Here is a 55,578-nt window from a genome sequence, read left to right on the forward strand (position 1 = left end):
CGACGCTGCGGTGCCTGCCTCGATCAGCCGTTTGATGTTCTTGGCGACGGCGTTGGCCTCGGCGACCTCGTCGGGGTGTTCGGCGAACGTGGGCACCGGCCCGGGGTCGCGCTGGCCGACCAGATGCAGCTTGCTGCCCGCCATCCGGCCGCGGGCGGCGGCGATGACGCGGTTGGCCAGCGAGACCACCTGCGGGGTGGACCGGTAGTCGCGCTCGAGGCGGACGACCGCGGCGTCGGGAAAGCGCCGCGAGAAGTCCAGCAGATACTGCGGCGTGGCCCCGGTGAACGAGTAGATGGTCTGGTTGGCGTCGCCGACGACGGTGAGGTCGTCGCGGTCACCCAGCCACGCGTCGAGCACGCGCTGCTGCAACGGCGTCACGTCCTGGTATTCGTCGACGACGAAGCACCGATAGCGGTCGCGGAACTCCTGGGCCACGGCCGCGTCGTTCTCGATGGCGGCGGCGGTGTGCAACAGCAGGTCGTCGAAGTCGAGCAGTGTGGTCCCGTCACGGCGGGCCTTGAGCGTCTCGTATCCCGCATACACCGTCGCGACCTTCTGCGCGTCGAACGGGATGTCGCGACCGGCGGCGGCGACCGCGGCGGGGTACGCCTCCGGGCTGATCAAAGATCCCTTGGCCCATTCGATTTCGCTCGCGAGGTCGCGAACGTCGTCGGTGCTGACTTGAAGCCCGCTCCGGTTGGCGGCCTGGGCGACGACCGCGAACTTGGTGTCGAGCAGCTCCCATCCGGTGTTGCCGACGACGCGCGGCCAGAAGTACGCCAACTGGCGTCGAGCGGCGGCGTGAAACGTCATCGCCTGAACCGACGCGGTGCCCACACCGTCGTCGAGGGTGCGCAACCGGGCGCGCATCTCACCGGCGGCCCGCTGGGTGAACGTCACCGCGAGCACCTGGCCCGGCGCGACGTGCCCGGACGATACGAGGTGGGCGATGCGGCGGGTGATGGTGCGGGTTTTACCGGTGCCCGCGCCGGCCAGCACGCAAACCGGACCGCGGGGGGCGAGCACGGCCTCACGCTGCTCGTCGTCGAGGTCTTCGATGATGCGCGAGCATGCGACCTCCAACGACATGCCGACCATCTTGTCAGGACGGACCGACAAAACCGGGGCATGTCGCGGGCATGTTCGGCGCATCGGCTACGTTGACTGCTCTATGAGTGCTGAGCTGACCATGTACACCACGTCGTGGTGTGGCTACTGCGTCCGCCTGAAGAAGGTGCTGAAGGCCGAGGGCATCGCGTTCAACGAGGTCGACATCGAGGCAGACCCCGCTGCGGCGGAGTTCGTCGCCTCGGCGAACGGCGGGAACCAGACGGTGCCGACGCTGAAGTTCCCCGACGGCAGCACGCTGACCAACCCGACGGGAGCGCAGGTCAAGGCGAAGCTCGGCCGCTGACGCCCAAGTCGCGAGCAGACGCGTAGACCCCCGAAACGTCGTGAAAATGGGGGTGCTTGCGTCTGCTCGCGCGTAATAGGTCGCGTAATCAGTCCAGCGCGGCCCAGGATTCGATGATCTCCCGGGCGATCGAGATCGATCCCGGCAGCAGCAGCCGTGACGGCGAGTCGCTACTCCAGTCGCCGTCGGCCAGCGCGGCGCGGACCTCATCCCGAGTGAACCAGGCCGCCTCCGCGATCTCGCCGTCGTTGAACGAGAACTCCTGCTCCGGGTCACCGATCGCGTGGAAGCCGACCATCAGCGAGCGCGGGAACGGCCACGGCTGGCTGCCCAGGTATTGGACATCGGTCACGTGCAGCCCGATCTCCTCGGCGATCTCGCGGACGACGCACGATTCGAACGACTCCCCCGCCTCGACGAACCCGGCGAGCAACGAGAACAGCCGCTCGGGCCACACCGTCTGACGGGCCAGCACAGCGCGGTCGTGGCCGTCGTGGACGAGGCAGATCACCGCCGGGTCGATGCGCGGGAACTCCTCGTGACCGTTGGCGGCGTTGGCCCTCGCCCAGCCGCCCTTGATCGGCTTCGTGGGCGCGCCGTCGATCGCGCTGAATCGCGCGCTGTCATGCCAATTCAGCAGTGCAGTTGCGGTCGCGACGAGCTGGGCGCTGACGTCGTCGAAGATCGGGCCCGCGCGGCGCAGGTCGAGCACCTCGGTCTCGATGTGCGGATCCTCCGGCCCCTCCAGGGCGGCACGGATCCCCCACACATGCCGGCCATCGCCGAGCCGCCCGAGGAAGACCGCGTTCTCGGGAGGCTTGGGGCCGAGACTGGCCGCCTTGCCGAGGACCACCCTGCCCTCGGAGATCAGCACCTGGTTGCGACGGTCGACACGTAGCACCGCCGCGTCCGGCCAGCCGGCCAGCGCGGCGTCGACGTCGGTGCGCAATACGTCAGCACGGTCGGCGCCGACGCGCGACAGCAGCGGGACGTTGCGGAGCTGGAAGCCGTTCGTCATCTTTCCGCGTCCGCGTTACGGATGTACAACAGCCGATCACCGTTCTCGAGGGCGTCGGCCTCTTCATCGTCGACGCGCAACAGCTTCCCGTTGCGTACGACGCCGAGCACGATGTCGGTGTTGTGCCTTGGCGACCCGCCGACCTCTTTGGGACTGACTTCGCGCTCGGCGATCGCGAAACCGGCGTCGGGGGTGAGTAGGTCTTCCATCATCTCCACAACGCTCGGGGTCTGTACCGCTATGCCCAGCAGACGGCCTGCTGTCTCCGAAGTCACGACCGTCGAGTCCGCGCCGGATTGCTCGAGCAGGTGCTGATTCTCGGCTTCCCGCACCGCCGCGATGATCTTGGCCTTGGGCGCGAGCTCGCGCGCGGTCAGCGTGACGAGCACAGCACTGTCGTCTCGATTGGTCGCCACGATGATCGCCTTGGCGTGCTGAGCGCTGGCGAGCCGCAGGATCTCCGAATCGGTCGCGCTGCCGCGCACGGTGACCAGTCCGGCGCTCTTCGCACGCTCGAGCGCGACGGGGTTCTCGTCGACGACGACGATGTCGGCGGGCGCCACCTCGTCGCCGACCATCGCGGCGGCCGCGGTCCTGCCCTTCGTGCCGTAGCCCACGATGATGATGTGGTTGCGCACCTTGTTCCTCCATCGCTGGATTTGGTAGACCTGCCGCGACTGCGTGGTGAGGGTTTCAACCGTCGTACCGATGAGCACGATCAGGAACGCGATCCGCAGTGGCGTGATGACGAGAACGTTGACGAGCCGGGCCGACGGAGTGACCGGCGTGATGTCGCCGTAGCCGGTCGTCGACAGTGACACCGTGGCGTAGTACAGGCAGTCCAGGAACGTCAGCGGATTGTTGGCGTCCGGCGTGCTTTCGACGTCGCGGTATCCGTGCCGGTCCAGGTAGACGATGAAGACCGCGGCGAACAGCGCGCCAAGGGCGTAGATGACCCGCCGCATGATGCGCTGGGTGGGGCTGACCTGTTCGGTCGGGATCTGGACGGTATCGGTCAGCGCGTGGACCGGTTGATCGGCCAGCGACTGGTCGAATCGGCGGAGCCGACGCCGCAATCTTCCCTTGGCCATCAGAACCGGTCGCTGAACAGTCGGCGCACGCCATTATGTAACCATGAGCACACCCCTGCCCGAACTGCAGCAGAGCGCCAATCCGCGACGAGCACAGCTGATGGGCGCCGGCCTGCTCGGCATAGGTGTCCTGCACTTTGTGGCGCCCAAGCCGTTCGACAGCATCATTCCGGAGGAGCTGCCTGGCAGCGCGCGGTTCTACACCTACGCCTCGGGTGTCGCCGAACTGGGCGTGGGCGGTCTGCTGCTGGCGCCGAAGACGCGTCGGCTGGGCGCACTGGCGGCCGTGGCCCTCTACATCTGCGTCTTCCCCGGCAACCTCAACATGGTGCGGCTGTGGTTCAAAGACCCGTCGAAGTCATTGCCCATGCGCCTGGCCGCCATCGCCCGTCTGCCAATGCAGATCCCGATGATCACCGAGGCGCTGAAGATCTACCGCAGTTCTTAGGCGGCGACGCTCTCCAGCAGTGCCAGCAGGTCGTCGCCGTCGGGCAGATCGTCGGGGGTGACCGTCAGCCCGCTGCGCACGTAGTGAAACGACGCGCGCACCGACTCGACCGGACAATCCTGCAGCGCAGCCCACGCCAGCCGGTAGACCGCGAGCTGAACGGCGGTCTGCTGCTTGGCTTCCGGCGTGTCGGGCGGGTCACCTGTCTTCCAGTCGACGACGGTGGCGCCGCCGTCGTCGTCGCCGAACACCGCGTCGATGCGCCCCCGCACCACCCGCCCGCCGATCACCATGTCGAACGGCACCTCGACATCGATCGGGGTGCGGGCGGCCCACGACGACACCGCAAACGCGTCCTGCAGCTCGGCGAGCGCGTCGGAGATGGTGGCGTCATGGTCGACGGCGCCGGGCAGATCGTCGAGGTCGAAGAGCCGCTCCGCGTGGTAATAGCGCTGCACCCAATCATGAAAAGCAGTGCCCAGTAAGGCATGTGGATCGGGTCGGGTGGGCAGCCTGCGACGCAACCGGCGCGCCACCGCCTCGGGGTCCCGGCCGAGTTCGACCAGCGTGCTTACCGACAGCTGCGCCGGTAACGGCGGGACAGGGCGGTCGTCCGCGCGGCTGCGTTCAGCTAGCAGCGCGTCGACATCCGACGCCCAACCCTCATCGCCGTCGGCACCGAGTTCCGCGTCCGGCGCGCCCGACATCGCCTCGGCGACCAGCGCGGCGCCCCGCCCCACAGCGTCCCGGCGAGAACCCGCGGGATCGGCCGGCCAGACCGCCTCGACCACGTTGTCGCGCAACGGGTTCGGTTCACCGTCGGCCGGCGCGGGTGCCCACTGCTCGATGACACCGCAGGGCTGGCCCGCAGCGTCGGCCTGCTCGATGATCTCCTTGAGCTCTTCGAGGAACGCCGACGGACCGCGCGGTCTGGTCTCGGTGGCGCCCCAGTGATGACCGGACAACAGCAGCGTGTCCTCGGCGCGGGTCAGCGCCACATACAGCAGCCGGCGCTCCTCATCGACACGGCGCAGCGCCAGGTTGTCCTTGTGGTCAGCGATCTTGTCCGACAGCGTCTTTCGATCGTTGACGTCGGAGGTGTCGAGGACCGGAACCCCGTGCTCCGACAGTGTCGCCCGATCTCCGCGCAGCAGCGGCGGCAGGTCGCCGGCGTCGGTCAGCCACGTCCTGGCCGACGCCGTTGACGGGAACACCCGACCGCTGAGGTGAGGCACCGCAACGACCTGCCATTCAAGCCCCTTGGCGGCGTGCACGGTGAGGATCTGCACACGGCCGTCGGCGACGGAGACCTCGGCCGGCGCCAAGCCGTTCTCCACCTGCTCGGCCGCGTCGAGGTAAGCGAGAAGGCCGGCCACCGTCGCACCCGGGCGGCTGGCGTAATCGGCCACCACGTCGGCGAAAGCATCGAGATGCTCGGTGCCCGCCCAGCCTGACGAAACCGGTCGCGCCGCCCGGACCTCGATGTCGACGCCGAGCACCCGTCGCACCTCGGCAACGAGCTCGGGCAGCGGATGGGTGAGATGCCCACGCAGCGCGGTGAGTTCGCGGCCCAGCTCCACGATGCGGGCGTACCCCGTCGGCGAGTACGCCGCAGCGGGGCCAGGATCGGCGATGGCGTCGGCCAGGCATGCGGTGTCAGCGTCGGGTGCGACCTGTGCGACGACCCGATCGGCCACCGCGCCCTCGTCCACCGTGCCGGCGTCGTCGAGTTCGACCGCGCGGCGCCACAGCGCAGCGATGTCACGCGCGCCCAGCCGCCACCGCGGTCCGGCGAGTACGCGCATCGCGGCGGCGCCGGCAGTGGGGTCGGCGACCGTTCGCAGCGTGGCCACCACATCGGCGACCTCGGGAACACCCAGCAGGCCGGCCAGGCCGACGACTTCGACGGGCACGCCGCGCGCGGTGAGCGCCTCGGCAATCGGCGCGGCATCGGCGTTGCGACGCACCAGCACCGCAGCTGTCGGCACCGCCGCGCCGCGGTCGTCGGCCTCGCGGTAGATCCGCGCCAAATGATCCGCCAGCCAATCCCGTTCGGCGACAACATCGTTCAGGAGAGCACATTTTACGGTGCCCTCGGCTGCGTCGGGCCTGGCCCGCAGTTTTCGGACTGCCACCGAGCGACGGCGCGCCTCTGCCGATACCGCATTCGCCAAATGCAGGCTGCCCGGCGGGTTACGCCAACTGGTGCGAAGCTCCAGCGTCGGCGCAGGGCTGCCGTCGGCACGGGGGAAGTCGGTGGTGAACCGCGGCAGGTTGGTGGCAGAGGCGCCGCGCCAGCCGTAGATCGACTGAATGGGATCGCCGACGGCGGTGAGTGCCAGCCCGTCGTCGACCCCGCCGCCGAACAACGCCGACAGCGCGACCCGCTGCGCGTGACCGGTGTCCTGGTACTCGTCGAGCAGCACGACCCGGTAGCGGCTTCTCAGCTGTTCGCCGACCTGGGGGCAACTCGACGCCAGCCGGGCGGCCGACGCCATCTGCATGCCGAAGTCCATGACCTTCTGCTCGCGCATCCGCTGGTGCAGCGCATCGATCAGCGGGACGAGGTGCGTACGTTCCGTCTGGGTGGCCAGCATGCGCAGCAGCCACTGACTCGGTCCGCGGTCCCGCTGATACGGCCCGGCGGGCAGGGTGTGCACAAGCCGCTCCAGCTCGACGTGCGTGTCGCGCAGCTGCTCGGTGTCGACAAGGTGTTCGGCCAACTGCCCGGCCAGCCGCAGCACCATGTCCGTCACGGCGGCCGGCGTCTTGTCGGTCTCGAGCCGCTGCGGATGTTCGCAGACCACCTGAAAGGCCAACTGCCACATCTCGGTTTCGCTCAGCAGGCGAGTGTCCGGCTCGACGGGCAGCAGCAGTCCGTGTTCGCGCAGCAGGTTTCCCGCGAAGGCGTGGTACGTGCTGACGGTCGCCGGATCGTCGGTGAGGTCGGGAGTTCCGGGGCCGACAGGTACCAGGCCCGCGCCCGCGAGCCGGGCCAGCCGGGTGCGGACACGGCGCAGCAGCTGTCCGGCGGCCTTGCGGGTGAACGTCAGACCGAGCACTTCACCCGGCCGGGCATAGCCGTTGGCGACCAGCCACACCACCCGCGCCGCCATGGTCTCTGTCTTGCCCGCCCCGGCGCCGGCGATGACGACCAGCGGCCCCGGCGGCGCGGCGATCACGGCCGCCTGTTCGTCGGTGGGCGCGAAGAGCCCAAGGGCCGAGGCGAGTTCGGCGGGACTGTACCGCGGGTTCACTGCTGACCTCCTGAACGCGCCTGCGCCGGGCACATGCTTCGCACCGGGCAGTGCGCGCAGCCGTCGTTGATTCGTGCGACGAATTCTGGCCCCTGCGTGGCCAAGGCGGCATCCCGCACCTTCTCCCGCCACGCCGCGTGCGCTTCCGGCGTGAGGGCGGCCTGCTCGCGTTCGGCGGCACGGCCCCCGCTGGTCTTGCCGAGGTACACCAGGCGTCCGCCGCCGGGCTGGTCGCCCTGCTGCATGAGGCCTTCGGCGATGGCCAACTGATACATCGCGAGTTGGGCGTGACGCTGAGCGTCGTCCTTGGTGACCGGGCTCTTGCCGGTTTTGATGTCGACGACCACCAAGCGGCCCTCGCTGTCGCGCTCCAGCCGGTCCAGGCGACCGCGGACCCGCACTCCCGGGCCGTCCTCGCTCCGGCCGACCTCCCCTTCGACCTCGACCTCTGTGCCCACCTCGGTGAGTTCGCGGCGGCTCTGGGCGCGCCACTCGGCGAACGTCGACACCATCATCCGGTGCCTGTCCAGCTCGTTGTCCGAATGCCACGCCGCATCGAACGGCAGTTTCTCCCAAACCTTTTCGAGCTCGTTGAGCATCTGACTCTCGGTATTTCCTGAGTCGGCCACCAGGGCGTGCAGCAGCGACCCGATGGCCGACCGCACATCGGGCGCGTCGCTGCCGCCGTGCCGTTCCAGCAGCCAGCGCAACGGGCAGTCCGTCAGCATCTGCAGCGTCGAGGGCGACAGCGTCACGGTGTGGTCGTCTCCACACCACAACGGGTCGTCGGTGGACAACGACGTCGTGGCATACCACTGCTGGGGGGCGGCGCCTGGCACACCGGCCTGCGCCAAACGCGCCAGTTGCGTTGCCGCGCAGGCACGCACACTGTCGTCGACGTCATCGGGCGGGGCGCACACCACCGCACGCAGACGCCCGACCAAGGCCGTCGGCGCCAGCACCCGCGGCGCCTGCACCGGCGTCGTGGGCTCGGAGTCGGGTTCGGTGGCCAGCGCGGCCAGTTCGTAGCAGAACGGGGACGGCAACATCGACTCGTCACCGCAGTCGCTGTCGACCGCGGTCACCAACAGTCGACTGCGCGTCCGTCCCATCGCCGCGATGAGCAGCCTGCGCTCCTCGGCGAGCAGCGGCGCGCGCGTCGACACTCCTCTGTCGCTGGGCGCCACCACACCGTCCAACACGTCGACGAGCTGCTGGGTGCCGAGCACTCCGCCGCGCGGAATCATATTGGGCCACAAGCCTTCCTGCAGCCCTGCGATGACAACGAACTCCCATTGCCTGCCGAGCGCACCGTGCGCGCTCAACACTGCCACGGTGTCTTGCAGGGTATGTTCCTCGCGCGAGCCGGACGGCAGGCCCAGTGCGGTGACGTGATCGACGAGGCCACGCAGCGACGCCCCGGCGGTGCGATTCACATACTGCTCGGCCACGTCGAAGAGCGCCGTGACGGCGTCGAGATCACGTTCGGCCTGCGCGCCCGCCGTCCCGCCGCGCTCGCTCGCCGCCAACCAGCGGCGCTGCAGACCGGACCGGTGCCAGGCCTGCCAAAGCGTGTAGCGGGGATCCCCTCCCTCGGAGTCCGAGCGTCGCGCGGCGTCCAGCACGGCGCGGACCCGCCGAAGCGGACGCGCGAGTTCCGCAGAGAGCCCGTCCGACTCGACCTGTAGGGCATCGACCAGCAGATCGCCGAGTTCACGCGGCGGCTGACTCCCGTCCAGGCGGCGCAGCGCGCGCCGCAGCTGACGGAGCGTCACCGGGTCGACCCGGCCGATCGGCCCGGTCAACAGCGAAAGGGCCTCCGCGCCGTCGAGTTCCCTCCGCGCGGTGGCGTCGAGAACGGTCAACAGCGCCTGCGCGGCGGGCTGGTCCGCAAGCGGCGCACTGGGAGTGGGCAGGTCGACGGGCACGCCGGCGGCGGCGAGGGTGCGCGCGAGCGCGGCCCCCAGTCGGGGCACCGACCGCACGATCACCGCCATCTCCGACCACGGCACCCCGTCCACCAGGTGGGCGCGTCGCAGCGCGTCGGCAATCAAGGCGGATTCGGCGTGCGGCGAGGCCGCGATCCGCACGGTCAGCGCGCCCTCCGGCCCGTCGGCGCCGTCGAGGTGGCGTGCCTCATCGGCGCCGGGCAGACGTTGGGCGACGCCGCTGATGGCTCGCGCGATGGCGGGCGCGCAGCGATAGGACTCGGTCAGGGTGAGGGCCGGCTCGTCGCCGCGCAGCAACGCGGGATCCGCTCCGCGGTAGCCGAACACCGATTGATTCGGGTCGCCGGCCAACACGGTGAGCTCCGCACCGCCCGACAACACGCGAACGAGGCGGGCCGCCTGTGGGTCCAGATGCTGCGCATCGTCGACCAGAAGCAGTTCGATCCGGGATCGTTCGGCCGCCAGCAGCTCGTCGTCGGTGGCGAATGCCTCCAGCGCCGCGCCGACCAGTTCCGCGGCCCCCAGCGCGGGCACAGTGGCTTGCGGGGCGGCCATCCCGACGGCGGAACGCAACAGCATGATCTGCTCGTACGCCTGGGCGAACTGCCCGGCGGCCAGCCACTCCGGCCGTCCTGCACGGCGCCCGATGCGTTGCAGTTCAACAGGATCCACACCGCGTTCGGTGCAGCGCGCCACGAGGTCTCGCAGTTCGTTGGCGAACCCGACGGTGCTCAGCGCAGGCCGCAGCTGGGCAGGCCACGCCACGGCCGAGCGGTCCCCGTCTTCGAGGTCCCCGGCGAGCAGTTCGCGGATGATGCCGTCCTGCTCGGCGCTGGTGATCAAGCGCGGCGGTGGGTCGCCCTTGCGCTGGGCGGCGAGGCGCAGCACCGCGAAGGCATACGAATGCACCGTGCGGACCAACGGTTCGCGCACGACGGCGCGGGTGCCCGCTTCGAGCAGTGCCGACGTGATGGCGGCCCGCACCTCGGTGCCCAGCCGCGCCGAACCCGTCAGCAGCAGAACCGATTCCGGGTCGGTGCCCGCGGCGATGTGTGCGGCCGCCGCCCGCACCAGCAGGGTGCTCTTGCCGGTGCCCGCGCCTCCGATCACTCGCACGACGCCGCGCATCCCGGGTTCGGTGAGCGCGGCGGGCGTCAGATCGAGGTGTGGTGCGGACATGGCTGAATGACACCACGGGGGTCCGACAATTCGGCCGCGCCGACTGGCTGGCAGCATCAGAGCCGTGAGTGAACCTCTGCACCTTCACCGCTACGGTCCACAAGGCCCGATCCAGGTCCTGGCGATTCACGGCTTGACGGGACACGGCCAGCGCTGGCAGACCCTCGCCACGCGGCATCTGACCGAATTCACGGTCGCCGCACCAGACCTGCTCGGCCACGGGCGTTCGTCGTGGTCGGCGCCGTGGACGATCGACGCCAACGTGGCCGCGCTTGCCGCCCTACTCGACCGGCCGACCGTGGTCGTCGGGCATTCCTTCGGCGGCGCGGTGGCCTTGATGCTCGCCGCGTCGCATCCCGAGCTGGTGTCCGCGCTGGTGTTGCTCGACCCGGCGGTGGGCCTGGACGGCGGGTGGATGCGCGATATCGCCGACGACATGATGGCCTCGCCGGACTACACCGACCGGGCCGAGGCGCGCGCGGAGAAGGCGAACGGTTCATGGGCCGACGTCGCCGCCGAGGAGCTGGACCGCGAACTCGACGAGCACCTCATCGATCTGTCCAACGGCAGATGTGGCTGGCGGATCAGCATCCCGGCGATGATGTCGTACTGGAGCGAATTGGCCCGCCCGATCACGTTGCCGCCCTCCACGATCCCCACGACACTGGTGCGGGCCGCCAGGACCGACCCGCCGTACGTCACCGACGAGTTGGTCACCGGACTGTCGGACTCCCCCGGTTTCGCGCTCCTCGAGTTCGAGTGCAACCACATGGTCGCCCAGGCCTTACCCGCCGAGACGGCGACGGTGATACGCAAGGCCTTGGGATAGATGGCGGCCGTCACCGACGAGCAGGTCGAAACGGTGCGCGCACTGGTGGCGTCGATCCCACCCGGCCGGGTGTCGACGTACGGCGATATCGCCGAAGCGGCCGGACTGCCCAGCCCGCGGATCGTCGGCTGGATCATGCGCACCGATTCGTCGGATCTGCCGTGGCACCGGGTCATTCGCGCATCGGGTCGCCCTGCTCCGCACCTGACCACCAAACAATTGGAGCTCTTGCGGGCCGAAGGTGTGCTGGCGCGGGACGGCCGGATCCCGTTGCGCGACGTGCGCTACGAGTTCTGAACGCGACTGCACGCTTGTCGTACACAAACGTCGAGTGAGGGCGCAAACAAGCGTGCACTCGACGCGCCCAAGTCAGACGACCAAACGCACCAACGCGGCCGTCCGCGCCAGACCCGGGAACGCCGCAGACGTCGACCGCGGATGCAGCGCGTGGACAGCGAGGCGGAATATCAACGCCCGCAACAGCATCTGCGGCCACTCCGGTAGCGGACTCCATCGCTCGATGAGCCCGTCGTCAGCGTCACCCCACGACAACGCGTCAACGACCGCGACTCCGGCCGCCCATGACGCGGGCCGCCAGTACGGCGTGATGTCGGTGATCCCCGGCGCGGCAGTGCCTTCGAAAAGCACTGTGCCGTAAAGGTCTCCATGCACCAGCTGACTGAGACTCTTCGTCGGCTTGCGCAACGCGGCCAGCTGACCGATCAACTCGACCGACCGTTGGCCATCCGCCGAACCGGGCGAGACCCGCGCACCGGGCGGCAGGGAATGCAGCGGACGCTCCTCCCATGCGGCCCGGTCGGCGGCGATGAACACGTCGACGTCGGACCATGGTGCCACCGGTGGCTGGGTGAGAAACCGTGGCCGTTCGAGCTTGGCCGTCGCCTCGTGCAGCCGCACCGCGGCCGACACCACCTCGTCGTGACGTGGTTCCGGGGTGCCCGCGACGAAGGTGTCTGCGCGCCAGCCGGCGACGACGTAGCGGCCGTCGGTCGACCGCACCGGCCGGGCCAGCCGCACACCGTCGACGAACAGCGTCTCGCGCACTTTGGCCGACCACGCCGCGCGGGCGTGATCGGCGACCATCGACAGCACGACCTCGCCGCAGCGCCAACCGCCCTCCCAGCTCGAGCCGAGAGGCGTCGGCGTGACACCGGTCAATCCGAACCCCGCCAGCACATGGTCAGGGGGCCGCTCGACACTCATGACGTCAGCGTAAGGGGAGCTCCGGCAAACGAGCGGTTAGTACATCACCATGTCGGGTTCGAGTTGCTTGCCCCAGGCGACGATTCCGCCCTGCACATGCAGCGCGTCGGAGAAGCCGGCCTTCTTCACGATGGCCAGCACCTCGGCCGAGCGCACGCCGGTCTTGCAGTAGAACACCGGGGTCCGGTCGACCTGCAGTTTGGCCAGCGCCTCACCGGTTTCGAACGCGCCCTTCGGGATCAACTCGGCGCCCTCGATGTGATTGATGTCCCATTCGACGGGCTCGCGCACGTCGATCAGGGCGAGCGGCTTGCCGGTGTCCAACATCTCGCGCAGCTCACGCGGGGTGATGGTCGAGTCGGCCGCGGCCTCGGCGGCGGCGTCGGACACCACACCGCAGAACTCCTCGTAATCGATGAGCTCGGTGATCTTCGGCGTCGACGGATCCTTGCGGATCTTGATCGTGCGATAGGTCATGTCGAGCGCGTCATAGACCATCAGGCGGCCCAACAGCGGTTCCCCGATGCCGGTGATCAGCTTGATGGCTTCGGTGCCCATCACCGACGCGACAGAGGCGCACAGAATGCCCAGCACACCGCCTTCCGCGCACGACGGCACCATGCCCGGAGGCGGCGGCTCCGGGTAGAGGTCGCGGTAATTCAGGCCCAGCCCGTTGGGCGCGTCCTCCCAGAACACCGAGACCTGGCCCTCGAACCGGTAGATCGAGCCCCAGACGTACGGCTTGCCTGCCAGTACCGCGGCGTCGTTGACCAGGTAACGGGTCGCGAAGTTGTCGGTGCCGTCCAGGATCAGGTCGTACTGCCGGAAGAGCTCGACGGCGTTGTCGGGTTCCAGCCGGAACTCGTGCAGCCGAACGTCCACCAGCGGATTGATCTCGCGGATCGAGTCCCGCGCGCTCTCGGCCTTCGACCGGCCGATGTCGGACTGGCCGTGGATGATCTGGCGCTGCAGATTGGACTCGTCGACCACGTCGAACTCGACGATCCCGATGGTGCCCACCCCCGCGGCCGCCAGGTACAACAGGGCCGGCGAACCCAGCCCGCCGGCGCCGATGACCAGCACCTTGGCGTTCTTGAGTCGCTTCTGCCCGTCCAGACCGAGGTCCGGAATGATGAGGTGACGGCTGTAGCGCGCAACCTCCTCGCGGGTCAACTCTGCCGCCGGCTCTACCAGCGGCGGCAACGGTGTAGACACCGTGATTTCTCCTTGCTTTTGCTTGCTCACGTTGCTTCAACCATCTCAGCAGTTGTGCATAAGTACTGCAATCAACAGCGTCGGGGCCCAGCTGCTTCCCGCCGTCGGATCAGGCGATCGGATACGGCCAGGGGTTGAAGCGGCACGTCTTGCCGTCGGGGTTGACGGTGCCCGGGTCGAAGCGGGCCGCATCGTTGTTGTTGGTGGAGAACGTCTGCTGCATCATGATCGGCGCCAACTCGCCGCTGGCCGCGCAGGACTCGTGTCGCTGGTAGCCGATCGCGTGGCCGACCTCGTGGTTGATCAGGTACTGCCGATACGAGCCGATGTCGCCCTGGAAGGGGACCGCGCCACGTACCCAGCGCGCCTCGTTGATGAACACGCGGGGCTGCCCGTCGAGGTAGGCCGGGTTGTAGCAGGACGCCTCCAGCGGGATGTCGTAACCGCACCCCTCGCGCACCGTCATCGGCGAGCTCAGCGAGATCCGGAAATCGGGTTCGACTTGTGCGGTCCCGTCGATGCGGGTGAACGCGAATTGCGGATTGTGGGTCCAACTCTTCGGGTTCGCCAACGTTTCGCTGACCATCCGGGCGAAGCCCTCGTCGCCGCCGAACGTCGTGGTGTCGATACCGTCCTCGACCTCGACGGTGTAGGTGAACACCTTCGCCGTCCCCTCGCCCACCTGCGACGAGGCGCCCGGCACGACATGCCACGTCCTGGCGCCCGCCTCGGTGAACGGACCACCGTCGGGCAGGATCCCGGTCGGCAGATTCGCGTCGAACTGGGTCAACCCTTTCGGCGGGGCGCCGATGATCGCGGTGCTGGCCACCCCGATCGTGGGCGGCCCCTGCACCGGACCCTCGGGGTCCTCGGTCGGGGCCTCGGTGGACCCGGCAAACGTCAGATACAGCGCGACGACCGTCCACACGGCCAACAGGGGCAGCGCGTAGGCCCGCCAACCGTAGGTGTGTACGAAACGACCCAGCTTGGTCTGCTTGCGGACGTTGCGGTGCTCGTCGCGATTGGACCTGGGCCGCCCGGAGTCGCCCGCCAGGGGGTCGCGCATCGCGCGCAGCGGCTCACGCCACTCGTCGCGAAGCACAGGCACGCCTCCCCCGCGACGCTCCGAGTCGTAGGTCACTGACACAGGATGACACAGGCTAGAGTGCTCAGACCTCCGGCGCGCCACTGGCGGTGGCGAGCTTCACCGACAACGCCGTCGACCACGGCTTTGCGTGCTGGTTGTCGTAACGGTAGTAATCTCGTTGCGAACAGAGCAGATAAAGGACGTGATGAGCGAACTCGCCAACTCCGCCACGACGAGGCGGAGCGCGCAGCCGGGCGGCGGAGCAGCGCTCGGCCGACGTGGCAACCGACTGCCTCGCGACGAGCGGCGTGGGCAGTTACTCGTCGCTGCCAGCGAGGTTTTCGTCGACCGCGGCTATCACGCGGCGGGCATGGACGAGATCGCGGAGCGGGCTGGCGTGAGCAAACCCGTTCTCTACCAACACTTCTCGTCAAAGCTGGAACTTTATCTCGCGGTGTTGCAACGACACGTCGAGAACCTGGTGTCCGGTGTGCGCCAGGCCCTTCGCACCACCACGGACAACCGGCAGCGGTTACGCGCGGCGGTTCACGCCTTCTTCGACTTCATCGAGCACGACAGCCAGGGATACCGGCTGATCTTCGAGAACGACTACGTGACCGAACCGCAGGTCGCAGCGCAGGTCAAGGTGGCCACCGAATCCTGCACGGATGCGGTATTCGACCTGATCAGCCGCGATTCCGGACTGGAGGCGCACCGCGCCAGGATGATCGCCGTCGGCCTGGTGGCCATCAGCGTCGACTCGGCGCGGTACTGGCTGAACAACGACCGCCCGATCAGCAAGGACGACGCCGTCGAAGGCACCGTCCAGTTCGCCTGGGGCGGCCTGTCACACGTGCCGCTTACGCGTTCTTGACGGCCTCGGACCCGACCACCCCGAAGCCGACGCGGCGGACGTCCGCGGCGCCGATCTCGACGTAGGCGATCTTCGACGACTGGACCAGGAATCGCCTGCCCTTCTCGTCGGTAAGGGCGAGCACGCCCGAATCCTTGTCCAGCGCATCGGTGATCAGCTTCTCCACCTCGGTTGGTGTCTGCGCGCTGTTCAACACGAGCTCGCGCGCGCTGTCCGTGACACCGATCTTGACCTCCACGCTGTGAACCTTTCCTATACGTACAACCTCGAAGAGCTTTGACGCCAAGGCTAGTGGACGCCGCCGCGGTGGTGCGCGCCGGTGAGTTCGCGGTCAGCGAAGACTGGTTCGCCGCGGCCTCGACCGCGTTTCCGAAGGGCGTCACGACGGTGTCACGAACGGCGACCGAACCGAGTCCGGACCGTGACCGTACACGCGCCCGCTAAACCTCATCTGCCACTTGCGCATCGATAGCATCGGCCCGGTACATAAACGAGACAACCTGGGAACCCTTTATGAACAGGCCTTATACCGCACATTCCCCGTATTCGCTGACTCCCACCGAGGTTATTTCCACCCAGACCGTCGACGACTTCGGCGAACTCGAATACGACGGTCTCCTGGAGTATCCGGACGATGACGAGTACGCCGACTACGCGGAATACGACGAGGAGCACATCGACCGCCGGTGGATGTGGATCGCGGGGATCGCAGGTGTGATCTTGTTCATCGCGATCGGCACGACGGGCGTGATCCTCGGCGGCGGCGACAGCGGTTCGGTGACGGCCACCGGGACCTCGTCGGCACCCACCGCCACCTCGGCCCCCGTGACGACGTCGGCCCCGGCGGCCGCCACGCCCGCGCCTGCGGTCCCCTCACTGCCCGCTGAGACCGTCACGACGGTGACCCCGTCAGTACAGACGACAGCGGCGCCACAGCCCGAGGTCGCCGCCCCGCCGCCGGCCCCACCTGCGGCTGCCGCGCCGCGCACCGTCACGTACCGGGTCACCGGCACCAAGCCGCTGATCGACTTCGTCACCGTCATCTACACCGACCAGCAGGGCGCGCTGCAGACCGAGGTCAACGTCGCGCTGCCGTGGGCGAAGACGGTCGTGCTGGATCCGGGCGTCGAGCTCAAGTCCGTCACCGCCACCAGCGTGGGCGGGCAGCTCAACTGCGGTATCTACGACGCGTCGGGCGCGCTGATCGCCTACCAGAGCAACAACTCGATGATCGCGACCTGCACGCAGTAGCCGCTAGGCCAGGCCGAGCTCCTGCATGCGGGAGGCGTGGGTGCGCTGGAGCCGATCGAAGAATTCGGTCATCTGGGTCAGGCCCTCACCGCTCGACATGACGAGGTCGACGAGTTCGTCGTGGTCGGCCATGACGTACTGCGCCTGCGTGATCGCCTCACCGAGCAACCGGCGCGACCACAGGGCCAGCCGGTGGCGTTGCTTCTCGCTCGCCGTCACGGCGGCCTGCACCTCGGCGACGACGAACTGCGAGTGACCGGTCTCCGACAGCACCGCACGCACGACGTCGGCGACCTCGGCGGGTAGTGCGGTGGCGATCTCGAGGTAGAAGTCGGCGGCCAAGGCATCGCCGACGTAGGTCTTGACGAGCGCCTCGAGCCACGTGCTGGGCGTGGTCAGTCGATGGTAATTCTCAAGTGCCGACGCGTATTTCGTCATCGCGGGCACCACGTCGACGCCCCTGCGTTCAAGCGCGTCGCGCAGCACCTCGTAATGCTGCATCTCCGCCGCGGCCATGCTTGCCATGTTGATACGGCCCCGTAGGTTGGGCGCCATCCGGGCTTCGTCGGTCAGCCGATAGAACGCCGCCACCTCGCCGTACGCCAACACCGCGAACAGTTCGTTGACGCCGGGATGGTCGGCCGACACGCCCGAGCTCACCTGCTCGGAAGACGCCGTCAAAGGCGCCGAAGACTTGGGGGCCGTCATGGGCCCAACTGTAATCGGCGACCGGCGACAACCCCCGAGTGAACCCGGCCAGCTATCATGGAGTCAGGAAGCAGCATCTCGAGGGTCGAAAAGGCCAGGCCGCTACCTAAGAAATGTGCGTGCACGCAGTCGGCCCGCCTACCTCAGCGCAGGGCTTCGGTCTTTCAGGCCAATGTCGTTCGAACTCGTGCGCGCGTGGACGCCATGAGGAATCGACAATTGAAAGGCAAGCCTCCCGCGTATGACGCATCTCAATCGAACATTTGCTGAACTCGGAGTCCGCGACGAAATCGTGCGCGCACTCAAGGAGGACGGCAAGGAACATCCTTTTGCTATCCAAGAGCTGACCATGCCGCTCGCGCTGGCGGGCGACGACCTGATCGGTCAAGCCCGTACCGGAATGGGCAAGACGCTGGCGTTCGGCGTGCCGCTACTGCAGCGGATCACCACCGATCCCACCAGGGAGCTGACGGGTATCCCGCGCGCCCTCGTCGTCGTACCCACCCGCGAGCTGTGCCTGCAGGTGCACAGCGACCTCTCGCTCGCCGCCAAGTACCTGACCGCGGGCGATCGAAAGCTCGTCGTCACGTCCATCTATGGCGGACGGCCCTACGAGCCGCAGATCGAAGCCCTGCAGAAGGGCGTCGACGTGGTGGTGGGCACCCCGGGCCGGTTGCTCGACCTCGCGCAGCAGGGGCACCTGCAGCTCGGCGGGCTCTCGATGCTGGTGCTCGACGAGGCCGACGAGATGCTCGATCTGGGCTTCCTGCCCGATATCGAGCGGATCCTGCGCCAGATCCCCGATGAACGGCAGGCGATGCTGTTCTCGGCGACGATGCCGGACCCGATCATCACGCTGGCTCGCACGTTCATGAACCAGCCGACCCACATCCGGGCCGAGGCCCCGCATTCGGCGGCCACCCATGACACCACCGAGCAGTTCGCCTATCGCGCCCACGCGTTGGACAAGGTCGAGATGGTCGCCCGCATTCTGCAGGCCGAGGGTCGCGGCGCGACCATGATCTTCACCAGGACCAAGCGCACCGCACAGAAGGTGTCCGACGAGCTCGCCGAGCGCGGCTTCAAGGTCGGCGCGGTGCACGGCGATCTCGGTCAGGGCGCCCGCGAGAAGGCGCTCAAATCCTTCCGTACCGGCGACATCGATGTGCTCGTCGCGACCGACGTCGCCGCCCGCGGTATCGACATCGACGACATCACGCACGTCATCAACTATCAGATCCCCGAGGACGAGCAGGCCTACGTGCACCGCATCGGTCGTACCGGCCGCGCGGGCAAGACGGGTATCGCGGTCACGTTGGTCGACTGGGACGAGTTGCCCCGCTGGGCGATGATCGACAAGGCGCTGGGCCTCAACACCCCCGACCCGGCCGAGACGTATTCGAGCTCGACGCATCTCTACGAAGAGCTGAACATCCCCGCCGACGCCACCGGCACCGTGGGTGAACCCCGCAAGGCGCATGCCGCGCGGCCGCCGGCGGAGAAGAAGTCCGCCGATCGTCCCGCCCGCAACCGCACTCGCACGCGACGGCGGACCCGCGCCGGCGAGCCGGTCACCGGACACGCGGCGGTCGCGACGACCGAGCACGGTTCCTCCGACGCCGCGGAGGGCACCGACGGTGCGCCGAGGCGCAGGCGTCGCCGTCGTCCGCGCAAGGCTGCGGCCAACGCGGGCTAGCCCGCAAGAGGCCTCAGATGGTCAAACCCGAACGCCGGACTCGCGCCGACGTGGTGGCGGCGATCGTGATCGCCGCCGTCATCGCCGTCACCGCCGTTCTCGTCTGGTGGACGAGCGACGCCAGGGCGACGATCAGCCGCCCCGCGGCGAGCCCGGTGCCGCCGCTGGTCAACGCCAAGACGGTGCCGTCGGCGCTGCGTGAGCTCTGGACCGCGCCCAGTCCCAAGACGACGGCGCCGCTGGTGGTCGCCGCCAGCGTGGTCACCGGCGACGGCTCCACGGTGTCGGGCCGCGACCCGGTCTCCGGCACTCCCGCGTGGAGTTACGCGCGAACCGACCTCGAACTGTGCGGCGTCAGCTGGGTGTACCAGTACGCCGTCGCGGTCTACCCCGACACCCGCGGCTGCGGCCAGGTGAGCACCATCGACGCCAAGACGGGCCAACGCGGTCCCGCCCGCACCGCCTACGCGGACCCCGAGGTGAAACTGTCCTCGGACGGCACCGTGGTGCTGTCGTTCGGCGAGAGCCGCCTCGAGCTGTGGCGGTCCGACATGGTCAGAATGCTCAGTTACGGCGCACTGGACGCCAGGATCAAACCCGACGTCCCGGTGCTGCCCCTCTGCCGGCTGATGTCGGCGGCCGCCAGTTCGACCTCCGTCGCCGTCCTCGAGTCCTGTCCGGATCAGGCGGATTTGCGGCTGACCCTGCTGCGGCCGGCCGACGACGAGGACACCCCCGAAATGAAGTACGTCCCCCAGCCCGGCGTGAGCGCCGACTCCAACGCCCAGGTGATAGCGGTCTCGGACACGACGGCTGCGGTCTACGTGCCGACGCCGAAACCGGTGGTGAACATCGTCGACGAAACCGGCACGACGATCGCGAGCACGCCGTTGACCAAGCCGGCGTCGGACAACGCGACGATGTCGCGCGCTGGAGACCTGATCACGTGGTGGACCGGCGACAGCGTAATGGTGTTCTCCGCCAAGGATCTTCGGTACAAGTACACCGTCTCGCCGGCGGGCGCCAACGTTCCGCTCGGGCCGGCGACAACGATGGCGGGACGACTGCTGGTCCCGGTCACCGGCGGCTACGACGTATTCGATCCCAACACCGGCGAGGGCGATCGTCACATCCCGGTGCAGAGGCCGCAGAGCGAGGGTCCGATCGTGCCTGCCGTCGCGGGGGCGACGGTGCTCGAACAGCGGGGCAACGACGTCGTCGCGCTCGGCTAATTGCGATTTCGGCGTGCTGGGTCACGCTGAGCGAGACTGAACACGCCGAAATCGCTAGACGTCGGGGGTGTACGTCGCGAGCGGCTTGCCGTTCTTCCAGTGCTTGAGCAGCGCGCTCGCCAACTCGCGATACGCACTCGCACCCTTGTTCTTTCGGCTCGCGAGCACCGAAGCCCCGGAAGCGGTCGCCTCGGCGAAGCGCACGGTGCGGGGAATAGGCGGCGCGAGCACCGGCAGGTCGTACCGGTCGGCGACGTCGAGGAGCACGTCGCGACTGTGGGTGGTGCGCGAGTCGTACAGCGTCGGCAGCGCGCCGAGCAGCTTCAGGTCACTGTTGGTGATCTGCTGGACGTCGTTGATGGTGCGCAGGAACTGGCCGACGCCGCGGTGCGCCAGCGTCTCGCACTGCAGCGGCACGATCACGTCGTCGGCCGCCGTCAGCCCGTTGAGCGTGAGCACACCCAGCGACGGCGGACAGTCGATGATCACGACGTCGAACCGGTCGGCGACCTTCGCCAGCGCGCGCTTGAGGGCGTATTCGCGGCCGGCCCGCATCAGCAGCATCGCCTCGGCCCCGGCCAGGTCGATGTTGGCGGGCAGCAGCGTCATCCCCTCGGTCGTGTCGACCAGCGCCGCTTCGGTCTCGACCTCGCCGAGAAGCACCTCGTGGATCGACATCGGCAGTTTGTCGGGGTCCTGGCCCAACGAGAACGTCAAACAACCCTGCGGATCGAGGTCGACGAGCAGCACCCGACGGCCCTTCTCCACCATCGCCGCACCCAACGACGCCACCGTCGTTGTTTTGGCGACCCCACCCTTTTGATTGGCGACCGCAAGTACCCGCGTCACCCTTTCATCCTGGCACGCCCACCAACACCGCCGCCGTCCGTGGGGCAGAATCGCCAGGGTGACTGTCGAGCAGCACCGCCTGCTACTGCTTCGCCATGGCGAGACGGAGTGGTCACTTTCGGGTCAGCACACCGGCCGCACCGAGCTCGAGCTCACCGAGACCGGCCGCGAACAGGCCAAGCTGGCCGCCGACGCGCTGGCCGTGCTCACACTGGACAACCCCGTGGTCGTGTCCAGCCCGCGGCAACGCGCGCTCGTCACCGCCGAGCTCGCCGGCCTGACCGTCGACGAGGTGTCTCCCCTTCTCGCCGAATGGGATTACGGCGCCTACGAGGGCCTCACGACCAAGGAGATCCAGCAGACGGTGCCCGACTGGCTCGTGTGGACGCACGGATGTCCGGGCGGCGAGTCCCCGCAACAGGTCAGCGACAGGGCCGACCGCGCCATCGAGTACGCGCTGACGTACCTGGAGTCGCGTGACGTCCTGTTCGTCGGCCACGGCCACTTCTCCCGGGCGGTGGTCACACGCTGGACGCAATTGCCGATCTCCGAAGGCATCAGGTTCGCGATGGTGGCCGCGTCGATCGCGGTATGCGGGCACGAACACGGCGTGCGCCAGATCAGCGCACTGGGACTGACGGGTCATCGCCACCCGTGTCTACCGGCATGACGCGCGAACCGTCCTTCGTCCTGGCCTCCGACGGCACCGCCGTCGTCGCCGACGGCATTCACACCGCGTTTCCCAGAGTCGCCGAAGCACGGGCCGCCCTGGCGTCGCACAGCGCGCCAATCGTATTGGGCGCCTTACCGTTTGACATGTCTAAACCGGCGGCGCTGATCCGGCCGCAGGCGGTTCAGTTCCTCGATGTGCTCCCGGAATGGCCGCAGCGTGCGCTTCCGTCGGTGCAGATCGCCGAAACGCTGCCCGACCCCGACGAGCACCGGTACCGCATCGCGACCGCGCTGGAGCGCTTACGTGATCCGAACAGCGGACTGCACAAGGTGGTGCTGGCCCGCGCCCTGCGGTTGGTCGCCGACGGGCCGCTTGATGCGCGCACGATCCTCCACCGCCTGCTCGCCCAGGACCCCGCGGCGAACGCCTATCTCGCCGACCTGTCCGCGGCGGGCGGGGGCTATTCGGGCGCAGCGCTCATCGGTGCCAGCCCAGAGCTACTGGTCGCGCGTAAGGGTGATCGGATGTTCTGTGCGCCGTTCGCGGGGTCGGCTCCGCGACTGCCCGACGCCGCGGCCGACGAGGCGAGCGGGGCCGCGCTGGCCGCGTCGGCGAAGAACCGACACGAACACGAGCTCGTCGTCGACGCGGTGCGCGCGGCACTGGACCCGCTGTGCACCGAACTGGACATCGCCGCCGAGCCGAAGCTGAACAAGACGGCTGCCGTGTGGCACCTCTACACCCCGATCAGCGGACGGCTTCGCGAACATTCCACTACCGCACTCGATTTGGCGCTGGCTCTGCATCCCACGCCCGCGGTGGGCGGTGTACCAAGCGTCGCCGCATCGGAGTTCATTACCGAACTCGAGGGCGACCGCGGCTTCTACGCGGGCGCGGTGGGTTGGTGCGATCAGCGCGGCGACGGGCGCTGGGTGGTGTCCATCCGCTGCGCGCAGTTGTCGGCCGATCGCCGCACGGCGCTCGCGTATGCCGGCGGCGGGATCGTCGCCGAATCCGAGCCGGACGACGAAGTCGACGAGACCACAACGAAATTCAAGACGATGTTCGCGGCCCTGGGTGTCCAGACATGACCGAGTTGATCCGCCCGGTGCGGCTGGGCGACGAGGCCGAACTGACGGCGATGATTCACGAGCTCGCCGAGTTCGAACATGCCGCCGATGAATGCACCGTCACCGAAAACCAGATGCGGGAGGCGCTTTTCGGTGATGCGCCGATCGTTTACGGTCACATCGCCGAAGTGGACGGCGCTGCTGCCGCGGCCGCGCTGTGGTTTCGCAACTTCTCCACCTGGGACGGGGTGGCGGGCATCTACCTCGAGGATCTGTTCGTGCGGCCACAGTTTCGGCGGCGCGGCCTGGCCCGCAAGATGCTGGCAGAGCTGGCCCGCGAGTGCGTCGCCAACGGCTACACCAGGCTGTCGTGGGCCGTGCTGGACTGGAACGTCAACGCGATCGCGCTCTACGACGCCGTCGGAGGCAAACCGCAGAGCGAGTGGATCACCTACCGGGTTTCCGGCCCGGAGTTGTCCGCGCTTGCAGGCGAGTCCTGAGCCCCCGCCCACTGCAGCGCCGACGGGCTGAACAGCAGACCCAGTACCGCCGCGGCCACGACCGCCACCGCGATACCCGCGACCCACTGACCCGACCCGACACCGACGTAATAGGCCACACCCAGCAGGATCAGCTGCGCGAACACCGCCAGTCCACGACCCCACCGCCGGCCCGTCCACAACGCCCATCCCGCCGCGAGAACCGCTGAACCCATGATGACGAACCACAATGCGGTGCCGAACTTGTTCATGCCGGGCTCCTCGGCCCCGGCCAGCCCGCTGCCCACGTACCACAGCGCGGCCACCACACCCGCGAGGCCTTGCAGCGCCACCACGATCGCTGCCTGACGGACGGTCGTGGGCGAAGGAACGGTCACGACGTCGAGCGTAGAGGCTCGGCCCGGCCCGTTGGATAGGGTCGTCACCTGTGCGCGCCGTGCTGATCGTTAACCCCAATGCGACGTCGACGACCCCGGCCGGGCGCGACCTGCTGGCCCACGCGCTGGAAAGCCGGGTCAAGTTGACCGTCGTACACACCGACCACCGTGGCCACGCCGTGGAGATCGGCCGCGACGCGGCGCGCGACGGTGTGGACGTGCTGATCGTGCACGGTGGCGACGGCACGGTGAACGAGGTGGTCAACGGAATCCTGGAGGTCGCGGAGCCGGGTGCGCCCGCCCCCGCCGTCGGCGTCGTTCCCGGCGGCTCCGCGAACGTCTTCGCCCGTGCGCTGGGAATCAGCCCTGACCCGATCGAGGCGACCAACCAGCTCATCGACCTGCTGTCGGCCTATCGGCGGCGTAAGACGTGGCGCCGCATCGGCCTGATGAACTGCGGCGAGCGCTGGGCGGTGTTCACCGCGGGTATGGGGGTCGACGGCGACGTCGTGGCCGCCGTCGAGGCCCAGCGCGCCAAGGGGCGCAAGGTGACGGCCTCGCGCTACATCCGGGTGGCGATCCGGGAAATGCTGGCCAATGCGCGCAAGGACCCCGCACTGACGCTGCACATTCCCGGCCGCGATCCGGTGGAAGGGGCGCACTTCGTCTTCGTCTCGAACGCCAGCCCCTGGACCTACGCCAACACCCGGCCCGTGTGGACCAACCCGACGACGACGTTCGAGACCGGCCTCGGGGTCTTCGCCATCACCAGCATGAACGTGTGGGCCAACTTACGGCTGGCGCGCAAGATGCTGGCGCGACGGCCGAGAATCGAAGCCGCCCATCTGATCCGCGAGGACGACCTCACCCAACTGCGGGTGACGAGTGACACAGCCGTTGCCTGTCAGATCGACGGTGACTACGTCGGCTTGAGGGAAACCATGACATTCACCGCGGTTCCGGACGCCCTGGCCGTGGTCGCACCACCGGCTAAAAAACTCTGACCTGCACTGACTACCGCGCATCGGCCAATTAAGGGCGCAGGTTGGTCGAGTGTAGTACAAACGATTGGGGGGTGCGGTCAGTGGCCCCCGCTAGTGAGGTTGCCCACTTGTTAACTCGCGAGTATTGACATCTGTTCAGCCTGTGAAAAACTCGGATGCAACAGTGCAGAAACATTTCATGTGCACGCGTTAACAGCCGACGAAACGTCCGTGCGCTGTGCTGCGCACACGTTACATATTGACAAGGAGTTTGATCTTATGGATTGGCGCCACAAGGCGGTCTGTCGCGACGAGGATCCGGAACTGTTCTTCCCGGTGGGAAACAGCGGACCCGCGATTGCTCAGATCGCTGACGCGAAGCTTGTCTGTAACCGGTGTCCGGTGACGACAGAGTGCCTCACCTGGGCATTGGAGTCCGGACAGGACGCCGGCGTATGGGGCGGCATGAGCGAGGATGAGCGGCGTGCACTGAAGCGGCGCAATGCCCGCACCAAGGCCCGCAGCAGCGTCTAACCACCGTCAAGCGATTTGCGGCCCCGACATATGTCGGGGCCGCAACTTTGTGCCCATTCAAATTCACAAATTGCGTCAGATAGCGCATTTTTAAGTAAAAGCGCGACGCACGTCACTACTGAGACGTCACTACTGGGCCAACCGGCTGCGTCGCCCAATTGGCACCCGCAGCACCACATCGGTTCCCCCGGTGGGCACCTCGTGCATCCCCAGCGAACCGTCCAATTCGGCCGACACGAGAGTTCGCACGATCTGCAGGCCGAGCCGATCGGATTTCTCCAAGCTGAACCCCTCGGGCAGCCCGCGACCGTTGTCGTGCACCACCACATCCAGCCAACGCGCCGAACGCTCCGCGCGAATGGTCACGCATCCCTGTTGGGTGGAGCGATCGAAGGCGTGCTCGATGGCATTCTGCACCAGTTCGGTGATCACCATGATCAGGGCGGTGGCCCTGTCGGCATCGAGCACGCCAAGTTCACCGACGCGGTTGACGCGGATCGGAGTTTCCGAATCAGCCGGCGCCGCAACGTCGTTCATGATCGGAAGGATCCGGTCGATCACCTCGTCGAGGTTGACTTCCTCGTCCACCGACATCGACAAGGCGTCGTGTACCAACGCGATCGACGACACCCGCCGCACCGATTCGATCAGTGCCTCACGGCCCTCTGCGTTGTTGGTGCGGCGCGCCTGGAGCCGCAACAGCGCCGCGACGGTCTGCAGATTGTTCTTGACCCGATGGTGGATCTCGCGGATCGTCGCGTCCTTCGACAGCAGCGCACGATCGCGGCGCTTCACCTCGGTCACGTCGCGGATCAGCACCGCGGCGCCGACGGCCTCGCCGTGGACCACCAGTGGCAGCGTGCGCAGCAGCACCGCCGCCCCGCCCGCATCGACCTCCATACGCATACTCGAACCGCCGGCCAGGGAGTCGCGGACGTGATCGGCGAGCTCTTGGGCCTCGAACGGGTCCGAGATCAGCGGTCGCGTGACTGTGACCAGGTTGTGGCCCTCCAGCTCGGCCGCCAGACCCATCCGGTGGTAGGCCGAGATGGCGTTCGGGCTGGCGAACGTGACGATCCCGGTGCCGTTGAGGCGGATGAAACCGTCTCCGACGCGGGGACTCGACCGCGACATCGCGACGTCGCCGACATTCGGGAAGGTGCCTTCGGACAACATGAGCAGAAGATCACCGGCGCAGTCGAGGTAGGCGCTTTCCAACGGACTCGCGTTGCGCCCGGCCAGTGCGGTCTGATGCGTCAGGACCGCAACCACGTTGTTGTTGTAGCGCACGGGAACAGCCTCCACGTTGAGGCCGAGTGAATCCTGTTGTCCCGCTGGGTTTTGCCTGACGATGGCGCCGGTGTCGAACGCATCGGTCACCACCGGCATCTCGTGGGCCTGGTTCAGGGTGCCGACGGCGTCGGCGAGCAGCACGGTGGGCGCGGTGTTCGGTCGCACCTGGGCCACGCAGACGAGTGCACCGTCGTCGCGGCGCACCCACATCAGAAAGTCGGCGAACGACATGTCGGCCAGCAGCTGCCATTCGCCGACCACCGCATGCAGGTGGTCGACGGCATTGCCGGGCAAAACCGTGTGCTCGGCGAGAAGGTCACCGAGGGTGGACATGGAACCTCACCGGTGCGGGCGTGGGGCCCGCGTCAGATGATCACCGCGATGAGATCCCCGGCCTGGATCACGTCGCCGACGGACACACTCACCCTGCTGACGGTGCCCGCGACCTCGGCAAGGACCGGGATCTCCATCTTCATCGACTCCAGCAGCACCAGGGTGTCGCCCTCACCGATCTGATCGCCCTCAGTAACCACGACCTCGAGCACACTGGCCACGATCTCGGCGCGAACGTCCTCGGCCATCTTCACCCCTCCGGAGTCCTATGTCGTCGCTCATATCGAACCACACGACCGGCCCGACAGCCGTGCCGCCAGGCCATGAGAGAATGGATTCGAGCGCCCGCTGGATGCGGGCCCCCAATCCCCTGAGCCGACTGGAGGACCACCATGGCCAAGCGTGGCCGCAAGAAGCGCGATCGTAAGCACAGCAAGGCCAACCACGGCAAGCGGCCCAACGCGGGCTCGAAGTCGGTGCGCTAGCCCCTTCGGATGATCGTGGTGCGGCTGATCTCGATGCGCAGCCGCTCACGCAGGCTCTCGGGGGCCTTCTCGCCCCCGCACTTCAGCGCGATGAGGTTCTTGACGCGCTCTTCGACGCCGTAGTGGCGCAGGCAGGCCGGGCATTCCTCGAGGTGATGGCGCAGTTTGTCGCGCGTTTCGGGAGTGCACTCACCGTCGAGCAGCGTCCACACCTCTGCAATGACAGCAGCGCACTCCGGATGCTCGGGGTCAACCGGGCCGATCGGCGGGGTCCAACGTTCGTCCTCGCTCACGACGAGACCTCCTCGGGTGCCTGTCCCCTGACGAATCCGCGGTCGCGGGCCACATCGGCGAGCAATTCACGCAATTGACGCCTGCCCCGGTGCAGCCGGGACATGACAGTGCCGATCGGGGTATCCATGATCTCGGCGATCTCCTTGTACGGGAATCCCTCTACGTCCGCGTAGTACACCGCCATTCGGAACTCCTCCGGCAGCGCCTGCAGTGCATCCTTGATCTCGCTGTCCGGCAGCGCCTCCAATGCTTCGACCTCGGCCGATCGCAATCCGGTCGACGAGTGCTCGGCGTTGGCCGCGAGCTGCCAGTCGGTGATCTCGTCGGTCGGATACTCCGCGGGCTGGCGCTGCTTCTTGCGGTAGCTGTTGATGTAGGTGTTGGTCAGGATTCGGTACAGCCATGCCTTGAGGTTGGTGCCCTCGCGGAACGAACGGAAGCCCGCATAAGCCTTGACCATGGTTTCCTGCAGCAAGTCCTCGGCGTCTGCGGGGTTGCGCGTCATTCGCAGCGCACCGCCGTAGAGCTGGTCGAGCAACGGGATCGCATCGCGCTCGAAGCGGGCGGTCAGCTCGGCGTCTGTCTCGTCCGATCTGGCGGGCGCCGGATCAGGCACCGACCCGTCGATGTCGGTCATTGCGGGAAACACCGTCCCTTCTGTAGCGGCGCCACCCAGTAGGCCCGGCAAGTCCACCGGACGCTCCATGGCCAGTGTTGGCACCTAGCACCCCTTCCTTCGATCGTAGAGGTTGAGACCGACTTCGTATCTTCCTGCCGCTGTCAGCAGCGGCGACTGCCGTCAACAACAGCGCGGTGGGGTGGGCTTGTTCCCGACGCACCAGCGGCTTCGATGCAGGTCGGCAATACTGACTCTGATCATGAACCTTGTGAGCAGCCTGTTCGTCGCCGCGGTCGTACTCGTATGCGCCGCGGCTGTGGCAGCGTGGTGGCTGCGCCGCCGCCGGGCGTTTCGCGCAGCGCTGGCGCAACGCGGTTGGCAATGCTTCCGAGACGGCGAGACGACCACCGTCGTCCCGGTACACGGCGACTGGACTGTCACAATGTGCCGTTCGTTCGCAGGCCAGATGTCGCCGCCGAGTTCACACATTGTCACCAGCGTTTGGAGCGCTCCGACTCCCGCCGTGCGCACCGGGGCGTTGGTTGCCGGGCCCGCACCCGACCCGGAGTCGCGCGATCTGGCCGCGAATCTGCTGGGATCGGCGACTCCAGCGATGACGCGATTGCTCGGCATCGACCGGGTGGCCGACGGTCGCCCTCTTCACGCCGTGCCGTCGACCGACCACCGACTGCTGGTGTTCGCGACCGATGGTTATGGCCCTACGGGTGCCCTCACCGGCGTAGCCGAGGTCGTCAGCGAATGGTGCGCGGTTCATACCGCCGAGCGCGAGCGGCCGGTGGTGACGATCGACGACAACGGTATCCGGGTCCGTGTCCGCTCCGACGTTGTGCGATCCGTCGAGCAACTCGCGGCATTCATAGATCTCGGCCTGCGGTGTCGCGACGCGATCGGCCGGCCTCGGGAGTGATGCTCGGTGTCGCGTGGTGCGCCGTCGCGCTGAGCGCGGGGGTGCTGGCATACCGCTGGCGGCAGCGGGTGCTGCGCCTATGCATTCTGATCGTCTGCGTCGGGATTGCCCTCGCACTGGCTGTCATTTTCACCGGCGAGGTCGCGCCCGATCTGTTCGCCAGCGCCGCAAAGATTTCCGTTGCCACCGTGGTGCTCTCGATTCTCGCGGTACTGCTCGTCGTCCGTGCCCTACCCCAGCTCGTCAGCAGGCACGACCGGCGCTCCGTCGCACTCGTATTCGTGGCCTTGACCGTCATGTATCTGGCCGTGGGGGCTTTCCTGGACGCGGCGGCGCACGATGCCATGCGGGTGCAGCACCTGCCCCAGTTGCGCACCCGCGCTGAGTTCATCGCCTGGCGTGACTCACCGACAGCCGCGGGCGGGGTGCTGCTGCAGGCCAGGATCAGCGATGGCATGGCGACGCTGGAGTCGTACCGCGATGGCGTGGTCGCCTCCTACCGATGCCCCACCATCGGCGCGCTTCGATTCTCGACGCCAGGTCAACTGCCCGCCCACTATCTGCTGGACTTTCCCGGCGGCCCTCCGATCGTCACCGGTCGAATCAGCTCCGACCAAGCGTGGGCGTGGCCGTCCCGCGAAGACAACCCCGGCGAATGTGTACTGCGACGCGGGGACCCCGTGGTGGTCTGGGGCGAGCTACAGGCCGGGGTGGGGACCGGCGGGCCCACCTCCTCCACCGGCCTGGCGAACATACAGAAGATTGCCGTGGGCGACCTCCGTTCCTTTCTCGGCGAGTACGTTCCCGTCGCCGAACACACTGGCCGCGCCGTGCTCGCGTTGGCAGCGCTCAACGGCGTGCTCGCAGCAACGATGGCTGTTATCGGCCTGAGGGCCTATCGGCGGTTGGCCCGCCTCGGGACCGATGCCCCACCGAGGATCACCTGGCGTTCCGGTCCGCGCTGACGGCCGGTCCGGAAGCTCTACGCTGAGCCCGTGGCGCGCGCGGCAACTCCGGCAATTGCGGCCCTGCTGGCCGCCGGAGCACCCCATGAGGTGCTGCAATACCGGCACGACCCCCGCAACGAAGCCTTCGGCGACGAGGCTGCGCAGGCACTCGCCAGCGATGCCGGGGTCGACGCCGAGCAGGTGTTCAAGACGCTGGTGATCGCCTTATCCGGCGGGGCCCGAAGCGGCCCCGGCCGCGACTTGAGACTCGGCGTCGCGGTGCTTCCGGTGCCGGCCAAGCTTTCGCTCAAGGCTGCGGCCGCCGCCCTCGGCGTGCCGAAGGCCACGATGGCCGAGCGCGACGCAGCCGAACGCTCGAGCGGGTACGTGATCGGGGGCATCTCGCCGTTCGGCCAGCGCAGGCCGTTGCCCACCGTCGTCGACGAGTCCGCGCTGCGCTGGGACCGCGTGCTGTGCAGTGCGGGGAAACGAGGCTGGGACGTCGCGGTGCACCCACGGGACCTGATCACCTTGACCAACGCGGTCACCGCCGACATCCGCGCCTGAACTCTTCGCCGAACGTGAGTTACCCGCACACTGCGGGCGGGCAAGGTGTGCGGGTAACCCACGTTCGCGCCGGGGTGCGGGGCCGGAGTCTTAGGGTGAGGTCATGTCGCTCTCAGGGAAGACCATGTTCATCTCCGGCGCCAGCCGCGGTATCGGGCTGGCGATCGCCAAGCGCGCCGCGGCCGACGGCGCGAACATCGCATTGATCGCCAAGACGGCCGAACCGCACCCCAAGCTCGAGGGCACGGTGTACACCGCGGCCAAGGAACTCGAGGACGCCGGCGGGCAGGCGTTGCCGATCGTCGGCGACATCCGCGACGGTGACTCGGTCGCCTCGGCGGTGGCACAGACCGTGGATCAGTTCGGCGCAATCGACATCTGCGTGAACAACGCCTCGGCGATCAACCTCGGTTCGGTCAAAGAGGTGCCGCTGAAGCGCTTCGACCTGATGAACGGAATCCAGGTGCGCGGCACCTATGCGGTGTCGCAGGCGTGCATCCCGCACATGATCGGCCGCGAGAACCCGCACATCCTGACCCTGTCGCCGCCGATCCGGCTGGAGCCCAAGTGGCTCAAGCCGACCGCTTACATGATGGCGAAGTACGGAATGTCACTGTGCGCCTTGGCATTAGCAGAGGAGCTGCGCGACGACGGCATCGCCTCGAACACGTTGTGGCCGCGCACGCTGGTGGCCACCGCCGCGGTGCAGAACCTACTCGGCGGCGACGAGGCGATGGCACGGGCGCGCAAGCCTGCGGTCTACGCCGACGCGGCGTACGCGATCCTCAACAAGCCGAGCCGCGAGTACACCGGCCAATCCCTGCTGTGCGAGGACGTGCTGCTGGAATCCGGTGTCACCGATCTGTCGGTATACGACTGCGTCCCAGGCGCCGAACTCGGCGTCGACCTGTGGGTGGACACCCCGAACCCGCCGGGCTATTCAGGTCCCTGATCGAATTCGATGATGCCGCGGATGTTTCGGGGGTGTATCGCACAAGTTCTTTCGGTCACTTCACAATTGACGGCCTACCGAACCGCGCATGGACACCGGCTGAGTACAACGCGCGCACGGGTTCGCCCGCGGTGACAACTCCACTGGCCGCGAGCAAATCGTCGTCCAGTTCGAGGATTTCGGCTTCGCACAACGGCCACGGGTCGTGCTCGTTGGGCACCCACCATGTGCGGCCCGCCTTACGGGTGTGCGCGCCCCACCGCGCCGTGAGCCACACCTCCAGTGGGGTCGGAGTCACGGTGTCGCCGAGGCGCGCTGTCAGCGCGCTGCGAAGTCCCCGCTGGGGCCAGCGCCGCACGCTGCAATACGAAATCCCGTGGTCGCCCCGGGTCACACGCATCTTCGCCCAGGTGTAGGGCACACCCAGCACCGCCCTGGTGAAGCCGACCACGGCGAGGCGGGTGGTCTCCAGCGACCGGAAGAGCACGCCGTGGCGGCCGGCATCGTCGGTCGAGTACAAGCGGATGTTGGTTTCGGCGAAGCGTCCCAGGTACGGCAACCGCAGCGACGTGCCCAACGCGGTGTGGTTGATTGCGAAGGGCACCAGCGCGACATAGGTGAGCCCATCGGAGAACACATCGGGGCGGGTGCCCGGCGGGTACAGGTGCGCGACGCGCTGCGGCTCCACCGGCCAGTGCACGAATGTCAGATCGCCCCAGAACTGGTCGAACAGCACCGGCCGCGGCAGCGGCGGCGCGGTCACCGGGAAGCTCACCGCGCCATCGTGGCACGTTCGGCACGTCGGAAGGTCCGACCGCTAGTGCCGGCCGTTCAGCATCGCGTGGACGTTGTCCGCGAACGCCGCGGTGGTGAAGCATGTCGGCTCGGCGAACTCCTCCAGGGTGAGCGCATCGGGCCAGTCGGCGTCCGCGGCAGCGCGCAGCAGCGGTTTCGTCATCGCAGCGGCATGCGGGGGAAGTTGCGCGATTCTCGTGCACCATTCGTCGGCCGTCTCGAGCAGCCGGTCGTGAGCCACGACCTCCTGCACGAGACCGAGCCGCAGCGCCGTCGGCGCGTCGATGTGCTCGCCGCGCACGTAGTACGCGAAGGCGCCCTGGTACCCGAGTCGCCGCGTCAGCGCCCAGCTCGTGCCCACCTCGGGGAGTAAGCCCAGACGACCGAACGCGGGCACGATCACCGCGCGGTCGCTGGCGATGACGAGGTCGCATGTCAGCGCCCAGGCCAGGCCGACGCCGGCCGCAGCACCGTTGAGAGCGGCGATGAACACGGTGTCCGACCCGGCGATCAGGCGGGCGATGCCGCCGAACTCGCGGCGGATCCACCGCCACACGTCGGCGGTGCCCTCTGCGGCGTCGAGATGTTCGACGGCTTCGCGCATCATCTTCAGGTCGCCGCCGGCGCTGAAGCCGGGGTCGGCGCCCGTCAACACCACGGAACGGATCTCGGGATCGGCGTCGAGCGAAGTGAGTTCGCGCCGCAACTGACGCACCAGCGGTGCCGAAAGAACGTTGAGCCGCTTGGGCTCATCCAGGGTGACGACGGCGTGGTCGCCACGGCGCTCGACGTGCACCCGCGCGGGTGCGCCGGCGTCCTCCCCGCTCTCGACCATCGATCGGTAAAGGGATCGCGATGGTGTGGTCATGGCCTCTTCTCCTCAAAATCGTTGGCCCGCAACGCCGCCCACGCAGCATCAGCGAATATCTCGATGGTCCCTGGCGGCATCTCGACTTCCGCACTGGAGATCCAGTAACGCGAAAACTCCTGCGCCGCACCAAGCCACAGCGCGGATGTGGTGCCGATGCGCATCGGCCGCAGCACCCCGTAGCTCTGATGTGGACGCCACCAGTCGTGCACTGTCGCAAAGAATCTGCTGTTGGACTCCCGCAGCGCCTCGCTGTCCAGTCGGGAACCGAGCAACAGCGTCGCCTCGCCGCGGTGTTCGGTGACCCATCGCAGGTGGTATGCGACACCGCCGCGGATTCCTGCTTCCGCGGTGTCGTGTTCGCGCAGCATCGCCAGGAACCCCGCCTGGTATTCGCCGACCAGCTGCGCATAGACGGCGGTGGCAAGCGACAGCTTGTCCGGGAAATGGTGATACAGCGCGCCGACGCTGACCCCGGCCTCGCGCCGCACCTGGTCCAGCGTGGCCGACAGCGCGCCGTCTCCTGCGAAGCGGCGCCTGGCCACCTCGATCAGTCGGCTGCGCGCATCCGGTCCCGTCCGAGGCACGAGAAATACTCTACCCAAACCGAAGAATCCTCTGTCAAGGCTTGTCCACCGATAGGGGGACACGTGAATCCTCCGGTGCACGAGCCGATCGCCCGACATACATCACCGCTGGCAGACGGCATTCTTGAGTCATCGCCGGCACAATCTGGCGGTCTGGCCGGGAGGCCAACTCACAGAAGAGAACTGACATGAAGAACAACGCTTTCGCCAAGACGGTCGCACGCATCGCCCTGCCGCTCGCCATCGGCGGCGCCGCACTGGGCATGGCCGGCGTCGCGAACGCCCAGACCGACCCGGTGGGCCCGGGCTACCAGTACTCCCCCACCGCCACGGCGCACCCAGCGCCCGAGGCGCAGCCCGGCTGGCAGAACCACCACGGCGTCACCCACGTCGAGACGATCGTGCCCGGCTACCACCGCTGATTCGGCCCCGAAAAGAGGCCCTCCCCACACCGGGAGGGCCTCTTCCCGTTTCGGTTCCGTTTCGGTTCGTCTCAAGCGTGGGGTCACGCCACGCAGAAGTTGGCGCCGAGCATCAGCTGGGGCCACATCACCGCCGTGAGGACGAAGGCCAGGATCTCTGAGCCGGCGGGAAGCCGGGTTCGCAGCGCGGTATCGAACAGCTGCACCTGTTCGGCGTCGAAGAACGCCCACGCCAATCCGATCAGCAGGTAGGGAACCGCCAGCCACATCGCGAACTCGATCATCGCTTCGACGCTCACCCGATGGCTGAGCACCCGCCGCAGCACGCTCATACCAATGCGCGCTGTCGACGGACCCGACGTCGCACGTCGGCGAGCAGGATGTAGCTGCCGCCCTGGCGGATGAACACCGGAAGGAACCGGTTCGCGAAGGCGACCAACAGGAACAAGCTCTCGAACAGGTATTGCTTGAAACCGCTCCACCGCACGCCCATGGCGTCACGAAACACCGGCGCCAGGAAACCGACGGTGAGGAACTTGAGCAATGGGCGGAACGGCAAACCGAGCAGGGGGTTGATCATGCGTAGGTTCAGCAGGTCGCCCAGATAGTCACGCACGCGATCGTCGATGTGGACCTGCTGGCACGCCTGCTGCCAGTACTCGTCGAACTCGGCCCGGGTCGGCGGCCACTGGTCCTCGCTCACCTGCAGTGTCGTGCCCAGCGTCCACGCCGACCGGTAGAACTGTTCGGACTGTTCGGCGGTCATCTCGCCGCGCAACAGCTGATACGTGTCCTCCAGCCCGACGAAAAGGCAGGCCGCCACCCACATCTGCAGGTCGCGGTCGAAGGCGTTGTAGCGGACCGGACTTTCCGGCGTCGACTGAACGTGGCGATGCGCGCTGTTGACGGCCTCGCGGAACGCGGAGCGGTCCTCCGGTGTGCCGAGGATCGCGACGGCCAGGTATTGGAACGTCGTCCTGCCCCGCTTCCACGGATGCTTCAGCAGGTTTCCCGAGTCGACCTTGCTCTCCACCACGCCGTAGCCCACCCCGGGTCGGGAGAGCTGCATGATCACGTTGGCCGCGCCGGCGGCGAAGGCCCAGAAGTCCATCGCCTCGGCGATGGTGACCGGCCGATCGTCCCAGCGGGCCGTCCGCCTGCGGATCTTGATGCGGCAGTCCGCAGCGGTCATATCGTGCACGCCATCGAGAGCAGCAGCACGGGCCACGACAGGATCGACACGACGACGGACACGATCCGGGCATACCCGTGCCAACCCAGGAAGTCACCAGCGACGGCCGTCCACACCATGCCCACGAGCACATAGGGAACGGCGAGAATGGCCGCCGTACCGATCCATTCGGCGATGGTCATCTCGAAGGCGAGGACTTTCCGTACGACGGTGAGCACGCTCATATGTTAATGGCGATTCGCACCTTGACTGCCTGTTTCCACTTTGAAGATCCCCCGATCTGCGGCCCGGATGTTAAGCCGGGTTCCTACAGTAGTGTGGCCTGCTCCGGCTCCGGCTTCGCAGGCTCGATGAGCTCGGGCCCGTTGTTGCGGATGCTGTTCACCAGCCGGGACACCTCCCGGATCTCGATCCGGTCCAGGTCGCCATGTCCACGCAGCAACCCCTCGTCGATCGGTGCGTCGGGGTCGAGCCAGCGGTCCCAGTCGCGTTCGCTGATCGACAGTGGCATCCGATCGTGGATCTCTGCCAGCGGGCCCGCGGCGTCGGTGGTGATGATGGTGCAACTCAGCAGCGGAGGCGCATCCTTGGGTGCGTCCTTGGGTCGCCACGTCGACCACAGCCCAGCCATGAACAACGGTTCGCCATCGGCCCCGTACATGTAGAACGGCGTCTTGGGCGCCTTCTTACCCGATGCTGTCTCCCCGTTGGGCCGCCATTCGTACCAGCCGTCCATCGGTACCAGGCACCGCTTGTTCTTCGCCGAATTCCGGAATGCGGGTGACGTGGTCACCTTTTCGGCCCGCGCGTTGATGAGCAACGGCCCCTTGGTGTCCGGCCCGCCGTCCTCGGCGGTCTTGGCCCACGGCGGCACCAGCCCCCAGCGCATCGACCGAACCCGGCGGGTCGCCGCGTCGTCGGGCTCGCTGTGGCGTTTCACCACGCTGCTGATGGTCGTGGTGGGCGCGACGTTGTAGTTGGCCGACGACGTCTCCTTCTGCTCCTTCTGCGCCGAGGTGCTCGCCACGCTCTCGTCGATCGCCTGGATCTTCTCCGCCAGCAGGGCCGGGTCGGTGGTCACCGCGAATCGTCCACACATATGTCCCATCGTGGCACGGGGAACCGACAGGGCAGGATATAGCCGTGAGCACATCCGGGCAGTCTCCGCGCGCAGCGGCGGACGAGCGGTGGCAGGCGCCGTCGACGTCGCGCCCGGTGCACGCCACGGTCACTGTCCCGGGGTCGAAATCACTGACCAACCGTGCCCTGGTGCTGGCCGCGCTGGCGACGAGCGACGGGCCGTCGACCATCAGCGGCGCGCTGCGCAGCCGCGACACGGACCTGATGATCGGCGCCGTCCAGGCGCTCGGCGTCACGGTCGAGGGACTCGACACGGAGCTGACGCTGAGCGGCGCGATCGACCCGCAGCCGGATGCGCGCATCGATTGTGGCCTCGCGGGCACCGTGTTGCGGTTCGTGCCCCCGGTGGCGGCACTGAGTTCCACGACGGTCACCTTCGACGGCGACGAACAAGCCCGCGCGCGACCCATCGCGCCGCTGCTCGACGCGCTGCGCGGTCTCGGAGTCGAAATCGACGGCGACGGGATTCCTTTCAGGGTGCGCGGGTCGGGTTCGGTGGCCGGCGGAACGGTCGAGATCGACGCGTCGTCGTCCTCGCAGTTCGTTTCGGGGCTGCTGCTGTCCGGCGCCGCGTTCACCGACGGGTTGACGATCGTGCACACCGGTGAGTCGGTGCCCTCGGCTCCGCACGTGGCGATGACAGTGGCGATGCTGCGCGACGCAGGCGTCGACGTCGACGACAACCGGCCCAACCAGTGGCACGTCTCCCCGGGCACGATCGCGGCCAGGCACTGGAGTATCGAACCGGATCTTTCCAACGCGGTGCCGTTCCTCGCGGCGGCGGTGGTCACGGGCGGAGCGGTGCGCATCGCCAGGTGGCCGTCGGCGACCATCCAGCCCGCCGATGCCGTCCTGAGCATCCTCAAGAACGTGGGTTCGATTGTCCGCCAAGGTGATAACTATCTCGAGGTGCAAGGCCCCACCGAGCACGTCGGCCTGGATGTCGACCTGCACGAGGTAGGCGAGCTGACGCCCGCGGTGGCCGCGCTGGCCGCGCTGGCGCCGACGGGATCGGTGTCTCGGCTGCGCGGGGTCGCACATCTCCGTGGCCACGAAACGGACCGCCTGGCCGCGCTGTCCGCTGAGATCAACGGTCTCGGCGGCAACTGCGAGGAGACTGCCGACGGACTGCTGATCACGGCACAACCGCTGCACGCGGGGCTGTGGCGGTCCTACGCCGATCACCGGATGGCCACTGCGGGCGCAATTCTCGGGTTGCGCGTCCCCGGCGTCGAGGTGGAGGACATCGGCACCACCGCCAAGACACTGCCTGACTTCCCGCAGATGTGGGCCGACATGCTGGCGGGCGATTGAGCCCTCGCGAGTACGACGAGTCCGACGTCCGGGTGCGACCCGGCAGAGGGTCGCGCCCGCGAACCAAGACACGGCCCGAGCACGCCGACGCCCACGACGCCATGGTGGTGACCGTCGACCGTGGCCGGTGGGGCTGCGCGCTCGACCGCGACCCCAACCGCCGCGTCGTCGCCATGCGGGCGCGCGAGCTCGGTCGCACACCGATTGTTGTCGGAGACGATGTCAGCATCGTCGGCGACGTCTCGGGCAAGCCGGACACGTTGGCCCGCATCGTGCGACGTGGTGAGCGCCGAACGGTGTTGCGGCGCACCGCCGATGACACCGACCCCACCGAACGCGTGGTGGTCGCCAACGCCGATCAGCTGCTGATCGTGGTCGCACTCGCCGATCCCCCGCCACGTACCGGTCTGGTGCAGCGCGCCCTGATCGCCGCCTACGCGGGCGGACTCGAACCCATTTTGTGCCTGACCAAGACCGACCTGGCGCCCGCGGAACCCTTCGCCGCGGAGTTCAGCGATCTCGACCTCAAGGTCACCACCGCAGGGCGCGACGACCCTCTCGACGCGGTGGCACCTCTGCTCGCAGGCAAGGTGACGGTGCTGCTGGGGCACTCCGGCGTCGGCAAGTCGACTCTGGTGAATCGCCTTGTGCCGGAAGCAGATCGGGCGACGGGTGAGGTGACCGAGATCGGCAGGGGTAGGCACACGTCGACGCAATCGGTCGCGCTGCCGCTGAGTATGGGCGGCTGGGTGATCGACACCCCGGGTATCCGCTCGTTCGGCTTGGCGCACATCGAACCCGATGACGTGATGCTCGCATTCTCCGACCTGGCCGAGGCGATCGAGGACTGTCCCCGCGGCTGCGGCCACATGGGTCCGCCCGCCGACCCCGAATGTGCGCTCGACACGCTGACCGGGCCCGCCGCCGGCCGGGTGGCGGCGGCGCGGCGACTGCTCGCGGCGCTGCGCGACACCTGACGGCGGCGATTTGTGTGCGTTGAGGAGCGCTGAGCGCTCCTCAACGCACACAAATCGCTGGAACCGCTCAAGAATCCTTCAAGAATCCCGGTAGCGCCGCCGCCGAATCTTTCCTCAACGCCGCCGACAACCGGCCAAACGAGAGGAAAGAAACATGAAGAAGACCCTGCAGAACAACCTCGCCCGTGGCATCGCAGCTGCCGCCCTGATGGGTGTCGCGCTCGGGTTATCGGGCGTCGCGCACGCCGAAGTCGTCGGCAATCCCGACGACATGGCCGGATGGACGGTCGCACAGTCCTACGACGACTGCGCGCTCATGGCCGCCGCCGACGTGATCGGCCAGATGACCGGCAACGAGCCTTCCGAGGAGGACATCATCGACTTCGCGAGGAACACGCCGAGCGTGGCGGAACCCGGCGACATGATCTACGTCATGGGGCAGACCGACGACGATCCAGACGCCGGAACCATCTTCAAGGACCTGCCGATCGTGCTCGATCACTATGGCGTCAACGGAAAGTATGTGGGCGGTGCCAGCTTGGGCGCGCTGGAGGGAGTACTGCGGGACGGCGGGGCGGTAATCGTCAATCTCAACGCCGAGACCATCTGGGATGCCGAGGGTGACCGGACCTCCTCCGACCATGCCGTCGTGGTCACCGGCGTCGACACCGACGACGGCATTGTGCACCTGAACGACAGCGGCCCCGACGACGGCGCCGACGAGCAGGTCAGCATCGACACCTTCATCGCCGCCTGGCAGACCAGCGGCACCGAGATGGTCGTGACGACTTAACCCTTAGACGCGAAAAGCCCTCCCCCCGTAAGGGGAAGGGCTCTTCGTCGTGAGATTCGCCGTCAGATCAGCCAGCGAGCTCGCGCCGGCTCTGCATCCGCTTCTCGCGGCGTCGCGTACGCACCGCGGCGATAGCCGACTTGAGGCCACGTCGCTGGTCCGGCTCGAGTTCGGCGAACATCATTTCGCTGCGGGTCTCCGGTGCGTCGTCCGCGGTGTCACGCAGATACTTGTCCGGCAGGGACAGCTTGGCGATGGTCCGCCACGTTTTGGCGTACTGCACCAGGAACGAACCGGTCGTGTAGGGCAGGTCGTACTTGTCGCACAGCTGCCGCACCCGGATCGAGATCTCCGCGTACCGGTTGCTCGGCAGGTCCGGGTACAGGTGATGCTCGATCTGATGCGACAGGTTGCCGCTCATGAACCGCAGCGCAGGACCGGCTTCGAAGTTGGCGCTGCCCAGCATCTGGCGCAGGTACCACTGGCCCTTGCTCTCGCCAACCATGTCGGTCTTGGTGAATTTCTCTGCGCCGTCGGGGAAGTGGCCGCAGAAGATGACCGCGTTGGCCCACACGTTGCGGATGATGTTGGCGACGGCATTGGCCTTCAGCGTCGACTTGAAGGTGGCACCCGGCGACAGCGACGTCAGCGCGGGCCAGACAACATAGTCTTTGGCGACCTGCTCACCGGCCTTGATGCCGAACTCCCGCAGGCGAACGAGGGTTGCCTTGCGATCGTCACGGCCCTTGAAGATCTTGCCGAGCTCGAGGTGCTGAAGTCCTACACCCCATTCGAAGAGCGCCATCAAGATCGTGTTGAAGCCGAGGTTGAACAGGTTCATCGGCTTCCATTTGGCATCCCGGGTGACTCGGATGACGCCGTAGCCCACGTCGTCGTCCATGCCGAGGATGTTGGTGTACTTGTGGTGCATGAAGTTGTGGGTGAAGCGCCAGTGTTTGGACGACCCGCTCATGTCCCACTCCCAGGTCGAGGAGTGAATCTCGGGATCGTTCATCCAGTCCCACTGGCCGTGCATGACGTTGTGGCCGATCTCCATGTTCTCGATGATCTTGGCCACGCCCAGCGTGACAGAGCCCGCCCACCACGCCGAGCGGCGTGAGCTCGCGGCCAGCATGACCCGGCCCGCGATCTCGAGGGCGCGCTGGGCGGCGATGGTGCGACGGATATAGCGCGCGTCGCGCTCGCCGCGGGAGTCTTCGATGTCCTGACGGATGGAATCCAGCTCGAAGGCCAGGCTCTCGATGTCCGACTCGGACAGATGTGCAAATTCGGGGACGTCAGTGATCGCCATTGGCATCCCTCCTCTCGTGTACCTACGCTACCGTAACCTACCTACCCGTAGGTTACCGGCCAGTAAACCTTATACGTCCAGCACGCAATCGCCCGAAGCAGCGGACACGCATGTCTGTATCCGGGACCCGGGTTCGTGTTCGGCACCGGTCCGCAAGTCGCGGACGTGCCCGTCGATCAGGCCGACGACACATGACTGGCATATACCCATTCGGCAGCCGAACGGCATCCGGACGCCCGCGTCCTCACCTGCCTCCATCAGTGGTGTGGCGGCGTCCACGGTGACGGTCTTGCCGCTGCGCGCGAACTCCACGGTGCCGCCCTGCCCGTGCGGTGCCGCCTTTGACACCGCGAACCGCTCCAGATGCAGCCGGTCTTGGAGGTTCGAGGCCGACCAGGCGCGTTCGGCAGCGTCGAGCATGCTCTCGGGGCCACACGCCCAGGTCTGACGTTCGCGCCAGTCGGGCACCACGTCGTCGAGCCTGGACAGATCCAGCCGGCCGTCGGTGCGGGTGGTCCGCACCCGGAATCGGTAGCCGTCGTGGGCACGTTCGAGATCCGCCAGTTCAGCGGCGAAGAGAACGTCGGAATCGGTTGGCGCCGAATGCAAGTGGACGACATCCGTGATCTGATCGCGACGCGTCAGCGTCCGCAGCATCGACATCACCGGCGTAATGCCAGAGCCGCCGGTGATGAACAGCACCTTCGCGGGTGCGGGGTCCGGCATCACGAAATTGCCCTGTGGCGCGGCCAGCCGCACGATCGTGCCGGGAGCCACCCCGCCAACCAGGTGAGTCGACAGGAAACCCTCGGGCATCGCCTTGACGGTGATGGTGATGGTGCGGCTGGATCGGGCTGCGCCCTCCGTCACCGGACTCGACGTCAGCGAGTAGGACCGCCACCGCCAGCGTCCGTCGACCAGTAGCCCGATGCCGATGTACTGCCCGGGTTGGTAGTCGAACGAGAAGCCCCACCCCGGCTTGATCACCAGGGTCGCGGAGTCCTCGGTCTCGCGGCGGACCGCAACGACGCGGCCCCGTAGCTCCCGGGCAGACCACAGCGGATTCGCCAGCTTCAGATAATCGTCGGGCAGCAGCGGCGTGGTGATGCGCGCAGCGACGGTGCGCAGCGCGTGCCAGGCCGGATGTTTGACACCGACGACGCCTTTGCGCTTCGTGTCGGCGACATTGGCCGAGATCTTCACTTGATTCTTGGCCATGGAACCTACGGTACCGTAACCTACGCGTCCGTACCCAATGGTGTAGTCGCCATCACAGCAGTTCAAGCAGGAACGGCAGCTCCTGCGCCGCGTACCAGGCCAGGTCGTGATCCTGGGCGTCACCGACGGTCAGTTCCGCATCCTCGTCACCGAGGTCGGCCTCGTCGACGGCGTCGATCGCCGCCAGGACCGCGGACTCAGCATCGGCGTTGTCGACGTATGCGGCGACCACGTCGTCGAATGCGATCGGACCGGCCAATCGCACCACCGCGTCGTCGAGGTCCGGCCGGGGACTCGCCCCGTCGACCTCGACCTCCACCACCGCCCGCCGTGGCGGCAGGTCCGATGTGCCCTCCCCGGCGAGTAGACGCAGCGACGCCAGCGCGGCCTCGCGCAATGCGACGTCGGCGAGTTCATCGTCGTCGCCCTGGGCGTAGGCCTCGCGCAGTGTCGGCGTCACCGCGAACGCGGTGCCGCTGCGGGCGTGCAACGTCCGGTCGGCGACGAGCTGCTGCAGGAGGGCCAGGGTCGCTGGGACGTACACACGCACGCGGGAAGGTTAACCGGCGCCGTTGGTCCCGGCGTCAGGATCCTTCTCGACGGCGATGACGAAGTCGTCTCCGTGCTGGGTGACGCCGGTGACGACCGCATTGTTGATCGCTTCGGATGCGTACTGACGACGCACCACCTTGGGGTCGGTGCGCAGGTCCTTCACCAAGGCCACCGCCAGACCGATCATGACGAGCAGGAACGGCAGGGCCGCAATGATGGTGATGGTCTGCAGGCCCGTCAACCCGTCCTCCCCGCCGACGAGCAGCATCACCGCCGCCACCGCGCCCATCGCGACACCCCAGAAGATGACGGTGCCCCTGCCGGGCTTGATCGTGCCGCGCTCGGACAGCGAGCCCATCACGATCGAGGCCGCGTCCGCCCCCGACACGAAGAAGATCGCGACCAACACCATTACCAGGACGCTTGCGATCGCCGCGATCGGATACTGGTCGAGAACCCCGAACAGCTGCGCCTCGATGCTGCCCTCCCCCGCGAGGTCGACGCCTTCCTGCTGGATTCGGATCGCTGCTCCGCCGAACACCGCGAACCAGATCAGCGACACCAGGCTCGGCACCAGCAGCACGCCCGCGACGAATTGCCGGATCGTGCGGCCACGAGAGATCCGTGCGATGAACATGCCGACGAACGGCGTCCACGACACCCACCACGCCCAGTAGAAGATCGTCCAGGACTGCAGCCAGGCGTTGACGTCGGCGCCCTCGGCGCCGGTGCGCGCAGACATCATCGCGATGTCGCCCAGGTAGCTGGCCATCGCCGTCGGGATCAGGTTGAGAATGAAAACCGTTGGGCCGACGACAAAGAGGAACAGCGCCAGCACGAGGGCCAGCACCATGTTGGTGTTCGAAAGCCATTGGATGCCCCGCGCGATGCCCGAAACCGCGGACAGCACGAAGGCAATCGTGAGCACAGTGATGATCACGATCAGGATCGTGTTGCCGGTTTCGCCGATGCCTCCGACGATCCGCAGGCCACTGCGGATCTGAAGGGCCCCCAGCCCGAGTGATGCCGCCGACCCGAACAGCGTGGCGAAGATCGCCAGCATGTCGATGACCTTGCCCCACGTCCCGTGTGCCCGGCGGCCCAGCAGCGGCTCGAATGCCGAACTGATGAGCTGTAGCCGCCCCTTGCGGTACACGCCGTAGGCGATCGCCAGCCCGACCACCGCGTAGATCGCCCACGGATGCAGCGTCCAGTGGAACAACGTGGTCGCCATCGCGGTCTGGATGGCCTCCGGGTTACCCGCAGCGCCGGTGCCCGGGGGCGGGTCGGTGAAATGCGAAAGGGGCTCGGCGACACCGAAGAACATCAGACCGATGCCCATGCCGGCGGAGAACATCATCGCGACCCAGGACACGCCGTTGAACTCGGGTTCCTCGTCGTCTCGACCCAGCGGGATCGTGCCGTAGCGGCCGAGCGCAAGCCAGAGGACGAACACCACGAAACCCGACCCGGTCAGCACGAACAGCCATCCGGTGTTGTTCATCACCCAGGTCAGTGCGCTGGTCGAGGCGCTGGCCAGCGAGGGTGTGCTGACAAACCCCCACACCAGGAACGCGATGGCGATGACGGCGGTGACGCCGAAAACGACCCAGTCCACGCCCCTCGAGCGCGTGTACGCGGCCTCCTCGACGGGTACATCAAGCACTGGATGGGGAACGACCTGGTCAACGGGTGACGACAGAGCCCGTTCCACGGATTTTCGGTTGTCGGCGCCAATAGTCACCGGTGAACCATTCCCCCTCAGCACGCATCTAATCAAGATCGCGCAAATTTGGTTACTAGCGCGCAGCCTCCAGCAGTTCGTCGAGTGATTCGCGCAACAGGCCCGGCAACACCTCGACGTCGCTCATCGCGTCACGGTCGGCGTGTATGCCGTAGTACAGCATGCCGTTGTATGACGTCACCCCGATCGCCAGGACCTGGTTGTGCAACAGCGGTGGCACGGAATACGTCTCGAGCAGCTTGGCACCCGCGACATACATCTGCTTCTGCGCGCCAGGCACATTCGTGATCAACAGGTTGAACTGCCGCGCCGAGAAGCCAGTGGCGACGCGAATTCCCATGGCGTGCAACGTCGGTGGCGCGAAGCCCGACAGCGTGACGATTGTCCTGGCATCGACGAGGCTGGCCGCGGTGGGATGCGCCTCGGTGGTGTGGGCGATCTGAGACAGCCTGACCACCGCGTTGCCCTCACCGACCGGCAGGTCGACCAGGAACGGTGACACCTCGCTGATCGCCTGTCCCGGCCCGGTCGTGTCGAGGTCGGCGTCGGGATAGACCGACATCGGCGCCATGGCGCGCATGGTCGTCGTCGCGGTCACCGGCTCACCGCGTGACAACAGCCAGTTCCGCAGCGCTCCCGCCACCACCGCGAGCACCACGTCGTTGACATCGCAGTCGTATCGGGCACGCACCAGCCGGTAATCCTCAAGGCTTCCGGAGGCGACCGTGAACCGACGGTTGCGCGACACCCTGGTGTTCAGCGGACTGCTGGGCGCCGTGCCGCGGGCGAAGGTCCGCGCCACGTCGACGAACCTGCGGCCGACGTCGGCCAACTGGCCTGCGTTGGTGACGACACCGGTGACCGCCGACCGCACCTCGCCGAGTTGTTCGGCAGGACGGGTCATCCACTCACCGACCGCGCCGAGCAGCAGCCGCCGGTCACTCGGCTCACGCGCGGGGATCCAGATGTCCTCGCCGAACTCCGGACGCTTCTGGGTGCGGTCGGCGATGACGTGCCCGATCTCCAGCGCCGTCATACCGTTCACCAGCGCCTGATGCGACTTGGTGTAAAGCGCGAGCCGGTTCTTGGCCAGCCCTTCGATCAAATACATCTCCCACAACGGGCGCGACTTGTCCAAGGGCCGAGAGCCCAACCGGGCGATCAGTTCATGCAGTTGCCCCTCGCTGCCGGGAGACGGCAGCGCCGAACGCCGGATGTGGTAGGTGATGTCGAAGTCGGGGTCGTCGACCCACACCGGGCGGGCCAGCCCGAGCGTCACTTCGCGAACCTTCTGGCGGTAGCGCGGAATCTGTGGGAGCCGCTGTTCCACAGTCTCCAAAAGGGTTTCGTAGCTCAGGCCACTGCGCGGTTTCCGCAGGATCGACAGCGAACCCACGTACATCGGCGTCGACGAGTTCTCCAAATGGAAGAACGCCGCGTCCGACGCCGACAACCTGGTCACCATTGCCTGCACTGCCCCCTTGTCGACTACGCGGCTCGCGCCGCAAGTGCTCCGACCTCGCAACGGTAGCGACCGAACCTGTCACCGCGCATCACGGGTGCATCTGACCCCCGGCGAACCGTGCGATCATGAGCAGGTCTGCAACTCTCCGGCAGACGCCGTCCATGCCGCGTCGACCGCCGGAGCGTCCAATGACAACACCTTCAGACCCGCGCGCGCCCGGGGCCGTGTGCGCAAACTTGGTCTCCCCCGTCGTCGACTACGAACCACCGCCCGTCGGCATGTCCGCGTGCCGGTCGGCACCGGTGCTGCGTCGCCGCGCACCGCGCCCACACCGGCCGGGATCCAACACCGTCGTTCGAGAGGCAGATCCGCCGCATGCGGCAGTTGCTTTTGCCGACGCGGCAGTGCGCCGGGTATTGGAAGTCATCGATCGGCGCAGGCCCGTCGCGCAGTTGCGGCCGCTGCTGGCGCCGGGGCTCATCGACACGGTCGTGGGGCTCAGCCGGTCCTCGCAGCGCTCGACAAGCCGGTCGAAAGGCGGCACCGTCGCGCGGCTGCGCCGGTTGCGCGTGCGGATGGTCGACGGTTCCGACGGGGCACAGGCCGAGGTGTTCGGGACCTACACCAGCGGGCCACGCTTGCGTGCCTTCGCCGCCCGCATCGAGCTCGACGCCAGCCGCTGGCGGATTGTCGCCCTGCAGATCGGTTGAGCCGCCGGCGATACGCTGAACCGCGTGCAGGGAAACACAATCAGCGTGGAACGAGTCATCGACGCACCCGCCGAGCAGATTTTCGCGTTGCTCTCCGACGCCGGTAAGCATCCCAGCTTCGACGGCTCAGGCACGGTGGACCATGCGACCGAGCCGTCGCAGCCGCTGACACTCGGGTCCAAGTTCGGCATGTCGATGCGCAGCCGCCCGGAGTCCCTGTTCCTGCCGTACCGCACCACCAACACCGTCATCGAATTCGAACCCGACCGTCGGATCGCCTGGAAAACGACGGTGGGCCCGCTGGGGCTGATCGGCGGCCGAATCTGGCGCTACGAACTCGAACCCGTCGTCGACGCGCCGAACCGCACGCTGGTGCGTGAGACATGGGATGTCTCGAGCGACCGGCAGCGGGTGATGCTCAAGATGGGCTCGATGCCCAAACAGGCCGAGGACGGCATGCGCGCGACACTCGAGCGCATCGCCGCGAGGCTGGCCCCCTAGCCGCGGCGCTTGGTTTCGCGGGCCTGCTGGCGCGCAGCCTGCCGTCGCTCCCGCCGCGAGGTGGGTTGTGCATGGCGGCCACCACCCGCGGCTCCACCACCGGTGCGTTTGACCTCAGCCGAACCGTCCTCCGCAGGACCGCTGTAGATCATCGGGGGCGGCTCGTTGTCGATTCCCTTGGCGCGCAACCCACTCGGTGCCGGACGCTCCTTGGTGGCGACTGAACCCTCCTGCGCCTGGGCGGCGGCGGCTTCTGCGAACTCCGCGAGTCCCTGCGGCGCTGCGACCGGCGCGACCGCCGGTGCGGGCGCCGCTTCGACCGCCACGTTGAACAGGAAGCCGACCGACTCCTCCTTGACGCCCTCGAGCATCGCGATGAACATGTCGTAGCCCTCGCGCTGGTACTCCACCAGCGGGTCGCGCTGGGCCATCGCGCGCAGCCCGATGCCCTCCTTGAGGTAGTCCATCTCGTAGAGGTGTTCGCGCCACTTGCGGTCGATCACGTTGAGCAGCACGTTGCGTTCGAGCTGGCGCATCGCACCCTCACCGGCGATCGCCTCGATCTCCTTCTCGCGCTCGGCGTAGGCCCGCTCCGCGTCGGCGATCAACGCCTCCCGCAGCTCCTCGCGCGTCAACTCGCCGGGCTCGCCGACGGCATCGGAGTCGATGAGGTCGTGGTGGTCGATACCGACCGGATACAGCTGCCGCAGGGCGGTCCACAGCTGTTCGAGGTCCCAGTCCTCCGCGTAGCCCTCGGCGGTAGCGCCGTCCACATACGCGTTGACGACGTCGACCAGCATCTTGTGCGCCTGGTCGGCGAGGTTCTCGCCCTCCAGGATTCGACGACGCTCCTCGTAGATGACCATGCGTTGCTTGTTCATCACTTCGTCGTACTTGAGGACGTTCTTGCGGACCTCGAAGTTCTGTTGCTCGACCTGGGTCTGTGCACTCTTGATCGCGCGGCTGACCATCTTCGCCTCGATCGGCACATCGTCGGGCAGGTTCAGCCGGGTGAGCAGCGACTCCAGGGTCGCGCCGTTGAAGCGCCGCATGAGCTCGTCGCCCAGCGACAGGTAGAAGCGAGACTCACCCGGGTCACCCTGACGGCCGGAGCGACCGCGCAACTGGTTGTCGATGCGGCGGGACTCGTGCCGTTCGGTACCCAGCACATAGAGGCCGCCCGCGGCGATGACGTCCTCGGCCTCCTTGGCGCATTCCGCCTTGACCTGAGCGAGCGTCTCGTGCCAGGCGGCCTCGTACTCGTCGGGCGTTTCCACCGGGTCCAGGCCGCGCTCGCGCAACCGCTTGTCGGTGAGGAAGTCGGGGTTGCCGCCGAGCACGATGTCGGTGCCACGGCCGGCCATGTTCGTCGCGACGGTGATTGCGCCCAGCCGGCCGGCCTCGGCGATGATCGCCGCCTCCTGCTCGTGGTACTTCGCGTTGAGCACGTTGTGCGGGACGCGGCGCTTGGTGAACTGGCGCGACAGGTACTCCGAGCGCTCCACGCTGGTGGTGCCGATCAGCACCGGCTGGCCCTTCTCGTACCGCTCGCAGACGTCGTCGACGACCGCGATGTACTTGGCCTCCTCGGTCTTGTAGATCAGATCCGACTGGTCCTTGCGGACCATCTCCTTGTTGGTCGGGATGCTGACCACGCCGAGCTTGTAGATCTCGTGCAGCTCGGCCGCCTCCGTCTGGGCGGTACCGGTCATACCGGCGAGCTTGTCGTACAGCCGGAAGTAGTTCTGCAGCGTGATGGTGGCCAGCGTCTGGTTCTCGGCCTTGATCTCGACGTGCTCCTTGGCCTCGATGGCCTGGTGCATGCCCTCGTTGTAGCGCCGCCCGACCAGAACGCGGCCGGTGAACTCGTCGACGATCACCACCTCGCCGTCGCGCACGATGTAGTCCTTGTCGCGCTGGAACAGCTCCTTGGCCTTGATGGCGTTGTTCAAGTAGCTGACCAGCGGCGAGTTGGCCGCCTCATAGAGGTTGTCGATGCCCAGCTGGTCCTCGACGAACTCGACGCCGAGCTCGTGCACGCCGATGGTCCGCTTACGGATGTCGACCTCGTAGTGGACGTCCTTCTCCATCAGGGGCGCGAGCCGGGCGAACTCGGTGTACCAGTTCGAGGCCCCGTCCGCGGGACCCGAGATGATCAGCGGCGTACGGGCCTCGTCGATCAGGATCGAGTCGACCTCGTCGACGATCGCGAAGTTGTGGCCGCGCTGCACCAGGTCCTCCAACGAGTGCGCCATGTTGTCGCGCAGGTAGTCGAAACCGAACTCGTTGTTGGTGCCGTAGGTGATGTCGGCGCCGTAGGCGACGCGCCGCTCGTCGGGGGTCAGACCGGACAGGATGACGCCGACCTCCAGGCCGAGGAAGCGGTGCACGCGACCCATCCACTCGGCGTCGCGTTTGGCCAGATAGTCGTTGACGGTGACGACGTGCACGCCATTGCCGGCCAGGGCGTTGAGGTAGGCGGGCAGCACACAGGTCAGCGTCTTGCCCTCACCGGTCTTCATTTCCGCGACGTTGCCGAAGTGCAGCGCCGCACCGCCCATCACCTGGACATCGAAATGCCGCTGGTCGAGCACCCGCCAGGCAGCCTCCCGTGCGACGGCGAACGCCTCGGGAAGCAGGTCATCGAGCTCTGCGCCGTTGTCGATCCGCTGTTTGAATTCGTCCGTCTTGGCCCGCAGCTCGGCGTCGGAGAGCTTCTCCACGTCGGCGGACAGGGTGTTGACGTACTCAGCCACCCCCTTGAGGCGTTTGACCATGCGGCCTTCGCCGAGACGGAGCAACTTGTCCAGCACGCTGAATCCCCTATGGGTTGGAATCGGAAGAGCTCAACCCATGGTAGCGACGTGGCGCGCCCCGACACCGGACCGCGTCAGGCGAAGTGGATCAGCCCATCGGCTAGGCGAGCCGAATCAACCCGTAGTCATAGGCATGGCGGCGATACACGACGCAGGGCTTGTCGCTCTCCTTGTCGTGGAACAGGAAGAAGTCGTGGCCGACGAGCTCCATCTGGGACAGCGCGTCATCGACGGTCATCGGCGTCGCCGGATGCTCCTTGATGCGCACGATGCGTCCCGGTTCATGCTCGTCCAGCAGCGCCGCATCCACCTGCGGTGATTCCGCGCCCGAGTCACTGGGGGCATCCGGAAGCGGGCTGAGGGCGGTGGCCTCGGCGAGCGAAACTGGGGTCTTGTCGCCGTAGTGGATCTTGCGACGGTCCTTGCTGCGGCGTAGCCGGTTCTCGAGTTTGCAGACCGCCGACTCCAGCGCGGCGTAGAAGCTGTCGGCGCAGGCCTCGCCCCGGACTACGGGGCCGCGACCGCGCGCGGTGATCTCGACGTGCTGACAGTTCTTGCGCTGACGGCGGTTGCGTTCGTGGTCCAGTTCCACATCGAAGAGGTAGATGGTGCGGTCAAAGCGTTCCAGGCGGGACAGTTTCTCGGAGACGTAGACGCGGAAGTGCTCGGGAATCTCGACGTTGCGGCCTTTGACGACGATCTCGGCTCGCGTCTCGGGTTCGGGCGTCTCGTCGGTGACCAGCATCTCTTGGTCCGAATCAATGGAATGGGTCGACATGCTCGGCAACTCGTTTCTCTTTGCGTCCGCACGCATTTGCGTGCCCGGCCTGCTTCGGATACGCACCGAGGGGCCCTGCATGCCTATGCCTTTGTCGTGGCCCGCCGGTGCAAGGTGTCGTCTACTCACCTCCTACCGCTTGTGGGCGATGCCGGCGCTACGTTGGGGTGCGCCGCCGTGAGGCATTCACGGGTGGTTGATGCCGACGGTAGCCGTGTTCACCCGGCAGTGCCACAAAATGCCGCCAAATTTCAGGACCCGTTTTCAGTTCTTCACACCACCTTGATGGCGGGGTAATTGCCTGAGCTGTCAAAGCGGGCGGATCAGGCGTTGGCGAGGGCCAGGACTGCCACCACCGTCGCCCCAACTGTTTGCAGAACACGCACGGTTTCGCACGCGGTGGCTCCGGTCGTCACGATGTCGTCGACGACCAGCACCTCGCCGGCCGACCCGGCTGCGAGCGGGCGCACGACCTTCACTCGACCCGCGATGTTGCGCTGTCGGTCGGCGCTGGAGAGGCCAACCGAATCGGCGACCAGGGGCCTCGTGCGCACCGCCTGCACCACCGCTATTTCGCGGGTCATGTCCCCGGGCCCCGCCGTGGCGACCTGCGCGATGCGCGCGACAGGATCTCCTCCGCGGCGCATCGCCGCCCAGCGCCGCGTCGGCGCGGGGACCACGGTCAGCGGCACCCCGACGATGCCCCAGGTCAGCAGTTGAGCCAACCCCGCGCGCAGCGCGGCGCCCAGCGGCCCGACGAGGTCGGCGCGACCGTGCTCCTTGACGGCGACGATGGCCTGACGACGCGCCCCCGCATAGCGGCCCAGCGAGAAGACCGGGACACCGGGTTCGACGCGCGGGGTGATGAGGTGCGGTTCGTCGGGTCGCACCGTCAGTTCCCTGGCGCAGTCGTCGCACCATCGCGTCGAGCGCGCACCGCAGCCACCACACTCCAGCGGGAGGACGAGATCGAGCATGTCCGCAGTCTGGCCGCGGCCTGTGACACCTGACTGCCGTCCTCAGCCGAGGAGGATCGAATCCCCCTGCACCACAAGGGGCTGAGGCGTCAGCGGTTTCGTCGCGGGACCCCGGGCCACCGAGCCGTCCAGATTGAACTTGCTGCCGTGGCAGGGGCAGTTGATGGTGCCGTCGGCCACTTCGTTCAGCGCACAGCCGGCGTGCGTGCAGGTCGACGAGAAGCCCTTGAAGTCGCCCGCTGTCGGCTGGGTCACGACGACCTCGCCGACGATGAGGCCGGAGCCGACGGGCACCGCCGAGGTCGTCGCGAGAGCCTCAGCCGCCGTCCCGCCGGCGGTCGGGACCCGGGACGTCGTCGCGGTGTCGCCGGACGCCTCCGGCTTCTTGCCGTACGTCGTGCAGGCGGCGAGCACGCTCGCCCCCAAGCCAATACCCGCGCTGATGATGAACTGGCTGCGTCGCATCGAAAACCTTTCCACTAGAACGTGATTCCACTGGTCTGGAAGAACCAAAGGGCTGAGGTCAACCAGACATACACCAGGCCGAAGAACAGCAACCCGCCCGCGATAGGGATCACCCAGCCGCGCAGGCCTTTACGGGTCAGCAGGATCATCTTCGTGACGAAGATGCCGTAGAAGAAGCAGCCGAACAGCGAATGGAACAGCACCCTGCCGTCGGTCTCCTGGAATCCCAGGGCGTAGAGGCAGTGCACCGCGACCGGAACACTGGCCAGAACCGCCAGTCGTCCCGACCACACGTGCGCGGTACCCATCCACGCCGGCGCCTTGCCGCCCGGAATCAGCCGGTACATCGCGAACGCCGAAGCCAGCTGGAACAGCGCGAGCACCACCGCGACGGTCGCCAGCCACGACTTCACCGCCGTACCACTGGAGAACCCTGCGACGCTCACCGAAAAGAACTGCGGCTCATGGACTTTGCCGAACACGCCGAGAGCGACGGCGACCAGCGCGCCGATGACGACGGCGACCAGGACGGCTGCGTCGGCGTGGGACCGACCGATCCGCTGCGTTGCCAAAGACTCAGACATCGCTGGCACCCTGCACCCGCGTCGCGGTGACGGTGCGCCCGTCGACGACTGCGCTGCCGTCGGCCGCCAGATTCGGCGCGGGCACCGTCGAGCCGTCGTCCAGCCGTTGTACGCCGGTCGCCTTACCCGTGGAATCGATGATCCAGCTGCTGCGATCCCCGCCGTCCTCGTACACGTACAGCCCGGCGGGCGGCTGTGCCGGTTCGGCGGTGAAGTCCCACTTCTTCTCGCCGATCCACAGCGTCCCGACGACCGCTTCGCCGTCCAGGCGGCCCTCGAGGCGGCCGGTCCTGTCCTTGCTCGCAAGGCTCACGGCGCCGTCGACCGCGGACCCGCGCAACCACGCCTCGACGGAATTGCCGTCGCAGGCGTATGCCACGGCCTTCTCACCCGCGACGCTGATGTCCAAAGTAATGACCCCGTAGGGGGTCGGGATCTTGCCGACGTAATCCGCTTTCGCCGGAAAGGCCGGGGCGGGCGGGGTTGGCGGTGGGCTGGGTTGCGGCGCGGGGGTCGACGCGACGACCGGCGCACCGGGGACCACGGAATCGGACTCCTGGGAGATGTTGGCGACCAATATGCCTGCGCCCAGCGCCGCCACCGCGGCGACGGTGATCAGCGGACCGCGAACCTTCATCGTTGTCTCCTTGGCTGTCAGCCAACGCTTCTAGCGTCGGTTTGTCAGCACAACGGGCGTTGGTCGCAGTTGGTTCAGTGCTATTTCGAAGCTGTTTGAAGCGATCTCAAACCCAGGGCTCAGCCTGGCAGCACCGGTATCGCGCCTGCGACCATCAGCGGGCGGACCTCCGACCACACGGGGTCGTTGTCGGTGCCCGATCCCGTCAGCTGCAGGACGCCGCGCTCATCGGCGACGTACACCGTCGACGGGTTGGCCGCCACGGTGGTCACCGGCATCAAGAGATTGCGGCTGGGTCCATCGGAGTTGACGCCGTCGAGGTTGACGTAGGACACCGGATGCTCCGGATCCGTGCGGCTGACGACGATGTCGTCGCCGGTGCGCCACGACAGTGAGACCACGGTGTTCCGCAGCCCGAAGCCCAACCGGCGCGGGTATGTCAGCGCGTAGCCCCCTCCGGGGGTCTGCTCCACCCCGGCCAGGATCACCTGACCGTCGATGACCATCGCGGCGCGGGTTCCGTCCCGGGACAACTGCAGTTCGTGGATCGCGCCGGGGAAGCGCGCCGCCACGGCCGTGGAGTCCACCGGTATGCGCGCCGGTTGTCCGGAGGCATCCTGGATGACGCGCACGACGTTGTTGCCGTCGACCACTACCCACACGGCGTCGTCGAGAGCCCAACTGGGCCGCGACAGGTTGCGCCCGTCCAGCGCCTGCGATGCGTTGCCGCCGAGCGGGCCCACCCACAGCGATGACGCCATGTCGGGTGCGTCGCGCCGCAGCGTCACGATCGACGCCACGTTCTGACCCGAGCGCGACACCGCCGCCGCCGTCTGGTCGGGCGTCTGCCCGAACGCCCCGGGTACGCGGGTCGCGCGCTGGCCGTCCAGGAACACCAGCGACCCACCCACCAACGCGTGCAGCCCCGCCGCGGCGCCGGGGAACGCTCCCGGATCGGTGGCCGCGACATCGGAGGTCTCCCACCCGTCGGCGAACCGGTCGTCGAGCGCGGCGCCGTCGGCGTTGATGACGTAGGGCCCGTTGATCCCGGCCCGCGACAGCGTCCAAATGATCTGTGCCGCAAGCAGTTGGCGACTGTGCGGGTCGGTGGTCGACAGGTTGTCGAGGTCAATCCGCGCACCGCCGTAGCCCCGGCCGACACCCGTCTTGCCGCCGTCGGCGCGGGTGACCGGGCCGCGCAGTTTCAGCGGCGGCCCCAACAGGTTTCGCACACTCTTGGCCAACTCAGGCCGCGGGCCGGCGATGAGCTTGCTGACCAACTCGGTGGCCAACTGGTCGGGATCGGACACCGCGACGTAACGGGGATCGGGCACCACCGTGCTGCCGGTCGGGTCGGCGAAGTACAACGTGTTGCGTTTGTACGTCGACTGAAACTGTTGCCAGTCAAGGAAAACCCCGTTGGGCAGCTTGTCGATCCGCCAGCCACCGGATGTCTTGACCAGTTCGATCGGCCCTGGGTCGGGCAGTGCCCCCTCCCCCGTTTCGAAGACGCCGAGGTCCGACAGCGAGCCCAGGATGTCGGCGCGCATGTGCACGGTGACCCGCTCCGGGCCGCGGGTTTCGACGAACACGACGTTGTCGATGAGCAGCGCGCTGCCCGCGTCATCCCATGCGCTCGAACCCGATTCGGTGAGGAACTGCCGCGCGGCCAGGTGCCGGTTGGCGGGGTCGGCGGTGGCCTTGAGGAATTCCCGCAGCAGCACATCGGGGTCCATCCCCGGTGTGGGCTTGGGCAGGCTGGGTGGCGCGGGGGGTTCGACGGTGCCGATCGCCTGCGGCGACGACGAACTCGGCACACCGGCACAACCGGCGAGCACGAACATCAGCGCAC

60 protein-coding genes (2 of these 60 running past the window's edge) are annotated in these 55,578 nt (G+C 67.5%); 25 read left to right on the forward strand and 35 right to left on the reverse strand.

From position 1 onward, the window contains the following. Positions 1 to 1,092: the 5' portion of an ATP-dependent DNA helicase UvrD2 gene (locus tag H7J93_RS07780; protein ID WP_267305693.1), read on the reverse strand. 1,011 nt of this gene lie to the left of the window's left edge; the window shows 1,092 of its 2,103 coding nt (coding positions 1-1,092); it begins with the start codon at positions 1,090 to 1,092; the stop codon falls past the left edge of the window. Positions 1,093 to 1,174: 82 nt separating this feature from the next. On the opposite strand from H7J93_RS07780, the gene H7J93_RS07785 reads away from it, so the two are divergent. Continuing rightward, positions 1,175 to 1,417: a mycoredoxin gene (locus H7J93_RS07785; protein ID WP_267305694.1), complete on the forward strand. Its 243-nt coding sequence runs from the start codon at positions 1,175 to 1,177 to the stop codon at positions 1,415 to 1,417. An 88-nt stretch (positions 1,418 to 1,505) separates the two neighbouring features. On the opposite strand, the gene nudC is transcribed toward H7J93_RS07785, so the two are convergent. Together nudC and H7J93_RS07795 are read right to left on the reverse strand one after the other, a co-directional pair. Next, the gene (gene nudC, locus H7J93_RS07790) at positions 1,506 to 2,435 is read right to left on the reverse strand and encodes an NAD(+) diphosphatase (protein WP_267305695.1); all 930 of its coding nucleotides are present in this window, start codon (positions 2,433 to 2,435) and stop codon (positions 1,506 to 1,508) included. Then, positions 2,432 to 3,526: a potassium channel family protein gene (locus H7J93_RS07795; protein ID WP_267305696.1), complete on the reverse strand. Its 1,095-nt coding sequence runs from the start codon at positions 3,524 to 3,526 to the stop codon at positions 2,432 to 2,434. The genes nudC and H7J93_RS07795 overlap by 4 nt, the downstream gene beginning before the upstream one ends. Before the next feature lie 43 nt (positions 3,527 to 3,569). On the opposite strand from H7J93_RS07795, the gene H7J93_RS07800 reads away from it, so the two are divergent. After that, complete coding sequence (locus H7J93_RS07800; RefSeq protein WP_267305697.1) at positions 3,570 to 3,974, forward strand: DoxX family protein; 405 nt, start codon at positions 3,570 to 3,572, stop codon at positions 3,972 to 3,974. Here the strand turns inward: H7J93_RS07800 and H7J93_RS07805 are convergent. Continuing rightward, positions 3,971 to 7,231 (reverse strand): ATP-dependent helicase, encoded by a 3,261-nt coding sequence (locus H7J93_RS07805; protein ID WP_267305698.1) that lies wholly within the window; start codon positions 7,229 to 7,231, stop codon positions 3,971 to 3,973. The genes H7J93_RS07800 and H7J93_RS07805 overlap by 4 nt on opposite strands. Then, entirely contained in the window at positions 7,228 to 10,359 is a 3,132-nt protein-coding gene (locus H7J93_RS07810) for an ATP-dependent helicase (RefSeq protein WP_267305699.1), read from the reverse strand. Before H7J93_RS07810 ends, H7J93_RS07805 begins: the two co-directional genes overlap by 4 nt. Positions 10,360 to 10,423: 64 nt before the next feature. Here H7J93_RS07810 and H7J93_RS07815 point away from each other — a divergent pair, with 64 nt between their 5' ends. Continuing rightward, positions 10,424 to 11,188, forward strand: a complete 765-nt coding sequence (locus tag H7J93_RS07815) for an alpha/beta fold hydrolase (RefSeq protein WP_267305700.1) — start codon at positions 10,424 to 10,426, stop codon at positions 11,186 to 11,188. After that, complete coding sequence (locus H7J93_RS07820; RefSeq protein WP_267305701.1) at positions 11,189 to 11,485, forward strand: MGMT family protein; 297 nt, start codon at positions 11,189 to 11,191, stop codon at positions 11,483 to 11,485. It begins immediately after the preceding gene. 72 nt (positions 11,486 to 11,557) lie between these two features. On the opposite strand, the gene H7J93_RS07825 is transcribed toward H7J93_RS07820, so the two are convergent. From H7J93_RS07825 to H7J93_RS07835, 3 genes are all read right to left on the reverse strand, one after another. Further along, complete coding sequence (locus H7J93_RS07825) at positions 11,558 to 12,412, reverse strand: TIGR02569 family protein (protein ID WP_267305702.1); 855 nt, start codon at positions 12,410 to 12,412, stop codon at positions 11,558 to 11,560. Between the two features lie 36 nt (positions 12,413 to 12,448). Further along, complete coding sequence (moeZ, locus tag H7J93_RS07830) at positions 12,449 to 13,627, reverse strand: adenylyltransferase/sulfurtransferase MoeZ (RefSeq protein WP_267305703.1); 1,179 nt, start codon at positions 13,625 to 13,627, stop codon at positions 12,449 to 12,451. 109 nt (positions 13,628 to 13,736) lie between these two features. Next, entirely contained in the window at positions 13,737 to 14,768 is a 1,032-nt protein-coding gene (locus tag H7J93_RS07835; protein WP_372507810.1) for a DUF3152 domain-containing protein, read from the reverse strand. Between the two features lie 151 nt (positions 14,769 to 14,919). Here H7J93_RS07835 and fasR point away from each other — a divergent pair, with 151 nt between their 5' ends. After that, a complete protein-coding gene (fasR, locus tag H7J93_RS07840; RefSeq protein WP_267305705.1) occupies positions 14,920 to 15,588 on the forward strand; it encodes an HTH-type transcriptional activator FasR in 669 nt (222 codons plus the stop codon). Here fasR and H7J93_RS07845 read toward each other — a convergent pair. Further along, positions 15,575 to 15,826 carry a DUF3107 domain-containing protein gene (locus H7J93_RS07845; protein ID WP_267305706.1) on the reverse strand — a complete coding sequence of 84 codons (252 nt, stop codon included), beginning with the start codon at positions 15,824 to 15,826 and terminating at the stop codon, positions 15,575 to 15,577. The genes fasR and H7J93_RS07845 overlap by 14 nt on opposite strands. 38 nt (positions 15,827 to 15,864) lie before the next feature. Here H7J93_RS07845 and H7J93_RS07850 point away from each other — a divergent pair, with 38 nt between their 5' ends. Together H7J93_RS07850 and H7J93_RS07855 are read left to right on the forward strand one after the other, a co-directional pair. After that, complete coding sequence (locus tag H7J93_RS07850; RefSeq protein WP_267305707.1) at positions 15,865 to 16,032, forward strand: hypothetical protein; 168 nt, start codon at positions 15,865 to 15,867, stop codon at positions 16,030 to 16,032. 69 nt (positions 16,033 to 16,101) lie between these two features. Beyond that, entirely contained in the window at positions 16,102 to 16,839 is a 738-nt protein-coding gene (locus tag H7J93_RS07855; protein WP_267305708.1) for a hypothetical protein, read from the forward strand. Positions 16,840 to 16,842: 3 nt separating this feature from the next. Here the strand turns inward: H7J93_RS07855 and H7J93_RS07860 are convergent, their stop codons facing one another. Beyond that, positions 16,843 to 17,547, reverse strand: coding sequence for a ferritin-like fold-containing protein (locus H7J93_RS07860; protein ID WP_267305709.1), 705 nt, complete (start codon positions 17,545 to 17,547; stop codon positions 16,843 to 16,845). Between the two features lie 241 nt (positions 17,548 to 17,788). On the opposite strand from H7J93_RS07860, the gene H7J93_RS07865 reads away from it, so the two are divergent. Both H7J93_RS07865 and H7J93_RS07870 read left to right on the forward strand, forming a co-directional pair. Further along, positions 17,789 to 19,243: a DEAD/DEAH box helicase gene (locus H7J93_RS07865; protein ID WP_267305710.1), complete on the forward strand. Its 1,455-nt coding sequence runs from the start codon at positions 17,789 to 17,791 to the stop codon at positions 19,241 to 19,243. A gap of 17 nt (positions 19,244 to 19,260) precedes the next feature. Beyond that, complete coding sequence (locus H7J93_RS07870; protein WP_267305711.1) at positions 19,261 to 20,475, forward strand: Rv3212 family protein; 1,215 nt, start codon at positions 19,261 to 19,263, stop codon at positions 20,473 to 20,475. A gap of 54 nt (positions 20,476 to 20,529) precedes the next feature. Here the strand turns inward: H7J93_RS07870 and H7J93_RS07875 are convergent, their stop codons facing one another. Then, positions 20,530 to 21,324 (reverse strand): ParA family protein, encoded by a 795-nt coding sequence (locus H7J93_RS07875; protein WP_267305712.1) that lies wholly within the window; start codon positions 21,322 to 21,324, stop codon positions 20,530 to 20,532. Between the two features lie 58 nt (positions 21,325 to 21,382). Between H7J93_RS07875 and H7J93_RS07880 the strand changes: the two genes are divergently transcribed. From H7J93_RS07880 to H7J93_RS07890, 3 genes are read left to right on the forward strand one after another with little or no spacing between them, the layout of a single operon-like run. After that, positions 21,383 to 21,994 carry an acid phosphatase gene (locus H7J93_RS07880; RefSeq protein WP_267305713.1) on the forward strand — a complete coding sequence of 204 codons (612 nt, stop codon included), beginning with the start codon at positions 21,383 to 21,385 and terminating at the stop codon, positions 21,992 to 21,994. Continuing rightward, positions 21,991 to 23,088 carry an isochorismate synthase gene (locus H7J93_RS07885; protein ID WP_267305714.1) on the forward strand — a complete coding sequence of 366 codons (1,098 nt, stop codon included), beginning with the start codon at positions 21,991 to 21,993 and terminating at the stop codon, positions 23,086 to 23,088. The genes H7J93_RS07880 and H7J93_RS07885 overlap by 4 nt, the downstream gene beginning before the upstream one ends. After that, positions 23,085 to 23,567 carry a GNAT family N-acetyltransferase gene (locus tag H7J93_RS07890; RefSeq protein ID WP_267305715.1) on the forward strand — a complete coding sequence of 161 codons (483 nt, stop codon included), beginning with the start codon at positions 23,085 to 23,087 and terminating at the stop codon, positions 23,565 to 23,567. Before H7J93_RS07885 ends, H7J93_RS07890 begins: the two co-directional genes overlap by 4 nt. On the opposite strand, the gene H7J93_RS07895 is transcribed toward H7J93_RS07890, so the two are convergent. After that, complete coding sequence (locus H7J93_RS07895; protein WP_267305716.1) at positions 23,519 to 23,944, reverse strand: hypothetical protein; 426 nt, start codon at positions 23,942 to 23,944, stop codon at positions 23,519 to 23,521. The two genes, H7J93_RS07890 and H7J93_RS07895, sit on opposite strands and share 49 nt — an antisense overlap. Positions 23,945 to 23,994: 50 nt before the next feature. On the opposite strand from H7J93_RS07895, the gene H7J93_RS07900 reads away from it, so the two are divergent. Beyond that, on the forward strand, positions 23,995 to 24,948 hold the full coding sequence (locus H7J93_RS07900) for a diacylglycerol/lipid kinase family protein (RefSeq protein ID WP_267305717.1): 954 nt from the start codon (positions 23,995 to 23,997) through the stop codon (positions 24,946 to 24,948). 258 nt (positions 24,949 to 25,206) lie between these two features. Then, positions 25,207 to 25,461 carry a WhiB family transcriptional regulator gene (locus tag H7J93_RS07905; protein ID WP_267305718.1) on the forward strand — a complete coding sequence of 85 codons (255 nt, stop codon included), beginning with the start codon at positions 25,207 to 25,209 and terminating at the stop codon, positions 25,459 to 25,461. 129 nt (positions 25,462 to 25,590) lie between these two features. Here H7J93_RS07905 and H7J93_RS07910 read toward each other — a convergent pair whose 3' ends face one another. Both H7J93_RS07910 and H7J93_RS07915 read right to left on the reverse strand, forming a co-directional pair. Continuing rightward, positions 25,591 to 27,087, reverse strand: a complete 1,497-nt coding sequence (locus tag H7J93_RS07910; protein WP_267305719.1) for a sensor histidine kinase — start codon at positions 27,085 to 27,087, stop codon at positions 25,591 to 25,593. Between the two features lie 32 nt (positions 27,088 to 27,119). Then, entirely contained in the window at positions 27,120 to 27,335 is a 216-nt protein-coding gene (locus tag H7J93_RS07915) for a biotin/lipoyl-binding carrier protein (protein WP_267305720.1), read from the reverse strand. Positions 27,336 to 27,479: 144 nt separating this feature from the next. Here H7J93_RS07915 and H7J93_RS29400 point away from each other — a divergent pair, with 144 nt between their 5' ends. Then, on the forward strand, positions 27,480 to 27,572 hold the full coding sequence (locus tag H7J93_RS29400; protein WP_003882799.1) for a 50S ribosomal protein bL37: 93 nt from the start codon (positions 27,480 to 27,482) through the stop codon (positions 27,570 to 27,572). On the opposite strand, the gene rsrA is transcribed toward H7J93_RS29400, so the two are convergent. Further along, on the reverse strand, positions 27,569 to 27,865 hold the full coding sequence (rsrA, locus tag H7J93_RS07920) for a mycothiol system anti-sigma-R factor (protein ID WP_267305721.1): 297 nt from the start codon (positions 27,863 to 27,865) through the stop codon (positions 27,569 to 27,571). The two genes, H7J93_RS29400 and rsrA, sit on opposite strands and share 4 nt — an antisense overlap. Beyond that, complete coding sequence (locus H7J93_RS07925; protein ID WP_267305958.1) at positions 27,862 to 28,503, reverse strand: sigma-70 family RNA polymerase sigma factor; 642 nt, start codon at positions 28,501 to 28,503, stop codon at positions 27,862 to 27,864. The genes rsrA and H7J93_RS07925 overlap by 4 nt, the downstream gene beginning before the upstream one ends. A gap of 250 nt (positions 28,504 to 28,753) precedes the next feature. Here H7J93_RS07925 and H7J93_RS07930 point away from each other — a divergent pair, with 250 nt between their 5' ends. The 4 genes from H7J93_RS07930 (at position 28,754) to H7J93_RS07945 (ending at position 31,879) form a co-directional block, all read left to right on the forward strand. Continuing rightward, positions 28,754 to 29,413 (forward strand): hypothetical protein, encoded by a 660-nt coding sequence (locus H7J93_RS07930; protein WP_267305722.1) that lies wholly within the window; start codon positions 28,754 to 28,756, stop codon positions 29,411 to 29,413. Then, positions 29,380 to 30,378 (forward strand): hypothetical protein, encoded by a 999-nt coding sequence (locus tag H7J93_RS07935; protein ID WP_267305723.1) that lies wholly within the window; start codon positions 29,380 to 29,382, stop codon positions 30,376 to 30,378. Before H7J93_RS07930 ends, H7J93_RS07935 begins: the two co-directional genes overlap by 34 nt. 30 nt (positions 30,379 to 30,408) lie before the next feature. Beyond that, positions 30,409 to 30,927 carry an aminoacyl-tRNA deacylase gene (locus tag H7J93_RS07940; RefSeq protein ID WP_267305724.1) on the forward strand — a complete coding sequence of 173 codons (519 nt, stop codon included), beginning with the start codon at positions 30,409 to 30,411 and terminating at the stop codon, positions 30,925 to 30,927. 103 nt (positions 30,928 to 31,030) lie between these two features. Continuing rightward, entirely contained in the window at positions 31,031 to 31,879 is an 849-nt protein-coding gene (locus tag H7J93_RS07945) for an SDR family oxidoreductase (RefSeq protein ID WP_267305725.1), read from the forward strand. Positions 31,880 to 31,934: 55 nt separating this feature from the next. Here the strand turns inward: H7J93_RS07945 and H7J93_RS07950 are convergent, their stop codons facing one another. Genes H7J93_RS07950 through H7J93_RS07960 form a run of 3 tightly spaced genes read right to left on the reverse strand, consistent with a single transcriptional unit; the run spans position 31,935 to position 34,129 of the window. Next, positions 31,935 to 32,654, reverse strand: coding sequence for a YqjF family protein (locus H7J93_RS07950; RefSeq protein ID WP_267305726.1), 720 nt, complete (start codon positions 32,652 to 32,654; stop codon positions 31,935 to 31,937). A gap of 42 nt (positions 32,655 to 32,696) precedes the next feature. Continuing rightward, positions 32,697 to 33,542 (reverse strand): enoyl-CoA hydratase/isomerase family protein, encoded by an 846-nt coding sequence (locus tag H7J93_RS07955; protein ID WP_267305727.1) that lies wholly within the window; start codon positions 33,540 to 33,542, stop codon positions 32,697 to 32,699. Beyond that, on the reverse strand, positions 33,539 to 34,129 hold the full coding sequence (locus tag H7J93_RS07960) for a TetR/AcrR family transcriptional regulator (protein WP_267305728.1): 591 nt from the start codon (positions 34,127 to 34,129) through the stop codon (positions 33,539 to 33,541). Before H7J93_RS07960 ends, H7J93_RS07955 begins: the two co-directional genes overlap by 4 nt. Positions 34,130 to 34,317: 188 nt before the next feature. Here H7J93_RS07960 and H7J93_RS07965 point away from each other — a divergent pair, with 188 nt between their 5' ends. Next, complete coding sequence (locus H7J93_RS07965) at positions 34,318 to 34,551, forward strand: hypothetical protein (RefSeq protein ID WP_264073231.1); 234 nt, start codon at positions 34,318 to 34,320, stop codon at positions 34,549 to 34,551. 83 nt (positions 34,552 to 34,634) lie between these two features. Here the strand turns inward: H7J93_RS07965 and H7J93_RS07970 are convergent, their stop codons facing one another. The 4 genes from H7J93_RS07970 to H7J93_RS07985 form a co-directional block, all read right to left on the reverse strand. Further along, entirely contained in the window at positions 34,635 to 34,883 is a 249-nt protein-coding gene (locus tag H7J93_RS07970) for a hypothetical protein (protein WP_264073232.1), read from the reverse strand. After that, positions 34,880 to 35,743, reverse strand: coding sequence for an oxygenase MpaB family protein (locus tag H7J93_RS07975; protein ID WP_267305729.1), 864 nt, complete (start codon positions 35,741 to 35,743; stop codon positions 34,880 to 34,882). The genes H7J93_RS07970 and H7J93_RS07975 overlap by 4 nt, the downstream gene beginning before the upstream one ends. Further along, the gene (locus H7J93_RS07980) at positions 35,740 to 35,967 is read right to left on the reverse strand and encodes a hypothetical protein (RefSeq protein ID WP_267305730.1); all 228 of its coding nucleotides are present in this window, start codon (positions 35,965 to 35,967) and stop codon (positions 35,740 to 35,742) included. Before H7J93_RS07980 ends, H7J93_RS07975 begins: the two co-directional genes overlap by 4 nt. Before the next feature lie 83 nt (positions 35,968 to 36,050). After that, positions 36,051 to 36,842, reverse strand: coding sequence for an SOS response-associated peptidase (locus tag H7J93_RS07985; RefSeq protein ID WP_267305731.1), 792 nt, complete (start codon positions 36,840 to 36,842; stop codon positions 36,051 to 36,053). A gap of 44 nt (positions 36,843 to 36,886) precedes the next feature. Here H7J93_RS07985 and aroA point away from each other — a divergent pair, with 44 nt between their 5' ends. The 3 genes from aroA to H7J93_RS08000 all read left to right on the forward strand — a co-directional run bounded on the left by aroA (position 36,887) and on the right by H7J93_RS08000 (position 39,967). Further along, complete coding sequence (gene aroA / locus H7J93_RS07990) at positions 36,887 to 38,197, forward strand: 3-phosphoshikimate 1-carboxyvinyltransferase (protein WP_267305732.1); 1,311 nt, start codon at positions 36,887 to 36,889, stop codon at positions 38,195 to 38,197. Then, positions 38,194 to 39,174 carry a ribosome small subunit-dependent GTPase A gene (gene rsgA / locus H7J93_RS07995; protein WP_267305733.1) on the forward strand — a complete coding sequence of 327 codons (981 nt, stop codon included), beginning with the start codon at positions 38,194 to 38,196 and terminating at the stop codon, positions 39,172 to 39,174. The genes aroA and rsgA overlap by 4 nt, the downstream gene beginning before the upstream one ends. 154 nt (positions 39,175 to 39,328) lie before the next feature. Then, positions 39,329 to 39,967, forward strand: a complete 639-nt coding sequence (locus tag H7J93_RS08000; protein ID WP_267305734.1) for a C39 family peptidase — start codon at positions 39,329 to 39,331, stop codon at positions 39,965 to 39,967. 67 nt (positions 39,968 to 40,034) lie between these two features. Here the strand turns inward: H7J93_RS08000 and H7J93_RS08005 are convergent, their stop codons facing one another. From H7J93_RS08005 to H7J93_RS08025, 5 genes are all read right to left on the reverse strand, one after another. Beyond that, complete coding sequence (locus H7J93_RS08005) at positions 40,035 to 41,279, reverse strand: fatty acid desaturase family protein (RefSeq protein ID WP_267305735.1); 1,245 nt, start codon at positions 41,277 to 41,279, stop codon at positions 40,035 to 40,037. A 69-nt stretch (positions 41,280 to 41,348) separates the two neighbouring features. Beyond that, on the reverse strand, positions 41,349 to 42,497 hold the full coding sequence (locus H7J93_RS08010; RefSeq protein WP_267305736.1) for a ferredoxin reductase: 1,149 nt from the start codon (positions 42,495 to 42,497) through the stop codon (positions 41,349 to 41,351). Between the two features lie 52 nt (positions 42,498 to 42,549). Next, positions 42,550 to 43,047, reverse strand: coding sequence for a DUF6912 family protein (locus tag H7J93_RS08015; protein ID WP_267305737.1), 498 nt, complete (start codon positions 43,045 to 43,047; stop codon positions 42,550 to 42,552). Positions 43,048 to 43,056: 9 nt separating this feature from the next. Next, on the reverse strand, positions 43,057 to 44,787 hold the full coding sequence (locus H7J93_RS08020) for a BCCT family transporter (protein ID WP_372507826.1): 1,731 nt from the start codon (positions 44,785 to 44,787) through the stop codon (positions 43,057 to 43,059). 61 nt (positions 44,788 to 44,848) lie between these two features. After that, positions 44,849 to 46,258 carry a WS/DGAT/MGAT family O-acyltransferase gene (locus H7J93_RS08025; protein WP_267305738.1) on the reverse strand — a complete coding sequence of 470 codons (1,410 nt, stop codon included), beginning with the start codon at positions 46,256 to 46,258 and terminating at the stop codon, positions 44,849 to 44,851. Positions 46,259 to 46,446: 188 nt separating this feature from the next. Between H7J93_RS08025 and H7J93_RS08030 the strand changes: the two genes are divergently transcribed. Both H7J93_RS08030 and H7J93_RS08035 read left to right on the forward strand, forming a co-directional pair. Then, positions 46,447 to 46,968: an Rv3235 family protein gene (locus H7J93_RS08030; protein ID WP_267305739.1), complete on the forward strand. Its 522-nt coding sequence runs from the start codon at positions 46,447 to 46,449 to the stop codon at positions 46,966 to 46,968. A gap of 24 nt (positions 46,969 to 46,992) precedes the next feature. Continuing rightward, on the forward strand, positions 46,993 to 47,469 hold the full coding sequence (locus H7J93_RS08035) for an SRPBCC family protein (protein WP_267305740.1): 477 nt from the start codon (positions 46,993 to 46,995) through the stop codon (positions 47,467 to 47,469). On the opposite strand, the gene secA is transcribed toward H7J93_RS08035, so the two are convergent. The 7 genes from secA to lpqB form a co-directional block, all read right to left on the reverse strand. Then, a complete protein-coding gene (gene secA, locus H7J93_RS08040; protein ID WP_267305741.1) occupies positions 47,466 to 50,282 on the reverse strand; it encodes a preprotein translocase subunit SecA in 2,817 nt (938 codons plus the stop codon). The genes H7J93_RS08035 and secA overlap by 4 nt on opposite strands. 103 nt (positions 50,283 to 50,385) lie before the next feature. After that, positions 50,386 to 51,030 (reverse strand): ribosome hibernation-promoting factor, HPF/YfiA family, encoded by a 645-nt coding sequence (hpf, locus tag H7J93_RS08045; protein WP_267305960.1) that lies wholly within the window; start codon positions 51,028 to 51,030, stop codon positions 50,386 to 50,388. A 356-nt stretch (positions 51,031 to 51,386) separates the two neighbouring features. Next, positions 51,387 to 52,040, reverse strand: a complete 654-nt coding sequence (locus tag H7J93_RS08050; RefSeq protein ID WP_267305742.1) for a ComF family protein — start codon at positions 52,038 to 52,040, stop codon at positions 51,387 to 51,389. 42 nt (positions 52,041 to 52,082) lie between these two features. Then, complete coding sequence (locus tag H7J93_RS08055) at positions 52,083 to 52,505, reverse strand: Rieske (2Fe-2S) protein (RefSeq protein ID WP_267305743.1); 423 nt, start codon at positions 52,503 to 52,505, stop codon at positions 52,083 to 52,085. Positions 52,506 to 52,519: 14 nt separating this feature from the next. After that, on the reverse strand, positions 52,520 to 53,089 hold the full coding sequence (locus tag H7J93_RS08060; RefSeq protein WP_267305744.1) for a DUF6529 family protein: 570 nt from the start codon (positions 53,087 to 53,089) through the stop codon (positions 52,520 to 52,522). Beyond that, on the reverse strand, positions 53,082 to 53,726 hold the full coding sequence (locus H7J93_RS08065) for a hypothetical protein (protein ID WP_267305745.1): 645 nt from the start codon (positions 53,724 to 53,726) through the stop codon (positions 53,082 to 53,084). Before H7J93_RS08065 ends, H7J93_RS08060 begins: the two co-directional genes overlap by 8 nt. A 119-nt stretch (positions 53,727 to 53,845) precedes the next feature. After that, positions 53,846 to 55,578, reverse strand: partial view of an MtrAB system accessory lipoprotein LpqB gene (lpqB, locus tag H7J93_RS08070; RefSeq protein WP_267305961.1) — the 3' portion only. The gene runs 34 nt beyond the window's last position; only the last 1,733 of its 1,767 coding nucleotides appear in the window; its start codon lies off the right edge, out of view — the gene reads right to left on this strand; it ends in the stop codon at positions 53,846 to 53,848.

This window comes from Mycobacterium barrassiae (assembly GCF_025822765.1).
Lineage (GTDB): Bacteria > Actinomycetota > Actinomycetes > Mycobacteriales > Mycobacteriaceae > Mycobacterium > Mycobacterium barrassiae.

Excerpts from the sequence above, each read along its gene's own strand:
- H7J93_RS08005 (WP_267305735.1), bottom strand. The coding sequence starts at position 41,279 with ATGGCGATCACTGACGTCCCCGAATTTGCACATCTGTCCGAGTCGGAC.
- H7J93_RS07915 (WP_267305720.1), bottom strand. The coding sequence starts at position 27,335 with ATGGCCGAGGACGTTCGCGCCGAGATCGTGGCCAGTGTGCTCGAGGTC.
- H7J93_RS07945 (WP_267305725.1), top strand. The coding sequence starts at position 31,031 with ATGTCGCTCTCAGGGAAGACCATGTTCATCTCCGGCGCCAGCCGCGGT.
- H7J93_RS07825 (WP_267305702.1), bottom strand. The coding sequence starts at position 12,412 with ATGAGTGTCGAGCGGCCCCCTGACCATGTGCTGGCGGGGTTCGGATTG.
- H7J93_RS07985 (WP_267305731.1), bottom strand. The coding sequence starts at position 36,842 with ATGTGTGGACGATTCGCGGTGACCACCGACCCGGCCCTGCTGGCGGAG.
- H7J93_RS07980 (WP_267305730.1), bottom strand. The coding sequence starts at position 35,967 with ATGAGCGTGCTCACCGTCGTACGGAAAGTCCTCGCCTTCGAGATGACC.
- H7J93_RS07870 (WP_267305711.1), top strand. The coding sequence starts at position 19,261 with ATGGTCAAACCCGAACGCCGGACTCGCGCCGACGTGGTGGCGGCGATC.
- H7J93_RS07800 (WP_267305697.1), top strand. The coding sequence starts at position 3,570 with ATGAGCACACCCCTGCCCGAACTGCAGCAGAGCGCCAATCCGCGACGA.
- fasR (WP_267305705.1), top strand. The coding sequence starts at position 14,920 with ATGAGCGAACTCGCCAACTCCGCCACGACGAGGCGGAGCGCGCAGCCG.
- H7J93_RS07970 (WP_264073232.1), bottom strand. The coding sequence starts at position 34,883 with ATGAGCGTGCTGCGGCGGGTGCTCAGCCATCGGGTGAGCGTCGAAGCG.
- H7J93_RS07910 (WP_267305719.1), bottom strand. The coding sequence starts at position 27,087 with ATGTCCACCCTCGGTGACCTTCTCGCCGAGCACACGGTTTTGCCCGGC.
- H7J93_RS07860 (WP_267305709.1), bottom strand. The coding sequence starts at position 17,547 with ATGACGGCCCCCAAGTCTTCGGCGCCTTTGACGGCGTCTTCCGAGCAG.
- H7J93_RS07885 (WP_267305714.1), top strand. The coding sequence starts at position 21,991 with ATGACGCGCGAACCGTCCTTCGTCCTGGCCTCCGACGGCACCGCCGTC.
- hpf (WP_267305960.1), bottom strand. The coding sequence starts at position 51,030 with ATGCTGGTCACCGACGAGACGCCCGAACCCGAGACGCGAGCCGAGATC.
- H7J93_RS07785 (WP_267305694.1), top strand. The coding sequence starts at position 1,175 with ATGAGTGCTGAGCTGACCATGTACACCACGTCGTGGTGTGGCTACTGC.
- H7J93_RS07795 (WP_267305696.1), bottom strand. The coding sequence starts at position 3,526 with ATGGCCAAGGGAAGATTGCGGCGTCGGCTCCGCCGATTCGACCAGTCG.
- H7J93_RS07855 (WP_267305708.1), top strand. The coding sequence starts at position 16,102 with ATGAACAGGCCTTATACCGCACATTCCCCGTATTCGCTGACTCCCACC.
- H7J93_RS08055 (WP_267305743.1), bottom strand. The coding sequence starts at position 52,505 with ATGCGACGCAGCCAGTTCATCATCAGCGCGGGTATTGGCTTGGGGGCG.
- H7J93_RS08025 (WP_267305738.1), bottom strand. The coding sequence starts at position 46,258 with ATGGTGACCAGGTTGTCGGCGTCGGACGCGGCGTTCTTCCATTTGGAG.
- H7J93_RS07955 (WP_267305727.1), bottom strand. The coding sequence starts at position 33,542 with ATGACCACACCATCGCGATCCCTTTACCGATCGATGGTCGAGAGCGGG.
- H7J93_RS07820 (WP_267305701.1), top strand. The coding sequence starts at position 11,189 with ATGGCGGCCGTCACCGACGAGCAGGTCGAAACGGTGCGCGCACTGGTG.
- H7J93_RS07905 (WP_267305718.1), top strand. The coding sequence starts at position 25,207 with ATGGATTGGCGCCACAAGGCGGTCTGTCGCGACGAGGATCCGGAACTG.
- H7J93_RS07975 (WP_267305729.1), bottom strand. The coding sequence starts at position 35,743 with ATGACCGCTGCGGACTGCCGCATCAAGATCCGCAGGCGGACGGCCCGC.
- H7J93_RS08050 (WP_267305742.1), bottom strand. The coding sequence starts at position 52,040 with ATGCTCGATCTCGTCCTCCCGCTGGAGTGTGGTGGCTGCGGTGCGCGC.
- H7J93_RS08010 (WP_267305736.1), bottom strand. The coding sequence starts at position 42,497 with ATGGCCAAGAATCAAGTGAAGATCTCGGCCAATGTCGCCGACACGAAG.
- H7J93_RS07890 (WP_267305715.1), top strand. The coding sequence starts at position 23,085 with ATGACCGAGTTGATCCGCCCGGTGCGGCTGGGCGACGAGGCCGAACTG.
- H7J93_RS08000 (WP_267305734.1), top strand. The coding sequence starts at position 39,329 with ATGAAGAAGACCCTGCAGAACAACCTCGCCCGTGGCATCGCAGCTGCC.
- H7J93_RS29400 (WP_003882799.1), top strand. The coding sequence starts at position 27,480 with ATGGCCAAGCGTGGCCGCAAGAAGCGCGATCGTAAGCACAGCAAGGCC.
- H7J93_RS07965 (WP_264073231.1), top strand. The coding sequence starts at position 34,318 with ATGAAGAACAACGCTTTCGCCAAGACGGTCGCACGCATCGCCCTGCCG.
- nudC (WP_267305695.1), bottom strand. The coding sequence starts at position 2,435 with ATGACGAACGGCTTCCAGCTCCGCAACGTCCCGCTGCTGTCGCGCGTC.
- H7J93_RS07810 (WP_267305699.1), bottom strand. The coding sequence starts at position 10,359 with ATGTCCGCACCACACCTCGATCTGACGCCCGCCGCGCTCACCGAACCC.
- H7J93_RS08060 (WP_267305744.1), bottom strand. The coding sequence starts at position 53,089 with ATGTCTGAGTCTTTGGCAACGCAGCGGATCGGTCGGTCCCACGCCGAC.
- H7J93_RS07925 (WP_267305958.1), bottom strand. The coding sequence starts at position 28,503 with ATGACCGACATCGACGGGTCGGTGCCTGATCCGGCGCCCGCCAGATCG.
- H7J93_RS08030 (WP_267305739.1), top strand. The coding sequence starts at position 46,447 with ATGACAACACCTTCAGACCCGCGCGCGCCCGGGGCCGTGTGCGCAAAC.
- H7J93_RS08065 (WP_267305745.1), bottom strand. The coding sequence starts at position 53,726 with ATGAAGGTTCGCGGTCCGCTGATCACCGTCGCCGCGGTGGCGGCGCTG.
- H7J93_RS07865 (WP_267305710.1), top strand. The coding sequence starts at position 17,789 with ATGACGCATCTCAATCGAACATTTGCTGAACTCGGAGTCCGCGACGAA.